Consider the following 52,533-nt stretch of genomic DNA (forward strand, 5'->3'; position numbering starts at 1 on the left):
GGGTACGAGAACGGTTGAGCCCCCTCGCCGCCCCGATCAGATGCTGAAATCCTCGGTCGAGAAGCGGCCGTCCAGCCAGGCGACGATCCGTTCGGCGGCGTCTTCGGCGGACATGGTGGTGGTGTCCACGACGATCTCAGGCGCCTCGGGGGCTTCGTAGGGGCTGTCGATGCCGGTGAAGTTCTTCAGTTCGCCGGCGCGGGCCTTTTTATACAGGCCCTTGACGTCGCGCTGCTCGGCGACGGCCAGGGGCGTGTCGACATAGACCTCGACGAACTCCCCCGGCCCCAGCAGGTCGCGGGCCATGCGGCGTTCGGCGCGGAAGGGGGAGATGAAGCTGACCAGGACGATCAGGCCGGCGTCCACCATCAGTTTCGACACCTCGGCGACGCGGCGGATGTTCTCGACCCGGTCCTCCTCGGTGAAGCCCAGGTCGCGGTTCAGGCCGTGGCGGACATTGTCGCCGTCCAGCAGATAGGTGTGGCGGCCGTCGGCGTAGAGACGCTTTTCGACCAGATCGGCGATGGTGGACTTGCCGGCGCCGGACAGGCCGGTCAGCCAGATGACCCGGCCCTTCTGGTTCTTGATAGCGGCGCGCGCGTCCTTGTCCACCGACAGGGCCTGCCAGTGGATGTTGTGGGCCCGGCGCAAGGCGAAGTTCAGCAGCCCTGCCCCGACCGTCCGGTTCGAGATCCGGTCGATCAGGATGAAGCCGCCCAGATCCTTGTTCTCGACATAGGGGGCGAAGGCGACCGGGGCGTCCAGCGACAGGTTGCAGACGCCGATCTCGTTCAGCTCAAGCCGCTTGGCCGGCTGCTGCTCCAGGGTGTTGACGTTCACCTTGTGCTTGGGCTCGGTGATGGTGGCCCCGACCAGTTTGGCGCCGATCTTGAGCAAGTAGGGCCGGCCCGGCAGCAGGGGTTCGTCGTCCATCCAGACCACAGTGGCCTCGAACTGGTCGGCGGCCTCGGGCGGGGCGTCGGCCGAGGCCAGGACGTCGCCGCGCGAGACGTCGATCTCGTCGGCCAGGGTCAGGGTGATCGACTGGCCGGCGACGGCCTGGGCCAGGTCGCCGTCGGCGGTGACGATGCGGGCGACGGTTGAGGTCTTGCCCGACGGCAGGACGCGGACAGGGTCGCCCGGACGGACGGTCCCGGCGGCGATCTGGCCGGAGAAGCCGCGGAAGTCGAGGTTGGGTCGGTTGACCCATTGCACCGGCAGGCGGAACGGATCGGCCTGAAGGTCGTCGCCGACCTCCAGCGTCTCCAGCAGGCTCATCAAAGGCGGGCCGGCGTACCAGGGCGAATGGGCGCTGGGCTCGGTGATATTGTCGCCGCGCAGGGCGGACAGGGGGATGGCGTCGAAGGCCTGAAGCCCGATCTGGTCGGCGAAGGCGGAGAAGTCGGCGACGATGGCGTCGAACACCCCCTGGGACCAGCCCATCAGGTCCATCTTGTTGACTGCCAGGATCACATGGCGGATGCCCAGCAGACTGACCAGATAGGCGTGGCGCCGCGTCTGGGTCAGGACGCCCCGGCGCGCGTCGATCAGGATGACGGCGGCGTCGGCGGTCGAGGCGCCCGTGACCATGTTGCGGGTGTACTGCTCGTGGCCCGGGGTGTCGGCGACGATGAATTTGCGCTTTTCGGTCGAGAAGAAGCGATAGGCCACGTCGATGGTGATGCCCTGTTCGCGCTCGGCGGCGAGGCCGTCGACCAGAAGCGCGAAGTCGATGTCGCCCCCTTGCGTGCCGACGCGGCGGCTGTCCGCCTCCAGCGCCGCCATCTGATCCTCAAAGATCATCTTGGAGTCGTAGAGCAGCCGGCCGATCAGGGTGGACTTGCCGTCATCCACGCTGCCGCAGGTGATGAAGCGCAGCAGGCTCTTGTGCTGGTGGGCGTCCAGATAGGCGTCGATGTCGCGGGCGATCAGGTCCGATTGGTGGGCCATCAGAAATAGCCCTCCTGCTTCTTCTTCTCCATCGAGGCGGACTGGTCGTGGTCAATCATCCGGCCCTGACGCTCCGACGTGGTGGTCAGCAGCATTTCCTGAATGACCTCGGGCAGGGTTGCGGCCGTGCTCTCGACCGCCCCGGTCAGGGGGTAGCAGCCCAGGGTGCGGAACCGCACCGACTTCATCTGCGGCGTCTCGCCGGGGCGCAGCCGGAACCGGTCGTCATCGACCATGATCAGGGCGCCGTCGCGTTCGACCACCGGCCGTTCAGCGGCGAGGTAGAGGGGCACGATCGGAATCTGCTCCAGGTGGATGTATTGCCAGACATCCAGCTCGGTCCAGTTGGAGATGGGAAAGACGCGGATGCTCTCGCCCGGCCGTTTGCGCGTGTTGTAGAGCCGCCAGAGCTCGGGCCGCTGGTTCTTGGGGTCCCAGCGATGCTCGGCGGTGCGGAAGGAGAAAATCCGCTCCTTGGCGCGGGACTTCTCCTCGTCGCGACGAGCGCCGCCGAAGGCCGCGTCGAAGCCGTGCAGGGACAAGGCCTGTTTCAGCCCCTCGGTCTTCCACAGGTCGGTGTGCAGGGCCGAGCCGTGATCGAACGGATTGATCCCGCGCGCGACAGCCTCGGGGTTCTGGTGGACCAGCAGTTCGACGCCCAGATCGGCGGCGGCCTGTTCGCGCATCGCGTACATGGCGCGGAACTTCCACGTCGTATCAACATGCAGCAGGGGGAAGGGCGGCTTGGACGGATAGAAGGCTTTTCGGGCCAGGTGCAGCATCACCGCCGAATCCTTGCCGATCGAATACAGCATGACCGGTCGCTCGGCCTCGGCCGCCACCTCACGCATAATGTGGATGCTCTCGGCCTCAAGGCGCTGAAGATGGGTCAGCCGCGCGGAATCGGGCTGGGTCAGGCCGGATTTGTTCAGGGCTTCGGTCAGGATAGCGGCGTCCACTAGGTCAGGTCTCCATAGAGCGCTGACGTAAAACGATACTGTGCAATGGGTCGCAAGCGATTGATACTGGTGGTCGCTGTGAGATTTTGGAGACGGGCGCCATCGTGCCGCACTTGGGTGACGGAACCTTGGCCGCGTGTTGCGCCTTGATGGCAAGAATAGAAAGCCGATGTCCGCGATGAAATCCACGACCGCCGCCCTGGCGCTGTCCGCCGGCCTGCTCGCCTCGCTTTCGGGCTGCGTCACCGCGCCGTCGCCGTCCGAATATCGGGCGCCCCAGCCGACCAAGGCGATAGATCTGGAGCGGCTGTGGTCGGGGCGTTGGCTGGAGATCGCCCGCCTGCCCGACCGGTTGACGGACGGCTGCGTGGCGGGAGCGTCGATCTACACCCCGGTCGGCGGCGACCGCATCGACGTGCGCGACACCTGTCAGGTCGGTTCGCCGCAAGGAAAGGAGAAGGCCATCGAAGGCGGGGGGCGTATCCTGGATCCTGGCATGAACGCCAAGCTCCGGGTCCGCTATCTGCACGGCCTGGTCACCTGGGACTACTGGGTGCTGGACCGGGCCGACGACTACAGCTGGTTCATATCGGCGGACCCGACGTTCGAGCGGCTGTTCATCTATACGCGGGAAGTCCCCAGCGACGCCGAGGTCCAGGCCCTCACCGACAGGGCGCGCGCCCTGGGCTATGATGTCAGCCGGCTGGAGTATCCGGCCCAGCCCGCTCGATAGGCGAAAGGCCCCGACGATGCGTCGGGGCCGTCCTGGTCGGTCAGCTCAGAGGCTGGACCGCGATGGCGGGAGCCGGCGCCTGAACGGGGGCCTCCACCGGCGCGGTCTGGATCGCCGGCGCGGCCGGGGTTGCGCTCGCCGAAGAAGGCGAAGCGCTGTAGGCGCGCGGTCCTGTCGGTTCGGCCGGGGTTTCGGCGCGCGAGGCCGGCGGCTGGGTCGTGACCGGCGCAGCGCGGCGCGGGGCGGCCTGTTCCGTACGGGCTGCGGGGGCCGAAGGCGCAGCGCGGACCGGGCTCGCCTGCACGGGGGCCGCAGCCGTCGCGGGCGTAGCCTGGATCAGGGGGGCCGGGGTCGGCGCAACCGCGTCAAGCGCCGACGGCGCGACCTGGCGCGTCTCAACGGGAGCCTGGGCCGAAGGCGACGGCGCGGTCTCGCCGCCGCCCATCACCAGAGCCGCAGCCGTGCCGATCACGGCGAGCGCCCCGATCGGCGCGATGATCATCCAGGTCCGGACCGGCTTTTTCTTGCGGCGGGTCTGGGCGTAACGGGGAATGAAGACGCCATCGGCTGCGTCGACGCTATCGGTCGAGGCGATGGCGGGATTGGTCTGTGCATAGGTCATAGACATGAGGTGTCCTCCATAACATCGGTCGGAAAACACCGTCTTGTCCCACCCGTTCCGGCAGGACTCGAATGACCTTCAAGAAATACCGAACCGGCCGCAGATGGGGCCTGATCCGCACCTTTTACGGGGCGAAACCGATCAATTAAGGCGGGAAAAGCACGCGCCGCCTCTGGATTTCCCCGACGTCACCGGAACAAATGAGACACGTCTTCCGGCGATCACGACTGTTTCTCTGGCGTTTGCCCGCCTCGCGGTTGACCGGATAGCCCCCCTTCGTTCATCACGAGGATGGGTGGAACACGCAGAGACCGGAGTATCGGCGAGCATGGGTTTGGTAGCCAATATCCGCAGGGACGTGCGCTTCGCTCGCGGCCTGTTCCGCCTGTTGAAGCGCATCAAGCCCATCGAGCTGGATAGCGACATCCTATTGTGCGACGACATCGAAGAGGCCGTCGACAGATTCCCCGACAACGTCGCGGTGGAGGACGAACGGCGCAGCCTGACCTATCGCGACCTGGACGCCATGGCCAACCGCTATGCGCACTGGGCCAAGGGCCGGGGCCTGAACCGCGGCGACACGATCGCCCTGATGATGACGAACCGGGTCGAATATCTGGCGGCCTGGATCGGCTTTTCCAAGGTCGGCATCGCCAGCGCCCTGATCAACACCAATCTCAGCGGCCAGGGCCTCGCCCACTGTCTGGCGATCTCCAACGCCTTCCAGGTCGTGGCGGACGAGGACTGCTGGCGCCAGGTCGAGGATGCGCGTCCGCTCGTCAGCCATAGCCTGATGCTGTGGGTCCTGGGCCTGAAGGACGAGGACGAGACCAGCGACCGACGCGGCCTGGACAAGCCCGTGCGCGGCGCCTCCTCCGTCCGTCCTGCCCGGTCGGTCCGCGAGGGTCTGACCAACCGCGACACCGCGCTGTATATCTACACCTCGGGCACCACCGGCCTGCCCAAGGCGGCCCGAATCCCCCATTCGCGCGCCCGGACCTATATGCGCGCCTTCGCCGGCGCTACCCGTTCGACGCCCAAGGACCGGATCTTCAACGTCCTGCCGCTGTATCATTCGACCGGGGGACTGGTCGGGGTCGGCGCCGCCCTGCTGAACGGGGCGCGGCTGGTCGTGCGCAAGCGTTTCTCCGCCACCAGCTTCTGGCCCGACGTCGTCGCGTCCGGCGCGACCATGTTCGTCTATATCGGCGAGCTGTGCCGCTATCTGGTGAACTGCCCGCCCCAGGCCTATGAGCAGAAGCACAAGCTGCGGCTGGCCTTCGGCAACGGCCTGCGCGCCGACGTCTGGCCCGAGTTCCAGAGCCGGTTCGCCATTCCCGACGTGCTGGAGTTCTACGGCTCGACCGAGGGCAATGTCTCGCTGTTCAACTTCGACGGCAAACAGGGCGCCATCGGCCGCGTGCCCAGCTATCTGAAGAAACAGATCAACATCCGTCTGGTCCAGTTCGACGTCGACAGCGAACAACCCATCCGCGGGACCGACGGACTATGCCGCCTGGCCCGCGTCGGCGAGGTCGGCGAGGCCATCGGCGAGATCGGCAACGACATCCGCCACGACTTCTCGGGCTATGCCGACAAGGCCGCGTCGCAGAAGAAGATTCTGACCGACGTCTTCAAGAAGGGCGACCGCTGGTTCCGCACCGGCGATCTGATGAAACAGGACGCGGAGGGCTATTTCTACTTCGTCGACCGGATGGGCGACACCTTCCGCTGGAAGGGCGAGAACGTGTCGACGTCCGAGGTCGAGCAGGTGCTGATGACCGCGCCTGGCGTCGCCGAGGCCATCGTCTATGGGGTGCCGGTGCCGGGACAGGACGGCAAGGCGGGCATGGCGGCGCTGGTGCTGGACGACAAGTTCGACGCCAAACGTCTGGCCGACCATATCGAGGGCAAGCTGCCAGCATACGCCCAGCCGGTCTTCCTGCGCCTGATCGAGGCGGCCGAGACCACCGGCACGTTCAAATACCGCAAGGCCGACCTGGTCGCGGACGGTTTCGATCCGGAAAAGGCCGGGACCGCACTCTATGTGCGCGGGGGCAAGGCCGGCTACCAGAAACTGACCGCAGCGTCGCGCGCCGCCATCCTGAACGGCGAAGGCCGCCTCTGAAACAAGATAAGACGGCGTTCGCGAAACGCCGTCTTAATCATTAAAGGCCCATCCTTGAGCCCTCTCGGGTCAGGATTTCGCGTCACATGTTCCAGATCATCGGCATTGTGCTGCTGTTCGGTCTCGTCTTCGGCAGCTACGCCATTTCTGGGGGCAAGTTCGAAGTCATCCTCCACGCCGCGCCTCATGAACTGATGGCGATCGGCGGCGCGGGCATCGCAGCCTTCCTGATTTCCAACTCGATAACGGTGGTCAAGGGATCGATGGCGGGCCTGGGCAAGACCTTCGCCGGGCCGAAGTGGAAGAAGCAGGACTACAAGGATCTGTTGTCCTTGCTGTTCCAGCTGACCAAGACGATGAAGTCCAAAGGCGTCGTCGCTCTGGAAAGCCACATCGAAAAGCCCAAGGAATCGACGATCTTCCAGAAGTACCCCAAGGTCCTGAAGGACCATTTCGCCGTCGACTTCATCTGCGACACCCTGCGGATGATGACGATGAACCTGGAGGATCCGCATCAGGTCGAGGACGCGATGGAGAAGCAGCTCGAGAAGCACCACCACGAGCATCTCGACAACGCCCACGCCTTGCAGAACCTGGCTGACGCCCTGCCGGCCCTGGGCATTGTCGCCGCCGTGCTGGGCGTTATCAAGACCATGGGCTCGATCACCGAACCTCCGGAGATCCTGGGCGGCATGATCGGCGGCGCCCTGGTCGGCACCTTCATGGGCGTGTTCATGGCCTATGGGCTGGTGGGCCCCTTCGCCGCCCGCCTGACCTCGATCATCAATGAGGAAGCGGCCTACTACAAGATGATCCAGTCGGTGCTGATCGCCCACCTGCACGGCAACGCCGCCCAGATTTCGGTGGAGATCGGCCGGGGCGACATTCCGTCCGCTTCACAGCCCTCGTTCGCCGAAATGGAAGAGGTGCTCAACAACATCGGCAACGACTGACGCCGGCGGGCGACCGGAACACCGGGTCCGCCCAATGGTTTGACAGCCTGCCCGCCCGATCCCGATCCGCCTTGCTCAGGGGTTCGCGGCGACGGTATCGTTGAAGGCGAGGCTCGACCCTCGCGAAAAGAAGCATCCGGAGGATTCTCATGCGCATCACCGCCCTCGCCGCCCTCGCCACCGCCGCTCTTGTCTTCGCGGCCTGCTCCAAGGCGCCGGAGGAAAAGGCTCACGAGGCCGCCAGCGACGCTGTCGAGGCCGCAGGCACCGCCGCCGAAGCCGCCCTGACCGCCGACCAGGCCGCCGCCGAGGCCGCCGCCGCCGCCAATGAAGCCGCCCAGGACGCCAACGCCGCGACGGCCTCCGCCGCCGCCGAGGAGACCCATGGCGGGACCGATACGACCCACGCCGCGGCGACCGCCGCTCCGGCAGCAGCCCCGGCTGCAGCTCCGGCCCACGACAGCGGCCACTGAGGCTCCGCGCCATTGAACGGGCCGCCCCGCATCGGGTGCGGCCTTTTTTCCTATGGGCGGCCAAGGTGCTAGAGCGCCCAGGATGATCGACGACACCTCCCCGCAGCTGACCTGGACCGAGGAGGGCGAGCCGCGCTCGGGACGGTTCGGCGATGTCTATTTCTCGCGCGACGACGGTCTAGCCGAGACGCGCGCGGTGTTTCTGGACGGCTGCGGCCTGCCCGACGCCTGGGCCGGACGCCGCCGGTTCAGCGTGGCGGAACTGGGCTTCGGCACCGGGCTGAACATCGCCGCCCTGCTGACCCTGTGGCGCGAGACCCGGCCCGAAGGCGGGCGGCTGAACATCTTCTCGATCGAAGGCTTCCCGCTCGCTGCGGACGAGGCCCGTCGCGCCCTGGGGGCCTGGCCCGAACTGGCCGAGGCGGCGCAGGCCCTGACCGACGCCTGGCCGGCGCCCACGCCGGGCTTTCATCGTCTCGATCTGCCCGGATTCCACGCCGTCCTCGACCTTGCCATCGGCGACGCCGCCTGGGCGCTGGACCAGTGGTCGGGGCCGGCCGACGCCTGGTTCCTGGACGGTTTCTCGCCCGCACTGAACCCCGCCATGTGGTCCGACCCCGTGATGGACCGGATCGCCGCCCTTTCGGCGCCGGACGCCCGGGTCGCCACCTTCACCGTGGCCGGGGCGGTTCGACGCGGCCTGTCCGAGCGCAGCTTCGTCGTCGAGAAGAAGCCGGGCCATGGCCGCAAGCGCGAACGGCTGGAGGCGCGGCTGAACGGTGCGAGAGGCCCGGACGCCCGGCCGACGGTCGCGGTGATCGGGGCCGGGATCGCCGGCGCCGCCGTCGCGCGCGCCCTGGTCGCCTCGGGGATGGCGCCCGTGGTGCTGGAGGCGGATCGGCCCGGCGCCGGTGGATCGGGCTTTCCCGCCGGCCTGGCGACCCCGCGACTGGACGCCGGAGATCCGGCCATCGCCGGCCTGTACGCCCAGGCGCTGGAACGGGCGCGCGATCTGTACGACTCCACGCCCGACGCGGTGCTGGGCCAGGGCGTCCTGCAACTGCCCCATGCGCCGCGAGACACGGCCCGCTTCGGCAAGATCGCCGATCAGCCGCTGTGGCGTGACGGGGCCATGTCGATCGTGGACGCCCGGACGGCGTCCGAACGCATGGGAGAGGTGTCAACCGTCGGCGGGCTGATGATGGCCGACGCGCGGGTGATCCAACCTGCCGCCATCCTGAAGGCCTGGCTCGAGGGTGTGGAAATCCTCACGGCCGAGGCGACGCAGATCGAACGGGTCGATCAGGACTGGATCGTACGGGGCCCGGGCGGCCAGATGCTGGCTCGGGTCGACGCCGTGGTGGTCGCGGCCGGCTGGGGCGCGGCCGGCCTGCTGCCGGACGGAGCCGGCCTTTCGCCGGTGCGGGGTCAGGCCGACTGGTGCGAAAGGCCCTCGATCCCCGGCCTGGCCTGGGGCGGCTATGTCGCCCCCACCGTCGCCGGCTTCCTGTACGGCGCGACCCATGTAAGGGGCGACGTCGCCCTGGAGCCGCGCGATGCGGAGAGCGCCCAGAACCTCGACACCCTGCGCGCCCGCCTGCCCCGGCTCGCCGAACGGGCCGAGGCCGGCGAGCGTCGCCGGCGGGTCGCCATCCGCGCCACGACCCCCGACCGCCTGCCCCTGGCCGGACAGCGGGCCGACGGGATCTATCTGCTGTCCGGCCTGGGCTCGCGCGGTTTCTGCGCAGCGCCGCTGCTGGGTGAACATATCGCTGCGCTTGTCGCCGGCGCGCCCTCGCCTCTGCCCAAGGCGCTCGCGGCGCGGGTCGAGCCGGACAGGCTGTCTCAGGCGTGAACGGTGTTCATCCAGCGTTCAGATACAGGAATCTCTAATCACCCCGCTCACAAAGGGGAAATTTCCATGCGCCGCCTTCCGACTGTCGCCACGCTTGCCTCCATTCTGACCGCCACGTCCATGGCTGCCTGCGCTCCCGTCGCCGACACGTCCGCCGGGACCGGTGAGGCCCGGGCCGAGGCCCGCTGCTTCCGGACCGACAGCGTACGCAACTTCCGCACCGAAGGATCGACCAACCTCTATATCCGTTCGCTGCGCGACGACGTCTTCCACATCAACACCGCCGGCGGTTGCTGGGATCTCGATTCGGCGACCTCCATCGCGGTACTGCCGACCGGAGGCGGATCCGACACGGTCTGCGTCGGCGATCCTGTCCGGATTCTCGTGCCGGGCGCTTCCCCCGGCCATGGCGCCTGTCGCGCCCTGGTGACCAAATCCCTGAACGCCGAAGAGGTCGCGGCCCTGCCTGATCGCGTGCGCCCCTGACACGGGCAGGAAGGGCTTGAAATCGGGCGATCACGGGTATCAAATCCTCTCCCTCTAGGGGAGGATCACATGCGCGGAATCGCCAAACTCACACTCATCAGCCTCGCCGTCCTGGCGGCGGCCACGCCTGCGGCGGCGGAAACCTGGACGCAGTTTTCCGCCAGCGACCGCATCATCTATCTGGTGGACCAGGACACCCTGACGCCCGTCGAAGGCATAGCCGCCACCCGTTTCGCCCGCGTCCCGGCTCAAGGCGATGCGAGCGACCTGAGCCATGAGGTTGAAGAACTGTCGGTCCGGTGTTCGGACGGCCATTCTCGCACCACTGCGACCATCGTCTATGGTCCGGACGGCGCCACGGGGGAACGGATGGCGGAGACCGCCGATTGGGACTCCACCCCGTCGGGCGGCATCTATGGCGGGATCAAGTCCTACGTCTGCGATAACATGCGTCCTCGGGCCGAGTCCTTTCCGACCATCTCAGCCTTCATCGCCGCCGGACGTGGCGGCTGATCGCATTCGCGTCCGGAACCGGGCCCAGACATCCGCGCCGGTGATCCCAAGGGGCGGCGGCCCGTCGTTCAGTCGGGCTGATCGTCGATCGGCTGATGGGTGAAGCCCTTGGCGCTGCTCATCGGCTTGGCGTCGCGTACGATCTCCACGTCGCTTTCAGCATAGGCGATCAACAGGCGCGTCAGGTCCTCGAGGGCGCTTTCGTGGATCCGCTCATAGCCGTGGCTGGCGTCGACGCCGAAGGTGATCAGGGCGGTCCGGATATCCGCGCCCGACTCCAGCGCCGAGGCCGAGTCCGAGCGGTAGTAGCGGAAGACGTCCTTCTGGTGCGGAATCTCGTGATCGCGCGCCAGCTGGACCAGTTTGCGCGACAGGTGCCAGTCGAACGGGCCGGTCTGGTCGGCCATGGCGATGGTGACCCCGAACTCCGAAGAATTCTGGCCCGGCGCCGTCGTGCCGTTGTCGACCGTGACCATGGCCGCCACGTCGGGCACCAGAACCGAAGAGGCCCCCAACCCCACCTCCTCGGCGATGGTGAATAGCCACCAAGTGTCGACGGTCGGGGTCCGGCCTTCGCGGATCATGCATTCCAGCGCGGCCAGCAAGGTGGCGCACCCCGCCTTGTCGTCCAGGTGGCGCGAGACGATAAAACCGGTGTCCATGAACTCCGGCTGGGGGTCGATGGCGACGATGTCGCCGACGTCCACGCCTAGGGCCAGGGTGTCGTCCCGCCCGTGGGTCACGGCGTCGATCCTCAGTTCGACCTGGGCCCAGTTGACGGGCTGGGTGTCCACCTCCTCATTGAAGGTGTGGCCGGACGCCTTCAAGGGCAGGATGGTGCCCCGCCAGGCGCCACCTTCGGAGAAGACCGTTGCGCGCGCGCCCTCGGCGAAACGCGACGACCAGTGGCCGATGGCCACCAGCTCCAGCCGGCCGTTCGCCTTGACCTGCTTGACCTGGGCGCCGAGCGTGTCGACGTGGGCGACGACGGCGCGGGCCGGCCGGGCGTCGCGTCCGGACAGGCGTGCGCGAATGGCGCCGCGACGGGTCATCTCGTAGTCGAGGCCCAGCCGCTCCAGCTCCCGGCACAGCATCCAGACCGCCTCGTCGGTATAGCCGGTCGGGCTGGGCGTGTTCAGCAGATCGGCCAACCGGGCCTTCAGATAATCGAGGTCTATCGCGGGACGGGCCAAGCGGCCTCCTTCAGGCTTCGGATCGGGGAGCGGTCCGCGCCGAGGTCGGGGCGGACAGGGGGAACAGCAGGTCGATGAAACGCTCGGCCGTCGGCTGCGGTTCGTGATTCGCCAGGCCGGGGCGCTCATTGGCCTCGATGAAGGCGTAGTCGGGCTCGCGCGGCGACTTCACCATCAGGTCTATGCCGGTGACCGGGATGTCGATGGCGCGCGCGGCGGCGATGGCGGCGCGGATCAGGGTCGGGTGTACCTCCTCCGTCACATCATGGATGGTGCCGCCCAGGTGCAGGTTGGCCGCCTTGCGCACCAGCACCTCCGCCCCCTCCGGCGCCACGTCGTCCAGTCGATAACCGGCCTCGGCCAGCGTCCGCTCGGTCTCGCCGTCGACAGGAATGGTCGATTCCCCGCCGGTGGCGGCGGCGCGGCGACGGCTCTGGTGTTCGATCAGGGCGCGCAGGCTGGTGCGTCCGTCGCCGATGACGCGCGGCGGACGACGCAGGGCGCAGGCCACGACCTTGTAGTCGATCACCACCAGACGCAGATCCTCGCCGTGGACCTGTTCCTCGATCAGCACCTCCGAACAGATGCGGCGCGCGCGGACCAGGGCCGTCTGCACCTCGTTCATCGTCGTCAGACCGACGGCGACGCCCTGCCCCTGTTCGCCCCGCGCGGGCTTGACCACCAGGGCGCCGAACCGCTCCAGCGCCGCGTCTATCGCCGTCGGACTGTCGACATCGATCCGCTCGGGCACACGCACCCCGGCACCCTCGACGATGCGCCGCGTCATCCGCTTGTCGTCGCAGATGCTGAGCGCCACGGCCGAAGTCAGCTCCGACAGGCTCTCGCGGCACCGCACCGACCGGCCGCCCCAGTTCAGACGGAACAGTCCGCCCTCGGCGTCGATGATCTCGGTATGGATGCCGCGCCGCCGCGCCTCATTGACGATGATCCGGGCATAGGGGTTCAAGTCGTGGTCGTCGGTCGGTCCGACGAACAGGGCCTCATTGATCGGGTTCTTGCGCTTGACCCCGAAGAAGGACACGCGGCGAAATCCCAGCTTCTCGTACAGGGCGATGGCCTGGTCGTTGTCGTGCATGACCGACAGGTCCATGTGGGCCAGGCCTTGCGTCTTGAAATGCTCGGCCAGCCGCCGGACCAGGGCTTCGCCGACGCCCGGCTGGGTCGCCTGGGGATCGACGGCCAGACACCACAGCGACGAACCGCATTCGGGATCGTCGAAGGCGCGGGCGTGATTGACCCCGGTCACCGTGCCGATCACCGCCCCGGTCGTCGTATCCTCGGCGACGAAATAGGTCAGGGTCCGGTCGTCCCGGTGCGACCAGAAGAAGTCCGGCGGGACCGGCACCATCTTGCGCTTGGCGTAGATGTCGTTGACCGCCTGGGCGTCCATTTCCGACGTCATGCGGCGGACGGTGAACCCCCGCGGCTGACGAGGGCTGGCGCGATAGGTGGCCAAGTCCAACCGATAGGTGTGCGACGGGTCCAGGAACAGTTCCTGCGGCGCCTGGGCCAGCAGGACGTGGGGATTGCGGACATAGAAGGCGATGTCGCGCCGATCCGGTCCCTCGGCGCGCAAGGCCTCGACCAGGGGTTCCGCCGAGGCGAAGGTCTGGGCGAACAGCAGACGGCCCCAGCCGCAGTCCAGCACGGCGTCCGGCGTCGGCCCCTCGCCCGCCTGCACCGGCGGCTTAAGCCCCTCGTGCCGCAGCCGCTTCAGGCGGTGGGCCTTGGGGCGCGTCGGGCGAGTGTCAGACCCCATGCTGTTGCATCCACATCTCGAGCACGGCGACCTGCCATAGCTCGGATCCACGCAGCGGCGTGATATGTTCGGTCGGATTGGCGAACAGGGTGTCCAGATAGCCCCTGTCGAACAGGCCGCGATCGCGCGCCGCCTGATTGGTCAGGGCTTCGCGCACCATCTCCAGATACGGGCCCTGGATGTATTTCAGCGCGGGGACGGGGAAATACCCCTTCTTACGGTCGATCACCTCGGACGGGATTACCAGACGCGCCGCCTCCTTCAGCACCCCCTTCCCGCCCTGGGCCAGCTTGTGCTCCGGCGGGATCCGGCCGGCCAGCTCGACCAGTTCGTGGTCGAGGAAGGGCACGCGCGCCTCCAGACCCCAGGCCATGGTCATGTTGTCGACCCGCTTCACCGGGTCGTCGACCAGCATCACCTGGCTGTCCAGACGCAGCGCCTGATCGACCGGCGTCGCGGCGCGGCCTTGCGCGAAATGGGCCTCGACCAGGGCGCGGCTGACGTCGGTGTCGGCCATGTATGCGCCGTTCAACTGGGTCTTCAGCGTCGCATGGCTGCGGTCGAAGAAGGCCTTGGCGTAGGTCTCGACCGGGTCGGTCGCCTCCAGCATCGGCGGGTACCAGTGATAGCCGGCGAACACCTCGTCCGCCCCCTGGCCCGACTGCACCACCTTGATATGTTTCGAGACTTCCTGGCTCAGCAGATAGAAGCCGACATTGTCGTAAGACACCATCGGCTCCGACATGGCCCCGATGGTCCCCGGCAGGGCCTCCATCAGCCGCTGGTGCGGCACGAAGATCTGATGGTGTTTGGTCCCATAGTGTTTGGCGATCAGGTCGGAATAGACAAACTCGTCGCCCTTCTCGCCATTGGCCTCTTCGAAGCCGACGGAGAAGGTCATCAGATCCTTCTGCCCCAGTTCGGCCAGCAGGCCGACGATCAGGCTGGAATCCACCCCGCCCGACAGCAGCACGCCCACCGGCACGTCCGCGACCATGCGGCGCTTCACCGCCTCGCGCAGACTGTCCAGCACCCGGTCGCGCCAGTCCTCGGCCGTCAGGTCGGCGTCCTCGGCATGGCGGGTCATGTCCGGCTGCCAGTACAGCCGGTCCTTGGCCGTCCCGTCCGCCTCGATCACCCGGATGGTCGCCGGCGGAAACTTCTTCACGCCCTTCAGGATGGTGTGCGGCGGCGGCACCACGGCGTGGAAGGTCATGTAGTGGTGCAGGCCGACCGGATCGATGGTCTTGTCCACGTCGCCCGCCGCCAGCAGAGCCGGCAGGGTCGAGGCGAACCTCAGCCGTTTGCCCTGTTCGGCCAGATACAGCGGCTTGATGCCGAACCTGTCGCGGGCGATCACGGTGCGGCCCGTGTCCCGCTCATGCAGGACGAAGGCGAACATGCCCTTGAACCGGTCGACGCAGGCCTCGCCCCAGGCCTTCCAGGCCTTGATGATGACCTCGGTGTCGCCGTGCGAGAAGAAGCGGAAGCCCAGCCCCTGAAGTTCTTCCCGCAATTCTGGGTAGTTATAGATGCAGCCGTTGAAGGCCAGGGTCACGCCCAGGTCGGCGTCGACCATCGGCTGCTGCGCCGCCTCGGACAGGTCAATGATCTTCAGCCGGCGGTGCCCCAGCCCCACCGGGCCGCGCATCACTATGCCGGACCCGTCCGGTCCACGGGGCGAGAGCGCATCCGTCATGCGTTGGACAGCGCCGGCGTCGGCCGGCCGTCCATCGAAATTGATCTCGCCGCTCAGACCGCACATGGGTCCTCCTTGAATTGTGGAAGCAGCGTGTACAAATGGTTAGTGTGCGAAAGAGTTCAACCCGATGAGCGAGATTTCTCCTGACCAGCCGGGCGACCTGTCCACGTCCCTGCTCCGTTCGGTGCGGCGGATCGCCCAGGCGATTGATGTTCGCTCGCGTGAGATCGCCCGGCTGACGGGCCTGACCCTGCCGCAAATGCTTGTCCTGCAGTCGATCCGCGCCCTAGGCGAGGTCAGCACCAGCGCCATCTCGCGTGACGCCTCCATGTCGGCCCCGACCGTGGTGGCCGTGCTGGACAAGCTGGAGGCTAAGGGGATGGTCGTCCGCTATCGCTCCACCGTGGATCGCCGCGTCGTGCACGCCCGTCTAACCGACGAAGGGCGGCGGGCCCTGGCGGCCGCGCCGGGTCTGCTGGGCGAGGATTTCACTTCCCGCTTCGACGGTCTGGCTCAGGCGGACCGCGAGATCATGGCGGCGGCGGCCGATCGTCTGGCGACCATTATGTCGGTGCGGACGCCGCCGAACGGCGACATCTTCTGAACCGGCGCCGGTCGGCTGTCAGGCTTATCCCGGGCGCCACTCGCTCAGCGTGCGGCTGCTTGAGTCCTCGAAGGCCACACGATCGAGCTGTACCGCGCCGATACAGACCGGCCTCTGGTCGGGACTGGCCGCGCGGCAACGGATGGCGCGACCATTGGCGAACGCAGTCATCCGCCCCTCCAGGACCAGGCGATAGCCGTCGGCCGGCGGAGCTGGCGGCTGATCGCCTTCGCCGCGCACCGTGAACATATAGGCCCGCCCGTTGCGGCGGCCCAGCCGCGACCCGTCTTCTTCGAAGACGGCGGCCAGACCAACGGTCTGGGGCGACGGCGGGACCGGCCCGCTCGCCAGGGGATCGCCAGAAGCGCCAGGGCAGCCCTCAGCCCGCAGCCAGGGTCGAGGCAACCAGAAGCCTTCGGCCGCCTCCCAGCTATCGGCGCCGCCGGCGAGCAGTGAGGACTCCGTCCAGTCGCCCGGCGCCAAGGTCAGGTTCAGACCCTGGCGGCGCTCGCCCCACGACCAGGCGGCCAGGCCGTCGCCCGGCGTCGTCTCTGCGGGCGGGGGCGTCGGTCCGCTGCAGCCGAAGGCTTGGCGGATGACGAATCGGCGCCCGGCCAGGCCGCCGCCGCCGGGGTCCTTGCCGGCCGCATAGGCCGAAGCCGCGATGTCCATGGCCTGAAGCAGACCCGCACGGTCAAGAACGGGCGCAGGCCCGACCACGACCGGGGGCGTGTCTTCGACGACCGGATCAGGGCGCGGCGGCGTCTGGGCGTCCTCGCGCTGACATCCGGCGAGCAGGAGAATGGACGCCGCCAGCGCGACGACCGACGGGCGAGGCGACACGGTCGGTTCCAACATGGAGACACCCTAGCATGGGGTTCCCGCATTTGGGGGGTCCCCTCCGAAAAAGGTTGACGAAAGCGACGAGGAGCGGTCTGCAAGCCGCATGACCTTCGACCAGATCGCCGCCCTGGCAGTGCTCATCGGCGTGGTCGGCGTGCTGATCCACGGCAAGGCCCGCGCGGACGTCGTCGCCCTGACGGGGGCCGCCGTACTGCTGCTGCTCGGCGTGGTGCGGCCCGTCGAGGTGCAGGGCGCCTTCGCCAGTCCCGCCGTCATCGCCCTGGCCGGCCTGTTCGTCATCGCCTACGCCGTCGAACTGTCGGGCCTGCTGGGCCTGCTCATCCGCCAGGCCACGCGGCTGGCGGCGCGGGTGGGGGCCACCGGGATCTGGATCGTCATCGGCCTGTGCGGCGCGGTCGGGGGCTTCTTGAACAATACGCCGGTCGTCGTGCTGGCGGCGCCGGTGATCCGCGACGTGGCCCAGTCGCTGCGCCTGTCGCCGAAACGCTTTCTGATGCCGCTCAGCCACGTGACCGTGATGGGCGGCCTGCTGACCCTGATCGGCACCTCGACCAATCTCCTGGTCAACGACATGGCGCGCAATGCGGGCCAGCCGGTGTTCGGCCTGTTCGAGATCACCCCCGTGGGCCTGTTCATCGCCGTCGTCGGCGGCCTGTGGCTGTATTTCGTCGGCGCCCGGCAACTGGGCAAGTCGGTGTCAAAGGACGAGGCGGAGCGCGCCCGCCTGGCCGAGATGGAGGCGGCGCGACGCCGACCGGCGGCAGAGGCGGCGAAACGGCGCCTGCGGCTCATTCCCTTCGGCCTGCCCCGCCTGGGCGAATCCCGCAACCAGTCGGACGGGTCGGGCGACGCCCATCTCGGCGACGTCGAACTGTACGGCGCGGCCGACCGGCCCTTCCGGCTGAGGCCCGCGATGATGTCGCTCGCCGTCTTCGTCCTGGTCATCGCCTCCGCGGGCCTCGGCTGGGCCCCCATCGCGGCCTCGGCCTTCGCCGGCGCCGTCGCCCTGATCCTGTTGCGGGTCATCACCCCGGAAGAGGCCTATGCCGGGCTGAGGCCCGAAATCCTGCTGCTGATCGCCGGCATGGTGGTGGTGGGCACGGCGATCGAGGTGACCGGCCTGGCCTCGGCCGGCGCCGACCGGCTGATCGACGTCATCCGGCCCATGGGGCCGCTCGGGGCCCTGATCGTCCTGTACGGCGTAACCCTGTTCGCGACCGAACTGCTGTCGAACGCCACGGTGGCGGTTCTGATCACCCCGATCGCCGTGGCCCTGGCCGAGAGCCTGGGCGTGGATCCCCGCCCCTTCCTGGTCGCCGTCATGATGGCCGCCTCGGCCGCCTTCGCCACGCCGTTCGGCTACCAGACCAATGTGCTGGTCTTCAACATGGCGGGCTACAGCTATATGGACTTCGTTCGCGTCGGCCTGCCGCTGAACCTGATCACCTGGTGCGCGGCCATGGTGGCGATCCCGATCTTCTTCCCGTTCTGAGGCATGCGACGGCCTCTTGGTGCGGGCGGCCGGGATCGAACCGGCAAGGACTTTCGTCCGGCAGATTTTAAGTCTGCTGCGTCTACCAGTTTCGCCACGCCCGCGAGCCGGTCCGGCTCTATAGCCAGAACCGGACGGCGGGGCCAAGCCGCTCAGTGCGCGGGCGCGGCCTGAGCCGTGGATCGCATGGCGCGGAAGTCGACGTCGGAATTGGCGATCAGCCAGACCAGGCCCGCCCAGGCGGCGACGTTCTGGTTCAGTTGCGCCGGGTCGATCTTGTCCAGGGTGTCGTTGGCGGTGTGGTGCAGGTCGAAATAGCGGGTCCCATCCTGCGCCAGGCCGAAGAAGGGCACGCCCAGCGGGCCCATCGGTCCGACATCGACGCCGCCCTCGGTCTCGACGCGATCGGACGCCAGCACGCCGATCGGATAGAGGACGCGCGTCGCGGCCTTCTGGAAGTCCGATCCCTGGGCCCCCGCCGGCAGCCGCAGGGCGTAGACCCGGTCGGCGCCGAAATCGCTCTCGCCGGCGATGACGTGCTGGTCCAGGGCGGCGCCCTGGTTGCGGGCGTAGACGCCGCCGCCGTTGCCGGTCTCGGGAGTCGGCTGGGCCACCTCCTCCGAACCGTAGAAGATCACGCGGAGGGTGCGCGCGGGGCGACGCCCGCTGTCGGCGATGGCCTTGGCCGCCGCGACCGTGATGGCGCCGCCGGCTCCATCGTCGATGGCGCCGGTGCCCAGGTCCCAGCTGTCCATGTGCGAGCCCAGCACGATGATCTCGTCCGGCCGGGTCGCGCCGGGCAGGTCGCCGATGACATTCTGGCTGTGGGTCTCATAGGTGTGGGCGGTCGAGGTCAGGCGCATCCGGATCGGCTCGCCCAGCGCGATCAGACGGCTGACCTGATCGGCGTCCGGGGCCGACAGGGCGAAGGACGGAACGGTCGGCTTGCCGTCGACATAGCGGGTGGTGCCGGTGTGCGGCATCCGATCCTCGTCCGATCCCACCGAGCGCATGACGAAGGCCGCCGCGCCCTTGGCCGCCGCCACGCCCGGCCCCGCCCCGCGCACGCGCGTCTGGGGACCATAGCCGGACCCGTCCTGCATCGGGTGCATCTGGCCCAGGTCGATATATACGATCTTGCCGCGCACGGCCGCGTCAGACGCGGCCTGCAGATCCTCCATCGAGGCGAACCGCACCACCTCGGCCTCCACGCCGCCGCGCGGCGTCGCCGGTGAATGGCCCAGGGCGGCGGCGACCAGGGCCTGGGCGTGGTCGCCGACAATGGCGGCCGAGCTCTCGCCCCGGTCCCAGCCGATCAGGGGGAATTGTTCGATGCGGACGTTCTGGAAACCGTGCGCGCGCAGATAGTCGGCGGCCCAGGCGGCGGCGTCCTGCTCGGACCGGGAACCCGCCGGCCGGGCGCCGAACCGCGTCGTCAGCTGGGTGACGTAATCGAGCGCGATATTCGACCGCATCGCCGCGTCGCGGACGGCGATCGCCTGCTCCACCACCGCCGCATCCTGGGCCTTGGCCTCGGGCGTCAGGGCGACGAGACCGAGCGCCAGCGCGCTCGCGGTCAGCAGACGAAGGGACATTGGCGCGACTCCAGACTCGGAAAGTCCCGACCCTAGAAAGACTCAGCCGTTCTGGAAATAGGGCTCGACCACGCCCTGCAGCTTGACCGTCAGGGCCTTGCCCTTGCGATCGACGCGATTGCCCAGCGACAGGCGCACCCAGCCCTCGGAAACGCAGTATTCCTCGACATTGGTCTTTTCCTCGCCCTTGAAGCGAATGCCGACGCCGCGTTGCAGCACGTCCGCATCGTGGAAGGGGCTGGACGGATCGACGGAGAGGCGGTCGGGGGGCGTGTCGGACATGATCGTTCGGCGGCTCGGATAGCGGGAAGGCGCGGTGATAGCCGCGCCCGGCCCCGATGCCAACCGAAACCGCCGATCAGAAGCTCAGGCTTCGCTGCACCATCAGGGCCGCGACCGCCAGCGGCGCGGCGATCATGCCCAGGATCAGGATGCGCCGAAGACGGTGCGCCATATAAAGAAGTTCGCCGACCACGGCGTATCATCCTCTGTGCCTCGCCCCTTGGATGGAGCGTGAGGCGATGATGCGCTGGAATGGTTATTATATTGGCGTATCGCCGCTACGGAAAAATCCGGATGCGACTACTGCACCGTCTGGCGCGGCTCGTCCTTGGCGGGGGTCGATGGCTGATAGGGCGCGGGGCCGGCGGCGGCCGGCGGGGTGGCCGCCGGACGGCGTGCGGGCCGGCGCGCGGCCGGACGCGGCGTCTGACGCGGCTGAACCGCGGGCGTGGGCTGGGGCGCAGCCACAGCCGCCGGGGCGGCGGCCTGTTCTGCGACCGGCGCGGCCGGCGGCGGCGTCGCTTCGGCGGCGGCGGCGCGGGCGGCCATCTGCTGGGCCTGGAAGCGCGCCGCGAGCTTTTCGGTCAGTTCCTTGGCCTGGGCCGGCGTCATCTGGGCCATGATGGCGGCCAGGGTGCGCGGCCGCATGGCGGCGGCGACCGGCAGGCGGACCCGGTCCTCCAGCGTGGCCAGGACCGGCGCGGCCTCCTTGGGCCGCATGGCGGAATAGACCTGGACCAGACGGTCGATCTCGGCCTTCTCGCGCTCGTCGACCTGGCCCAGCATCTGTTTCATCTCGGCCTTCAGCGCCTCCAGCGCCTTGACCTTCGCATCGAGTTTCTGCTCGGCGGCGACCATCAGCGGCAGGGTGGTGGCGAAGTCCTGGTCTCGGGCGTCCAGCTCGGTGCGGCGCTGCGACAGCGACTGGATGATCTTGAGCTCGGCGGGGGAAATCCCGGCCTGTTGCGCCAGTTGTTCCGGCGACAGGGCGCAGGTGCCCGGCAGGGCCGGCTTGGCCGGCGCCCCGGCCGCAGCGGGGGCCTCCTCGGCCCAGGCCTTGGCGCCCTCGAACAGGCCGGGCGCCACGCCGACGGCGCGCACCGCGACGACGCCGCCGATGGCGACGGCGATCAGGGGCAGGATACGGGGTATGCGGGCCATGGAATGGGGTTCCGGACTCAGGCGGCGAACAGATCGTCGTCGAGATTACGACGCGCGGCGTTTAGGTTTTGTTTTGCAATCTGGTTAGCGGACCCGGCTGCAGTCAGGGCCTGGACGATGGCGGCGACATTGTCGCGGCCGGCCGGAACGCCCGCTCGCGGCGCGGCGGCGGGAGCCGTCATGCCCTGGATCCGCTGAGCCAGCACGGCCATGCGGCGGGCGCGTTCCTCGTCATCATTAACGGCGGCAGGCGCGGCGGGGCGGAAGGCCTCGGCCTGGACCGGTGCGCTTTCCTCCGGGGCGCGAGCCGGCGCGATGGGCGCGCCCCGCGCGATCAGGGTCTCCAGCTGCTGCTTGACCTCGCGCGCCTTGATGATGCGGTCGTGCAGGAGGTCGGTCTCCTGGCCCGAGGCGCGCAAGGTCGCCAGGGCCGCTTCGGCGCGGCCGGCGGCGGCGTTCAGCTCGGTCACCGCCTGGGCGAAGGCCAGCTGACCGGCGCGCAGGGCCGCAAGCTTGCGCTCCAGCTTGATCCCATAGCCGATCGCCGCGATCAGCAGCGCCATCAGCACCCCGTCCATGATCATGCCGGCCATCAACGAGACCCTCTAATACGGGCGGCGGCCTCGGGATTGATCGGTCCCTCGACCCGCACGGCGATGTGCTGGCCCTTGCGGCCCATCCGGCCGGTGGTCAGCGGTATGGCGCCCGCCTGAATCGAGATCTCCGAATCTGGCGTGGCGTTCAGCATCATCGTATCGCCCACCTTGAGATTCAACACGGTGGACAGCGGCATGGTCTGTTCGTCCAGCACCGCGCGCACCTCGGTCTCGGTCGTCCAGATTTCCGTGGCCAAGTGGCCTTCCCAGATGTTGTCGCGGCCGAACTTCTCGCCCATGAACTGCTGCAGCAGCATTTTCCGGATGGGCTCAAGCGTCGCATAGGGCAGCAGCAGTTCGATCCGGCCGCCGCGATCCTCCATGTCGATGCGGAGCTTGATCAGGATGGCGGCGTTGGCTGGACGGGCGATGGCGGCGAAGCGCGGATTGGTCTCTAGCCGGTCCAGATTGAAGGTGACCGGGGTCAGGGGTTCGAACGCCTGCCGGGCGTCGTTCAGCACCACCTCGACCATCCGCTGCACCAGCACCCGCTCGATAGTGGTGTAGGGCCGCCCCTCGATCCGCAGCGCCGCTGTGCCGCGCCGTCCGCCCAGCAGGACGTCCACGATCGAATAGATCAGGTTGGAATCGACCGTCAGCAGACCGTAGTTGTCCAGCTCCTCCGCCCGGAACACCGCGAGGATGGCCGGCAGCGGGATCGAGTTCAGATAGTCGCCGAACCGGATCGACGAGATATTGTCCAGCGACACCTCGACGTTGTCGGAGGTGAAATTCCGCAGCGAGGTCGTCATCAACCGCACCAGGCGGTCGAACACGATCTCCAGCATCGGCAGACGCTCGTACGAGACGAGGGCCGAATTGATGATGGCTCGGATGCCTGATTTCTCGGAGCCGTCGTCGTCGCCGAGATCGAAGCCCAGCAGACTGTCGATCTCGTCCTGATTCAGAACGCGCTCGGACATGGCGTCCGCGGGATCGCCCAAGCCTCCGAAGGCCTCGATCGGGGCGTCGGTCATGCTCTAGTTCACCAGCATTTCTTCAATCAGCACCGCATCGACCTTGCCCGGCGCGGCGATCAGATTAACCCGCCGTAGTATCTCGGCGCGCAGCTGATAGGTCCCAGCCGAACCGCTCAGGTCCTCGGGCCGAAGTTCGCGCATGAAGCCGGTGAACATGTCCTGCAGACGCGGCATTTCGGACTGGAGTTGGGTGGCGACTTCGGCGTCGTGCATTTCCAGAGTGAGCTTCAGCTTCAGGAAGGTCGCCCGACCGCCCGTCGACTGGATGTTCATGACCATGTCCGGCAGGGTGTAGAAGGTCACGCCGTCAGGCCCTTCCGAGATCTTGCCCAGCGACGGGTCGGCCTCGCCGCCCTCGGCGGGCGCGCCATGTCCCCCGCCCTCTTCCTTTTTCGCTTCCTTGCCGTGCCCTCCGGCCTCGGCCTTTTCCTCGCCGTGGCCGGCTGCGGCCTCTTCACCGTGACCTTCCGCCGCCGCTTCGCCATGAGCCTCCGCGGGTTTGGGCTTCATCAGGAAGAAGGCCGCGGCGCCGCCTCCACCCAGCACCAGCAAGGCGACCGGGGCGATGATGAACAGGATCGGCAGCTTCTTTTTCTTCGGCGCGCCCTCTTCGCCCTCGGCGCCCTCTGCAGCGGCCGGCGCGTCGGCTTCAGCGTTCGGGTCGCCCTTCTTCTTGCCAAACTTCAACATGCGCTCGCCCCGGAGAATCTCATGGGGAGGATCGACCGGGCTTGGTTAACGCCACGTTTACAAACGGCAGATTTTGCCGGGCTAGGGGGTGTCCCTTAGGGCGCAAACCCGCATTCCGCCTTGATTAACCCTGTTGGCACGGCCGTTGCGTGGAGGATTGGCGAAGGAGCACGCCTCTCGTGGAAAACGCCGCCTATATCGGATTGTCCCGTCAGATGACGCTGCGCCGCGAACTCGATATCGTGGCCAACAACGTCGCCAACGCCGACACCACCGGATTCAAGGTCGAACAGCTGATGGTCGGCACGGAAGTGGGCCAGCGGGCCCGCAACGACGCCATCCGTCCTTCGGCCAGCTTCGTGCTGGACAACGGCGTCGGTCGCGACTTCGGCCAAGGGGCGATGTCGGAGACCGGCCGTCCCCTTGATTTCGCCATCGCCGGCGAGACCGCCTTCTTCACCGTGCGCGACGGAGCCGCCGGCGAGGCCTATACCCGCGACGGCGCCTTCACCATCGACCCCGAGGGACGGCTGACCACCAAACAGGGCCAGGCCGTCCTGGGCGGCGGGGCCGAGATCGTGCTCGACCCGAACCTCGGCGCCGTCTCGGTCGGCGCCGACGGCACCATCACCCAGGACGGCCAGATCACCGGCCGTCTGTCCGTGGTCCGCTTCGACACCCCGGGCGTGCTCGAGAAGGGCGGCGACGGTCTTTACCGCAACGCCTCCAACATCCAGCCGGTCGAGGCGAACGACGTCCAGATTCATCAGGGCTCGCTGGAGGCGTCGAACGTCAATCCGTTGATGGAAATCACCAATCTCATCGAGATCAGCCGGGCCTACGAGAGCATCACCCGGATGATCGAGAACACCACCGACCTCAGCCGTCGCGCCGTCGAGCGCCTCGGCCGGGCCGCTTAAAGGAGAGCCGGACAATGCGCGCGCTCAGAACCGCAGCCTCGGGCATGGCCGCCCAGCAGCTGAATGTGGAGGTCATCTCCAACAACATCGCCAACATGAACACGGTGGGCTTCAAGAAGCAGCGCGCCGAGTTCCAGGACCTGCTGTACCAGAACGTCGAACGGATGGGAGCGCAATCGTCCAGCCAGGGCACCGTCGTCCCGACCGGCATCCAGATCGGTGCGGGCGTCAAGGCCGGCGCCGTCTACCGCGTCACCGAACAGGGCACGCCCCAAGCGACCGGCAACCCCTATGACATGGCCATTGACGGCAAGGGCTATTTCCAGATCACCCTGCCGTCGGGCGAGATCGGCTACACCCGGGCCGGCAATCTGCAGGTCAACCAGGAAGGCCAGATCGTCACCGACGATGGCTATGCGCTGGAGCCGGCCATCACCATTCCGCAGGACGCCACCGACATCACCATCTCCAAGTCGGGGCTGGTGCAGGTGACGCAGGCGGGTCAGACCGCGCCGACCACGGTCGGACAGATCGAGCTGGCCACCTTCTTCAACGAGGCCGGCCTGGAGGCCATCGGCGACAATCTGCTGTTGGAGACCGCCGCCTCGGGCGCCGCCAATGTCGGCACGCCGGGCGACGTCGGCTTCGGCCAGATTCTGCAGGCCTATACCGAAGCTTCGAACGTCGACTCGGTGTCCGAGATCAGTGCGCTGATCGTTGCGCAGCGCGCCTATGAAATGAACTCCAAGGTCATCTCCACCGCCGACGAAATGCTGTCGGTGGCGGCCCAGGTGAAGGGGTAAGCCATGATCAGCCTTCGCACCCTGCTCGTCTCCGCCGTCTTCTGCGCCCTTGCCGGCGCAGCCGTCGCCGCGCCTGTGACGCTGAAGTCCAATCCGGTCGACGCCGATGGCGACGTCACCCTGGGCGACGTCTTCGACGGCGCCGGCGCCGCAGCCGGGGTCGTTGTGGCCCGACGCGTCGGCCCCTCCGTCGTGTTCGAGGCCGGCCAGCTGCAGGCTCAGGCCCGTCAGGCCGGGCTGGACTGGGACAATCCCGCCGGCCTGCGCCGCGTCGTCGTTCGGCGATCCTCCGCTCCCGACCTTGATACAGGGAGCACCCAGACCGCAGCGCTTCAAGCGCGACAGTCCTCTGTCGCCGCCGGTCCCGCGCGACAAGTCTCCGGCCAACAGGTCATCGCCCGCAACGACATGGTGCGCGTTACCTATCAGGTCGGCGGGGTGAACCTGAGCATCATGGGCAAGGCCATGCGCAATGCGCGCCAGGGCGAGCCTGTCGCCGTCCTCAATACCGCCTCCAACCGGATCATCGATGCTGTGGCGTCCGGCCCGGGCCAGGCGGTCGCCGGCCCCGTCGCCGACATCACTCGCGCCACGTCTCAACAGTTCGCCGCCCGCTAGGGAATTCCGTCATGCGTAAGACTCTGATCCTCATCGCCGCCGGCGCCTCCCTGGGGGCCTGTTCGACCGCCGTCGAAGCCGTCCGCGGACCGCAACTGGCCCCGATCGGCTATCCCGCCGCCCTGGTTCCGGTCCAGCAGGCCTATATGCCCGCCCCGGCCCTTCGCGGAGAATCGACCCCCGCCAGCGCCAACAGCCTGTGGCGCATCGGCGCCCGCACCTTCTTCGGCGACCAGCGCGCCCGCCACGTCGGCGACATCCTGACCGTAAAAATCGATATCGACGACCGGGCCCAGACGCAAAACACCACCGCGCGGTCGCGGTCGAACGACTCCTCGGCCGGGGTTTCGAACTTCTTCGGCCTGGAGAACAGCCTGGGCCGCGCCTTCCCCGGCGGGTTCGATCCCGCCAACATGGTCGGGCTGGAAGGTGAATCCAACGCCACCGGTTCCGGATCGGTCAGCCGCTCTGAGAAGGTCTCCCTGACCGTCGCGGCGGTCGTCACCGATGTTCTGGCCAACGGCAACATGGTGATCCAGGGTCGGCAAGAAGTGCGCACCAATCGCGAGGTCCGCGAACTGACCGTCGCCGGCATCGTGCGGCCCGAGGACATTTCATCGGCCAACTCGATCAACCATACCCAGATCGCCGAAGCCCGCATCTCCTACGGCGGCCGCGGCGACATCAGCCGGATGCAGGCCACCCCAGCGGCCCAGAGCCTAGTCGAGCGGTTCAGCCCCTTCTAGGCCACACCCGTGATGCGGCCATGCCACAGGTCATAATCATCAAAGCGGAGCCGTGAACCGTTAACGTCTACCCGCGTTTGCCAGCCAGACGCGAGTACTGACATGTTCAAGGTTCTGATCCCCGCCGCCGCCTCAGTCGTCCTGGTCGCTTTCGCCGCCCGGACCCAGCCGCTCGAGCCCGCGCCGTCTCCTGCCTACGCCGAGGCTCCGGCGATGGCGTGGCATGTCAGCCACGAAGGGACTATGGCCAAACTGGCTTATGGCGTCGCCAACTCCGATCAGTTGGCGATGATGATCACCTGTTCGCCGGGGGATGCGACCGCCGTGATCTATGGCGATGTGCAGCCGGACTCGCCGCGCTTGATCGCCACCTCGTTCGGCCCCACACCCCTGGACCCAATGAGCGGCGGCGACGCGGTCGAGACGCGCCTGTCCCTGAGAGACGCCAGCCTGACAGGCTTGGTTTCAAGGGGCGCTATGTCCGTCCAGGGCGATGCCGGACGTTTCCAGCTCAAGGCTGATTCGGCCGAGCGGGGAATGATCTCCAACTTCCTCGCCTATTGCGGATCGTCACGCGCTTGACGAAATGAAGCTGGGACGCGCCTTGCGTCCGCTGTGGGCGGGGCTGATCGATGAATCCTTTTCTCGCGGCCGCCCTGGTGCTCGCTGCCCAGACGGCGGGTCTGCAGACGGCAGGCGCCCAGGCTGCCGGGTCCCAGGTCCCTGCGCCTCAATCGGGACCGGATTGGACCTGGACACTTTATGAAGGCGGCGGTCCCGTCGTTCTCGCCAACGAAATCCCCGACACCCCTCGCCTTCGGGTCACCCTTCAGTGCGATCCTCCGGGCGGCTTGGTCGACATCACTGTCTATGATGTTCAGGCGGAGCCGACGCCCCGGTCCAGCTTTGCTCGCCTGACCTCGGGCGCGGCCTCGACGACCAGCGAGGCCCGCATCGGTCGGGGCGGCCGACTGGAAGTCGTCCTGCGCACCGACCATCCGCTCTTCGCCGCCTTTGTAGGATCCGGCGACCTCTCGATCATGGCCGGGGAAACAGGCGGCGTGATCAAGGTCGAACGTTCCCATCTTGCCAAGCTTCGACGCTTCGCCGACCGTTGCTCCAGATAGGAGTCGATCATGCGCCTGGTGAAGCCCTTCCTGCCCCTTCTGGCTCTGTCGGCGCTCGCCGCCTGCGCCACGCCCCATCCCGGCGCAGCGCCCCAGTTGACGTCGGAGGCAGCCGGGCCGGCCCCCGTCTCGGACCTCGACTGGCATCTGCACCAGGAGCCGCCGGAAAACAGCCTCACCTATGGTCTCGCCGACAGCGACGAGGTGAAGCTGAAACTGTCCTGCCGCACGGCGTCCGGCGTGCTGGACCTCGCCGCGGTGGTGGACAAGCCGACGTCCCACCTGCGTCTGGAATCCGGCGGCGATATGGAAACCTATGCGGCGATGTCCGAACCCGCCGGCATCATCCCGGGCCACTATGCCGAGGCGCAGGCCAAGGCCAAGGATCCTGTCTTCCAGCGCTTCCGTCGCCTGGGCTGGATCGCTGTCTGGGAGGGCGACGAACGCCGGACCTATGCCGCCCACCCGTCGTCCCGAACCGGCATCGAACGCTTCTTCGCCGCCTGCGACTGATCTCTGCGGCTTGACCGCCTCGCCGCGGTCCGCTTGCCTGTCGATCATCTGGAAGGGGCGTCATGAATATTTCCTACCTGGCCGTTGCGGCTGTTTTCGCCATAGCGGCGCCGTCGACCGCCGGCGCCCAGCCGTCCCCGGTCGCCGTGCCCCCCGTCCAGACGCCTGCGCCGACGCCGGCCCAGATCGCCCTCGACGCCGTGATCGCGGACTACGAAACCTATCTGAAGTCTATCGACCCCTTCTCCGCCGGCGAGGAAGGCGACGTGGACGCCATGGGCCGGGTGCCGGATCTGTCGCGCGAATTCGAACTGGCCCAGCGCGCGCCGCTGGAAACCTTCGTGGCCCGGCTACAGGCCATCGCCCCCTCAGGCCTGTCCCACAGCGGCGGCATCAACCACGCCTTCCTGCTCTACAGCCTGAAGCGCAGCCTCGAGGGGCTCGACTATGACACCTCGCGCCTGGCCTTCGACAGCGAGGGCGGGCCGGGGACCTGGGCCCTCTATGTCGGCGGAAGCACGCGACTGAACTCGGTCGCCGAGGCCGAGGCCTATGTGCGCCGCATCCGGGGCTTCGGCGACATCTACGCCCAGACCACGGCGAACGCCCGGCGCGGCCTTGAAACCGGTCTGGTGCAGGCGCGCTCGGTGACCGAAAGCGCGCTGGCGCTGGCGCGCAACGACGTTGCGATCACACCCGACGCCGAGCCGCTGCTGAAACCCCTGTCCACCCTGCCCTCGACCGTGCCGCAGGCCGAGCGCGATCGGCTGAAGGCCCAGGCCGCGTCGGCCGTCGCCTCGACCATCGTTCCGGCGCGCCGGGCCTGGCTGACCTTCCTCGAGACCGAATACCTGCCCAAGACCCCGACCGAACCGGGTCTGGGAAACCGCCCCGGCGGCAAGGCGATGTACGCCTATCTCGTGCGCGGCCACACGACCACGGACCTGACGCCGGACCAGATCCACCAGATCGGCCTGTCCGAGGTCGCCCGCATCCGCGCCCGAATGGATGTGGAGATGAAGGCCGCTGGCTGGACCGGCGACTTCGCCGGCTTCCTGGCCTTCCTGCGCACCGATCCCCAATTCTACGCCCCCACGCGCGAAGCCCTGATCGAGAAGGCGTCGGAGATGGCCAAGCGCGCGGACGGCGGCCTGCCGGCCCTGTTCGCCACCCTGCCCCGCCTGCCCTACGACGTGCAGCCGGTCCCGCCCCAGATCGAGGAAAACTACACCACCGGTCGCTACAACGGCGGCTCGATGCAGAACGGCGTGGCCGGTCACTATGTGGTCAATACGTCGAAGCTGAACCAGCGCCCGCTGTATGAACTGCCCGCCCTGACCCTGCACGAGGCCGTGCCCGGCCACCACATCCAGATCGCCCTGCAACAGGAGGCCGAGGGCCAACCCTATTTCCGTCGCCAGGCCAATGTCACCGCCTTCACAGAGGGCTGGGGCCTGTACGCCGAATTTCTTGGCGAGGAGATGGGCTTCTACCGTACGCCCTACGAACGGTTCGGCCGCCTGTCCTACGAGATGTGGCGCGCCTGCCGCCTGGTCGCGGACACCGGCCTGCACTGGATGGGCTGGAGCGAAGAACAGGCGCGCGCCTGTTTCCGCGACAACTCGGCCCTCGCGCCCCACAATATCGAGACCGAGCTTCAGCGCTACATCGGCTGGCCCGGCCAGGCCACGGCCTACAAGATCGGCGAAATCCGCCTGCGCGAAATCCGCGCCCGCGCCGAGCGCGAACTGGGGCCGAAGTTCAACATCCGCACCTTCCACGACGCCCTGCTGACGGAGGGCCCGCTGCCGCTGGCCCTGCTGGACCAGCGCATGGACGCCTGGATCGCAGAGGAGAAATAGGACCTTCCCCCGCTTGCGGGGGAAGTGTCAGGTCGTGGCGCGAAGCGACACGCCTGACGATGGGGGAAGTCTTCCGTTTAAACGAGACTCCCCTCTCCGACCCTGGTCCGCTGCGCGGACACCGGGCCACCTCTCCCGCAAGCGGGAGAGGGTCCTAAGCCCACCCCGGAACCGGCAAACCCTTCGAGCGCAGGAATTCCGGATTGAACAGCTTGGACGCATAGCGCGAGCCCGGATCGCACAGGCAGGTGACAATCGTCTTGCCCGGCCCGATCTCGCGCGCCAACCGCACGGCGCCGGCGATATTGACCCCAGCCGATCCGCCCAGCGACAGGCCTTCATACTTCACCAGGTCGAACAGGATTGGCAGGAACTCGGCGTCTTCGATCCGATAGGCGTGATCGGGCTTGAACCCTTCGAGATTGCCGGTGATCCGCGCCACCCCGATCCCCTCGGTGATCGACGAGCCTTCGCCCTTCATCTCGCCCTTGGTGAACCAGTTGAACAGGGCCGCGCCGGCCGGGTCGGCCAGGGCGATGGTCACGTCCGGCTTCTTCTCGCGCAGATAGGCGGCGACGCCCGAGATGGTGCCGCCCGAGCCAACGGCCGAGACGAAGGCGTCGATCTTGCCGCCGGTCTGCTCCCAGATCTCCGGCGCGGTCGTCGTATAATGGGCGTCGCGGTTGGCGGTGTTGTCGAACTGGTTCGCCCAGATCGCCCCGGCCGCCTCGCTCTCGTTCAGTTCGGACGCCAGACGCCCCGAATAATGGACGAAATGGTTCGGGCTGGAGAAGGGGGCGGCGTCCACCTCGACCAGACGCGCGCCCAGCGAACGGATGGCGGACTTCTTCTCTTCCGACTGGGTGCGCGGAATGACGATGACCACCGGATGACCCAGGGCCGCCCCGACCAGGGCCAGGCCGATGCCGGTGTTGCCCGCCGTGCCCTCGACGATGGTCCCGCCGGGCTTCAGTGCGCCCGACGCCCGCGCGGTCTGGACGATAGACAGGGCGGCGCGGTCCTTGATCGACCCGCCGGGGTTCATGAACTCGGCCTTGCCCAGGATTTCGCAGCCCGTCTCATCGGACAGGCGGTTCAGGCGGACCAGCGGCGTATGGCCGATCAGGTCGATGACAGACGGTGTGACGGACACGTTTCAGCTTTCAGGCGAAATCGAACGGGAGGGGGATCAGGCCGCGACCTGACGCTTGCCTAGGTGGATGCCGCACTCGACCTTGTCCATCCCCGACCAGCGTCCGGCGCGCGCCTCTTCGTCCTCCTGGACCGCGCGGGTGCAGGGCCAGCAGCCGATGGAGCGATAGCCCTGCTCGACCAGGGGGTGACGCGGCAGGTCGTGCGCCTCCAGCCAGGCCTCGACGTCGTCGGCGTCCCAGTCGGCCAGCGGATTGATCCGCAGCACCCCGTCCAGCACCTCGAACGGCTTCAGTTCGGCGCGCGTGGCGGCCTGATAGCGTTTGCGCCCGGTGATGACGGCGTTGAACCCCGCCGTCGCCCGCGCCAAAGGCCGCACCTTCCGCAGGTCGCAGCAGGCGTCGGCGTCGGTCCGCCACAGGTCGTCGCGCGCGTCCAGGGTCGCTTTTTCGTTCGCGTCGGGCGTGACCAGCCGCACGTCGGTCAGGCCCAGGGCCTTGGTCAGCTGGGTGCGATAGGACAGGGTCTGGAGGAAATGCTGACCCGTTTCCAGAAAGACCACCGGCACGTCCCGGTCCGTCTCGGCGACGATGTGCAGCAGGGCCGCCGATTCCGCCCCGAACGAGGATATGGCGCCGACACGCAGACCCAGCGCCGGATCCAGCGCCGCTTTCAGTATTTCCGAAGCGTCCTTGCCGGCCGTCTCGCGGTTCAGCCGGTCGGCCAGACCTTGCAGGTCGGGGTCGTTCGACGCCGCCCGCCGCCTTTGCCAGATGGTCGGCGCCGGATCGACCGCCGGCTGATAGGAACCGCTGAACGCATGGTCCATCCGCGCCCACGCCGTCGTGTCCGCGCCGGGCGCCAGCTCCACCGCGTCAAAGCCCGAGCGCCGCAGTTGCCGCGCCTGGTCCGGCAAGACCTTGCCCGCCGCGATCAGACGTCCGGCATAGCCCCGCTCGCGCAGCACCGCCGCCAGCGAGAAGCCGCGCCCGTCGCGAAAGGCGTCGAACTCCAGCACCAGCACGTCGGTCGCGGCGGCGGCGGCCTCGACCTCGTCCAGCGGGGTCGTGACCGACAGGCGGGGCCCGTTCTGGACCCCTTCAAGCGTTTGCAGCATCGAGCGTCTCATAGATGGCGTCGCGGAAAGGATCGGGACCGACGCGGCGCACCGTGTCGATGAACCGCTCGCCCTCGGCGCGGATTTCAAGATAGCGGTCCAGGGTCCGCTGGATCGCGGGCGCGACCTCGTCCGCCGGCAGACTCTTGCCGACGATGTCGCCCAGGGCCGCCTGTTCGTCGGGCGAACCGCCGACGGTGATCTGGTAATATTCCTCGCCCTTCCGATCGACGCCCAGCACGCCGATGTGGCCGACGTGGTGGTGGCCGCAGGCGTTGATGCACCCGCTCATATTGATCCGGACCGGCCCCAGCCGCTCCTGATAGTCCATGTCGGCCAGCCGCTTCGACAGGGCCTGGGCCACGGGGATCGACCGGGCGTTGGCCAAACTGCAGTAATCCAGCCCCGGGCAGGCGATCACGTCGGTCGCCAGATCGGCGTTGGCCGTCGCCAGTCCCGCCTCGCGCAACGCCCGCCAGAGCGCCGGCACGTCGTCCAGCTTCACATGCGGCAGGACCAGGTTCTGCTCATAGGCGGCGCGCAGTTCGTCGAAGGCGTATCGCTCGGCAAGATCCGCCACCGCGTCCATCTGGTCCGCCGTGATGTCGCCCGGCACCCCGCCGACCGGCTTCAGCGAAACCACCACCGAGGCGTAGCCCGCCTTGCGGTGACGCCGCACATTGTTCCTCGCGAACCGGGCGAAGTCCGGATCGGCCAGCAGGGCGCGGTCGAACGGCGCGCTCGCCTTGGGCAGATCCTCGAACGGCGGCGGGGCGAAATAGGCCTTGATCCGCTCGGCCTCGTCTTCCGGGATCCGCAGGTCTTCCAGGCGCAGGGTGGCGTAATGCTTGTCCACCTCCTCGCGGAAGGCCTCCAGCCCGACCGAGGCGACCAGGATCTTGATCCGCGCCTTATGGATATTGTCGCGCCGTCCCAGCAGGTTCCACGCCCGCAGTATGGCGGTCAGATAGGCCAGCAGGTCCGCCGCCGGCACGGCCGATGCAATCTCCTGGCCGATATGGGGCAGACGCCCCTGCCCCCCGCCGACGAAGACGCGGAAAGCCGTCCCGCCGTCCTCGCCACGCACGATCTGAAGCCCCACGTCATGGGTGCGGATCGCCGCCCGATCCTTCTCGGCCCCGATCACCGCAATCTTGAACTTGCGCGGCAGGAAGCTGAACTCCGGGTGGATCGTCGACCACTGCCGGATGATCTCGCACCAGGGACGCGGATCCTCGATCTCGTCGTCGGCGGCGCCGGCGAAGACGTCGGTCGTCGTGTTGCGGATGCAGTTGCCCGAGGTCTGGATGGCGTGCATCTCGACATCGGCCAGATCGCTCAGGATCGCCGGCAGATCGGTCAGGGCCGGCCAGTTGTACTGGATGTTCGTCCGCGTGGTGAAATGGCCGTAGCCCTTGTCATAGGTGCGGGCGATATGGGCCAGCTGGCGCATCTGCCGACTATTGAACGTCCCATAGGGAATGGCGACCCGCAGCATATAGGCGTGGAGTTGCAGATAGACCCCGTTCATGAGCCGCAGCGGCTTGAACTCGTCCTCGGTCAGGGCGCCGGACGCGCGGCGCGCCACCTGGTCGGAAAACTCCTCGACCCGTTCACGCACCAGAGCGTGGTCGAACTCGTCGTAGCGATACATCAGGCGGACTCCCGCACCAGGCTGTTGCCCACGGTCGGCCCGGTCGCGCGGATCCGCTCCTTCAGCCGGTCCCGGCCCGAGGGCGTGCGCTCCTGAACCTCGACCAGATAGGGATTGACGAAGATGTCCGGTCGCCCGGCGACCTCGGCCAGCACGATCTCGGCCGTGGCGTCGTCCAGGGTCGAGGCCTGATCGATGCCCTCGACCGGCTGATTGTCCACGCCCGCATAGATGACACGGCCATCCGACAGACGGTTTGCGGTGACGATCTTCACGCCGCGAACTCCGCACGTACGTCCAACTGGGCCGCCGAGAAGGCCGCCGTCTCGCCGACGAACAAGAGGGCCGGCCCGCTCAGGTCGGCGCCGCGCACCAGGGCGCCCAGCCCGTCCAGTCGGCCGGTCAGCACCCGTTCGTCCGGCCGGCTGCCGTTCTCGACAATGGCGACCGGGGTCGAGCCCAGACGGCCCGCCGCCATCAGCTTGGCCGCCGTCTCCTCGGCCCGGTCCACGCCCATATAGATGGCCAAGGTATGGTTGGCTCCAGCCAGTCGGGTCCAGTCGGCGTCGACGCCGCCCGGCTTGGCCTGGGCCGTCACGAAGGTCACCGCCTGGGCGTGGTCGCGGTGGGTCAGCGGAATCCCCGCCGAGGCCGCGCAGGCCAAGGCCGCCGTCACGCCCGGCACGACGAAGACCGGCACGCCCGCCGCTCGCATGGCCTCCAGTTCCTCGCCGCCGCGACCGAAGACGAAGGGATCGCCGCCCTTCAGCCGCACGACGCGGTGCCCCGCCTTGGCCTCCTCGATCATCAGGGCCTCGATCTGGTCCTGTGGCACCGAATGTTCGCCGCGCGCCTTGCCGACATACAGGCGTTTGGCGTCGCGCCGCGCCCGCTCCAGCACCGCATCCGGCACCAGCCGGTCGTGAATAATGACATCGGCGTCCTGCAACACCCGCAGCGCCTTCAGGGTCAGCAGCTCGGGATCGCCCGGCCCCGCCCCGACGATATGGACCACGCCCTGTTCCGGCGCGGCCGAATTCAGCAGCCGCAGCATCTCGCGCCGCGCCTCGGCCGTGCGGCCTGCCGCGGCCAGATCGGCCGCCGGCCCCCGGAACGCCTTCTCCCAGAACCGACGCCGCGCCATGAAGTCGGGCACATTCGCCTTGACCGTGTCGCGCAGCTCGCGCGCCAGCCGGGCCACATTGGCCAGACCCGCCGGCAGCACGCCCTCGATCCGCGAGCGCACGTCGCGCGCCAGTATGGGCGCCGATCCGCCGGTGGCGACCCCGATCACAACCTCGTCGCGGTCGATCAGGGCCGGGGTCTGGAAGTCGCTCAGATGGGGCTTGTCCACCACATTGACCTGAGCCCCCGCCGCCCGGGCCAGGGCGCCCAGCCGCGTCAGCTCATCCGCGTCGTCCAGGGCCATGAAGACCAGACGCGCGCCCGCCAGGTCGTCCGCCTCGGGCGTACGCAGCACCGGCTCCGGCGCCGTCAGCGGCGTCTCCATCTTCGGCGGCGCGCCATCCGGCGCGAACCACAGCAGCTCGGCCGGCGTGTTCAGAAACAGTCGCAGCTTGGCCAGGGCGGGCTCACCGCCGCCTATGATCACGATCTTGGCGGCCTCGAGCGGAATGGAGGCGAGAAATACACGCATCATCTTGCTTTCAGGGCCGTCATCAGGGGAAGAAGGGGACGACGGCAGAGCGCGAACCATCGGCTTCCCCGTCCAGACCCGCAAACCAGATTGCCTTTGGCTCGCTGATAGGATTTCTAACGGCGATGGCCCGTTCCCTGCTCCCGCTCAACGCCCTTCGCGCCTTCGAGGCCGCCGCGCGTCACCTGAACTTCTCGCGCGCCGCCGACGAATTAGCGGTGACGCCGGGCGCCGTCAGCCAGCAGATCCGCCTGCTCGAGGACATCGTCGGCGGCCCCCTGTTCGTGCGTGAGGCGCGCGGCCTGCAACTGACCGACCTGGGCCGCTCCTCCGTCCCCCTGCTGCGCGAAGGGTTCGAGCGGCTGATGGACGCCTCGGCCCTGCTGCGCGAACCGCCGCGCCGTAAACAGGTGTCGATCAGCGTCGCGCCCGGCTTCGCCTCCAAATGGCTGATGCCGCGCATGGACGACTTCCACACCGCCCATCCCGAGATCGAGCTGTGGATCTCGGCCGACATGGAGCCGGCCGACCTGACCGAGGGCAAGGTCGATCTCGCCGTCCGCTACGGCCCCGGCGACTATCCCGGCCTGACCGTGGACCGGCTGATGACCGAGACGGTCCTGCCCGTCTGCGCCCCATCCCTGATGGACGGCGAACACCCGATCCGCACGCCCGCCGACCTGATGCGCCACACCCTGCTGCACGACATGTCCAACGACGGCGACCCCAGCCGCCCCGACTGGGCCATGTGGCTGAAGGCGCGCGGCGTGCGCCACCCAGACCCGCGCCGGGGCTCACGTTTCAACCAGTCGGGCCTGCTGATCGAGGCCGCCATGGCCGGCCGCGGCGTCGCCCTGGCCAAACGCACCCTGGCCCAGGCCGACCTCGCCTCCGGCCGCCTGGTCGCCCCCTTCCCCGACGGTTCGGAAGCGGTCGGCTTCGCCTATTCCGTCGTCCAGCCCCGCGACCGCCCGCCGTCGCCCAGCGCCACGGCCTTCGTCGCCTGGCTGAAGCGGCAGGCCGTGGATCACGACAATACGATGGGGCAGCTCTAGGGGATCCGCCGTCTCGCCTCACCAGGCGGAGGGCCAGATCTTATTGCTGCGCCCGCCATCCTGATCGCTGTTGTCACCGACGCGCCAGCCCTTGAGACAGGGGCCGAGCCGCACGTATCGCCTCTGCTGGACGAAGACCTGAGGCGGGCGCGCATTCAGCCGTTCCGCGCGAAAATCGACGGTGAACCTGTCCGCGGAGCCTGTTTTGCGCGTTCGCACCAGGAATTTCTGGCCGGACAGGGTGCAGGTCTGGATCTTCCCGCCCTCGATCTCGACCGGCGCTCGCGAAATCTCGCAGTCCTGCTCCTGAACCGAAGGCATCAACTCGGCGAAACCGTCGCTGAGCTTTCGGTCGGCGCAGATCCGCACCGGCCGCGCGTCCCCGTCCGGCGTCTCGACCTGCCACAGCGCCGGCGGGTCCACGGCCGCCTGTCGGTCCAGCCAACGGTGGGTGTCGGCCTCGCAGGCGGTCAGCATCAAGACCGCGACCAGGCCGATCACCGCCCGCCCGCCCTCATTCACCGCCCGATTCCTTACCCAAGCGCCGGTCGTGAACCGCCCGCAGATGGGCCAGGCTGAACACAGCGACAGCAGATGCGAGCGTGCCCGCGACGGCGATCAGCGCCAGTTCCGCATTGCCCTGGGCCAGTTGCAGGGGCGACGGCGGTCGGTTGAACCAGGCCTGGTAGACATTCCAGCAGAGAAGATTGTGGAACACGGCAGCCAGGGCGATCAATGGGCCGCCGACGCGCAATCCGGACACGAAGCCCGCTCCGGCGGACGCCCGCCCCAATCGTCCCCGCACCGCGATCACCAGGGCTGCGATCGCACAGGCCAACAGACCCAGAACAATCACCTTGTTCAGCGGCCCCGCATCATTGAACGCCGCGAGAATTTTCAGGCCGCGTCCCCCCGGCTCCACGGTTTGCGCCTGGGCGCTCCAGGCGGACAGGCTCGCCGCCAAGATCAAAAAGGACTTAAGGCGCATGACATCTCTCCCAGTGGGTTACAAATGTAATCTGATTTACATTTGTAGATTGGTCAAGCCTGTCCTTTGCGATTTCAACGCGCCTGCGTCGGCGGCAACAGTCGAAGATGGAGCACTACTCCCGGCCGCACGCGGGGCTCCTCAGGCGTCGCCGGTTGCAGCCGCCAGGCCGTCCCCGCCGTAACCGCCAGGACGGCGACGGTGAACAGCAGCCCAGCGCTGGACGGCGACCAACAACTGAGCCGCAGCGCCCGTAGCCGCGCCTCCAGCGCCGCGACGCCGCCCTGGGTCCACCCGCACCCAAGCGGGCTTGCGGACGCCGACCCCGCCTTCAACAAGGCTTCCGCATAGAGCCGCCGCCGGCCGGGGCGTCCCGCCATCACCGTGGCGTCGCAGGCCAGCTCCTGGTCGAACCGCAGCATCCCCGCGCCGAGATGCGCGAGCGGATTGAACCAGAACAGGCACCGAAGCCCGGCGACGACGGCGTTCACTCTCAGATCCCCCCGCTCCCGGTGCGCCCGTTCATGCGCGCGGATCAGGGCGACTTCTTCCTGCGACCATCGACGGTCCGCGTCGGCCGGCATGACCAGCCGCCCGACCAGCACGCCGATAAGGGCTGGGCCCGCCTCGCCTCGCCGCTCCAAGGCGGCGAACCGGCGCTGAGCGACGACCATGGCCAGGGCGCTGACCAGCATGCCGCCGACCCAGGTCAACACCAGACCGATCTGGACCTCGCGTGCCGCAAACAGCCCCAGGCCCGCCGCCCCCGAAAGCGCGCCCTCACGCGGAATACAGACCGCAACCAAGGCGACGGGAACCGCCCACCAAAGTCCATAGGCGGCGCGGGGACCGAACCACTGACGGAAAAACCCTCGAAGACAGGCGACAAACCCGACCGCGCCCGCCAGCGCCAGGTTCAGCTCCAGCAGCAGACCGATCAGGTCACGCATCGTCGTCCAGCCGGTCGATCAGCGCCTTCAACCGCCGACGATCCTCGGCGCTCAGCGTCTTGCGATCCGCGAACTGGGCCACGAGCGGCGCGAGCTGCCCCCCGAACAACCGGTCCAGCAGGGTCTCGCTCTCGGCCTGCACATAGTCCGCCCGTTCGAGCACCGCATGATAGCTGTGCCGACCGTTGGCCCGCTCGGACCGAATGGCGCCCTTCCGCAGCAAGCGGTTGATCAGGGTCTTGACCGTCGCCTCGCCCCAGCTCGCCTCGGACAAGACCGCCGCGATCAAATCCTCCGCCGACAGCGGCTGCCCTCGCCACAAGGCCTCCATGACCGTGAACTCGGCGTCGGTGATCTTCATAGTCGCATGACTCCCGCGTCGATGTACGCTTGTAATACAGCCTTCAGCAAGACCTTCAATGAGACTTAAGCAGGATGCGATCTTGCGAAGCCCAAATGGGACATCTCTGTGGCGCGAGTCTTCATAGAACCGTGGGGACCAGAGGTCGCCGTGACGTGGTGGTTTTTGCAAGGTCCGCCGCCATGAACCTTGACTCCGGCGCCGCCCGGACCGACACGACCGGCCCATGATCACCCGCTATTCCCGCCCCGTCGCCGCCGCCATCTGGTCGCAAGAGACCAAGTACAAGATCTGGTTCGAGATCGAGGCCCACGCCGCGACCAAGATGGCCGAACTGGGCGTCATCCCCCAGGACGCGGCGGACGCCATCTGGGCCAAGGGCAAGGACGCGACCTTCGACGCCGACCGCATCGACGAGATCGAGCGCACCACCAAACACGACGTCATCGCCTTCCTGACCCATGTGGCCGAGATCGTCGGCGACGAAGCCCGCTTCCTGCACCAGGGCATGACCTCGTCGGACGTGCTGGACACCTGTTTCGCGGTCCAGCTGGCCCGCTCGTCGGACCTGCTGATCGACGGCGTGGACCGGGTTCTGGCGGCGCTGGAGACCCGCGCCAAGGAGCATAAATACACCCCGACCGTCGGCCGCAGCCACGGCATCCACGCCGAGCCCGTGACCTTCGGCCTGAAGCTGGCCGGCTATCACGCCGAGTTCCAGCGCGCCAAACGCCGCCTGGTCACCGCCAAGGAAGAGATCGCCACCTGCGCCATCTCCGGCGCCGTCGGCACCTTCGCCAATGTCGATCCGGCGGTGGAGCAATATGTCGCCGACAAGATGGGACTTCAGGTTGAGCCGGTCTCGACCCAGGTCATCCCGCGCGACCGTCACGCCGCCTTCTTCGCCGCCCTGGGCGTCGTCGCCTCGTCTGTCGAACGCCTCGCCGTCGAGATCCGCCACCTGCAACGCACCGAGGTGCTGGAGGCCGAGGAATTCTTCGACAAGGGCCAGAAGGGCTCGTCGGCCATGCCGCACAAGCGCAACCCGATCCTGACCGAGAACCTGACCGGCCTGGCCCGTCTGGTCCGCTCGGCCGTGACCCCGGCGATGGAAAACGTCGCCCTGTGGCATGAGCGGGACATCAGCCATTCGTCGGTCGAGCGCGGCATCGGTCCCGACGCCACCATCCACCTGGACTTCGCTTTGCAGCGCCTGGCCAATGTGGTGGAGCGGCTGAACGTCTATCCCGAGAACATGCAGGCCAACATCGACCGCCTGGGCGGTCTGGTGCATTCGCAACGGGTCATGCTGGCCCTGACCCAGGCCGGGATCTCGCGCGAGGCGGCCTATGCCGCCGTGCAGGAGAACGCCATGAAGGTCTGGCGCGGCGAAGGCGCCTTCCTGGACTTCCTCAAGGCCGACGACCGAGTCACCCTGCCCGCCGAGCAGCTCGAGGCCCTGTTCGACCTCGGCTACCACACCAAGAATGTGGACGTGGTGTTCAAGCGGGTGTTCGGCGAGGGGTAATCTTCAGTATTGAAAATCGCACCGATTTTCGTACTCTATCTCCATGCAACGGGTCGAAGCCTCTGTCGCGGTCAGCGTCTCTGACCTGAAGAAGAGCCCCAGCGCCGTCATGGACGACGCGGCGGGCCAGACCGTAGCCGTGCTGAACCACAATCGGGTCATGGCCTATATGGTCCCCGCCGCCGCCTATGAGGCGATGGTCGAACGCCTGGACGATCTGGCGCTGATCGAGACCATCCGCCAGCGGCAGGACGAGACGCCAGTGCACGTCTCGCTCGATGCGCTTTGATCTTCAGTTCCTCCCCACTGCGCTGAAAGAGTGGGAGAAACTGGGGGCGCCGGTCCGGGCCCAGTTCAAGAAGAAGCTGGCCGAACGGCTGGAACATCCTCGCGTGCCGAAGGACGCGCTCCACGGGATGCGCGATCACTACAAGATCAAGCTGCGCGACTCCGGATATCGGCTGGTCTATCGGGTCGAGGACGCAATCGTCACGGTGACCGTCGTCGCGATGGGCAGACGCGACCGCCAGGTGTATCGGGACGCGGCGCGTCGGCACGAATGACCAAACACGCCTTCTCCCCCGTCGTCGATGCGGACACCCGCCTGCTGATCCTCGGCAGCCTGCCCGGCGACGCCTCGCTGAAGGCGGCCCAGTACTACGCCCACCCGCGCAACGGCTTCTGGCCGTTGATCGGCGGCGTGCTGGACGAGCCCCTAACCGCCCTGCCCTACCCTGACCGCCTGGACCGGTTGAAGGCACGCGGCGTCGGTCTGTGGGACGTGATCGCCTCGGCACAGCGATCCGGCAGTCTGGACGCGGCGATCCGGTCGCCCGAAGCCGCGGACCTGCGCGGGCTGATCGAAAGCCTGCCGCAACTGCGCGCCGTGGCCTTCAACGGCGGCTTGGCGGCCAAGCTGGGAAGACGGATCCTCGCCGACCTGAATGGCGTCGCCTTGGTCGTTCTGCCGTCCTCCAGCCCCGCCCATGCAATATCCTTGTCGGCAAAGGCGGAGAGCTGGGCCATACTGGGGAACTTTCTCCCGGATAAGCCTGCCGCCTGATGATCCTGACCCTTTCCTGCCCCGACCGCCACGGCATCGTCGCGGCCGTTTCCGCCTTCCTGCTGGAGCGGGACGCCAATATCTCGGACGCCCAGCAGTTCGGGGACGCCTCCAGCGCCACCTTCTTCATGCGCGTGGTGTTCGAACCGGCCGACGGCGATCTGGAGGCGACGATCCGTGACGCCTTCGCCCCCCTGGCCGAGCGGTTCGCCATGGACTGGACCCTGCGCGGGCCGGCGCCGCGCAAGGTGATGATCCTGACGTCCAAATTCGATCACTGCCTGGCGGACCTGCTGTACCGCTGGCGGATCGACGAACTGCCGATGCAGGTGACGGCGATCGTCTCCAACCATCCGCGAGAAATGATCGGCCACGTCGATCTGGGCGACCTGCCCTTCCACCACCTGCCGGTCAGCGCCGCCGACAAACCGGCGCAGGAGCGCGACCTGCTGCGCCTGATCGAGGACACGGGCACGGAACTGGTCGTTCTCGCCCGTTATATGCAGATCCTGTCGGACGATCTCAGCCGCCGGCTGGAGGGACGTTGCATCAACATCCACCATTCCTTCCTGCCGGGCTTCAAGGGCGCCCGCCCCTATCACCAGGCCCATGCGCGCGGGGTGAAGGTCATCGGCGCCACCGCCCACTATGTCACGCCCGACCTGGACGAAGGCCCGATCATCGAACAGGACGTCGAACGGATCAGCCACCGCGACACCCCGGAAGATTTGATCCGTAAGGGTCGTGATATCGAGCGTCGCGTTCTGGCTCGAGCAGTTCGTCGACACCTCGAGGACCGCGTTTTGCTGCAAGGCACAAAGACCGTCGTCTTCGAAGACTGAATGGCCAAGCTGCGTCCTCTTGTCACGCCGCACGCATCCTTTAGGTGAACTCGAACGTAACCTTGTCGTGACCGCCACCGCGCGGACCAACAGGGAACGAAACACCATGACAAATCTTCGCACGCTCATGCTCGTCGCCGTATCCGGCGGGACGCTGATGGCGCTCGGCGCCTGCAACAACAACGAAACCGCCACGCCCGCCGACTCCACCGCCATGGCGCCGGCCGAAGGCGCGGCCATGGCCCCCATGACGGCCGACCCGATGGTCGGCGGCGCCTCCATGAGCCCGAACGAGACCATCGTCGCCAATGCGTCCAAGGCGTCGAACCTGTCCACACTGGTCGCCGCGGTTCAGGCTGCAGACCTGGTCGAGACTCTGCAGGGCCCCGGCCCTTTCACCGTCTTCGCCCCCGACAACGCCGCCTTCGAGAAAATTCCCGAGGCCACCCGCACCGCCCTGATGCAACCGGCCATGAAGGACGACCTGACCAAGATCCTGACCTATCACGTCGTCGTCGGCCGCCTGACCGCAGCCGACATCGCCAGCCAGGCCCAGGCCAATGGCGGGACCGCCACCCTGGAGACGGTTCAGGGCGAAGACCTGAAGGTCGCAGCCGGCCCGAACAACACCTGGGTCATCACCGACGCCAAGGGCGGCACGTCCACCATCACCCAGGCCGACGTGGCTCAATCGAACGGCATGGTCCACGTCGTCGATACGGTTCTGATGCCGTAAAAAATAATTTCAGTCCGGTCGGAACGGGCTGAAACCAAATCCCCCGCCCCGTGTTCTTCAGGGGCGCGAGACGCACAGTACGCCGGGTGAGACATCCCCCAACGTCCCCGGCAAAAAGAAAGGGCCGCACTTTCCCCCGGGTGCGGCCCTTTCGACGTCTGGCGTTCAGGCCCGAAGGCCGATGTCTCTGATGATTATTCGGCGCGCGGCTCGCCGGCGCGAATCTGCTCGCGGGCGATGGAGGCCAGTTCGTCGATCTTGGAGCGGATCTCGCCTTCGGACACCGACAGGCCCGAGGCCTTGAAGTCGCCGGCGACCTTGCGGAACACGTCCTCGTCGCCCGGCTGCTCCATGTCGGCGCGCACGATGGCGGCGGCGTACTGGTCGCTGCTTTCGGCCGACAGGCCCATCTTTTCGGCCGCCCAGTGGCCCAACATCCTGTTGCGCCGGGCGATCGCCTTGAATTCCTGCTCCTGATCGAGGGCGTACTTGGCCTCGAAGGCCTTTTCCCGATCGTCGAAGGTCGTCATGTCGCCAGCATAGCTCCGCACGCCCCGCTAACCTCGGGGCAAGCGCCGTCTATAGCCGGACCGCGCCTGAACGCAACATGACTTCCGTCGCACCCTCGCCGATCGGCTTTACGGCTCCGCCTTATTTGTATCGGGAGCCGCCTTAAGCTAAGGAGACCGCGAACGAGATTGACTGCCCGAACGATTCCAAAACGCGCCGCCAGGACCGGGTCTTCCCCTCTCCACCATGGCCGCGCGATTTTTGTTTCTGGAGGGCGCCCGTAGGCCGGGACGGATTATGAACAACAAGCGCAAGAAGATTTACGAGGGCAAGGCCAAGATCCTTTACGAAGGACCCGAGCCCGGCACCCTGATCCAGTATTTCAAGGACGACGCCACCGCGTTCAACGCGCAAAAGAAGGCGGTCCTTGAAGGCAAGGGCGTGGTCAACAACCAGATCAGCGAATTCATCATGTCGCGCCTGAACGGCATCGGCGTGACCAACCACTTCATCAAGCGCCTGAACCTGCGCGAGCAGCTGATCCGCGAAGTCGAGATCATTCCGCTGGAAGTCGTCTGCCGCAACATCGTCGCCGGCTCGATGAGCCAGCGTCTGGGCATCGAGGAAGGCACGCCCCTGCCCCGCTCGATCATCGAATTCTACTACAAGAAGGACGAGCTCAACGACCCTATGGTCACCGAAGAGCATATCACCGCCTTCAACTGGGCCTCGACCCAGGAACTGGACGACATCCTGGCGATGACGGTTCGGGTCAACGACTATCTGTCGGGCATGTTCGGCGCCGTCGGCATCACCCTGGTCGACTTCAAGATCGAGTTCGGCCGCATCTGGGAAAATGACTTCAGCCGCGTCATCCTGGCCGACGAAATCAGCCCCGACTCCTGCCGTCTGTGGGACGCCACTACGGGCGAGAAGATGGACAAGGATCGATTCCGTCGCGATCTGGGCAATGTCATCGAAAGCTACACCGAAGTCGCGCGTCGACTGGGTATCATGAAGGGCATGCCGACGGTGATTCAGGGAGGGCTGCACTAGTGGCTAAGGTCAAGGTTCACGTCTTCCTCAAGCCCGGCGTCCTGGACGTCCAGGGCAAGGCCGTCGAGGGCGCTCTGCAGGGTCTGGGCTGGTCGGGCGTGTCGAACGCTCGCGTCGGCAAGCTGATCGAGTTCGACCTCGCCGGCGCCGAAGATCCCCAGGCCGAGGCCAAGAAGATGTGCGAGCAGCTCCTCGCCAATACGGTGATCGAAGGCTACCGCATCGAGGCGGCCTGACGCCGATTCTTGTATGTAATGCACGATTGCATTACATTGTCGGCATGACCACGCTCACCGTGACTAGCCGAGGCCAGGTGACCTTCCGCAAGGAGGTGTTGCAGCATCTCGGCATCCAGCCCGGGCAGAAGATTCATCTCGACCTTCTGCCCGACGGCCGTGCGGAGCTCCGCGCCGAGCAGATGAAGGGCTCCTGGTCCGATCTCTCGGGGTTCCTGAAAGGTCGAACGAACGGGGCGCGCCTGTCGATCGAGGAGATCGGCGTTCTGACCGCGCAAGCCGGCGCTGACCCTGAACAGCCGTGAACATCACCGCCGACACCAACGTCCTGCTACGCGCCATCGTCGGCGACGACGAGGACCAGCAGGGTCTGGCGGTAGAGGCCCTGGAATCCGCTGATCGGGTGGCGGTCAGCAGCCAATCCCTGTGTGAATTCGCCTGGGTGCTGGCCCGAGGTTATCGCGCCTCCCGCGAGGATATCGCGACCGCCATTCGTCGCCTGCTGGATATGCGCAACATATCGGTTGACCGTCCCGCGGCCGAGGCCGGTCTCGCCGTGCTCGAAGCGGGCGGCGACTTCGCTGACGGCGTCATCGCCCATGACGGCCAATGGCTGGGTGGGGAAACCTTCGTCTCCTTCGACGTTCAGGCGGTGCGGCTGCTGGACCGCAGCGGCGTGAAAGCGCGTCTCCTGTCCGCCACCTGATTCTGCACTCCCGAGGAAGCCCTTCAGATGACCTTCACCCTTACCTCCACCGACATCCAGGACGGCGGCGTCCTGCACGACGCACAGGTTCATGCCAAGGGAAACACCTCGCCCCACCTCGCCTGGTCCGGCGCGCCCGAGGAGACCAAGAGCTACGCCGTCACCTGCTATGACCCCGACGCCCCGACCGGTTCGGGCTTCTGGCACTGGACCGTGGCCAACATCCCTGCTGACGTAACCGAACTGCCGACCGGCGCCGGCTCGCCCGGCGGCCACCTGCCGCTCAGCGCCGTTCAGGGCCGCACGGACTACGGCAAGGCCGGCTTCGGCGGCGCCGCCCCGCCCCCCGGCCACGGCCCGCATCGCTACATCTTCACCGTCTTCGCCGTGGACGTGGACCGGCTGGACGTCACCGCCGACGATTCCGGCGCCGTCTTCGGCTTCAACCTCCACTTCCACACCCTGGCCAAGGCCTCGATCACGGCGACCTACGAAAACCGGGGCTGAGTCTCAGGGCGTCTGCTGCTTCAACTGGAAGTCGCCGGCTGGGAAATCCATGACATAACCCTGGGACAGCACGTCCTGTCCCAGGCGTCCCCGGATCATGTCGCCGCCCGCATGCTCGTCAGCCGCGCTGACATCGGTCAGCCGCACGCCCACATCATCGATCTGCAACTCCACCACCGGCGCACGGCGCGCCTCCACCGTGCGCTCGCCTCCTGCGCCGCCGACCTGTTCGCGGCTCTCGACGGCGCCGTCCGCGAGATCGGGCCGTTCGTCCAACAGGACCGGACGCAAGGTCGTGCGATTGGCTCCGGTGTCAAAGGCGAACGGCACAGGCTCTCCCCCGCCGACCCGCACATAAACCCGCGGCGTCAGCCCATCGACATACAGGTCGCGTACAACCGGCATCGGCCCGCTCGGCCCCCAGCTCAAGGTCTCGACACCGTCGGCGCCCTTGGCGACTTCCAGCCGTTCCAGCCGCGAGATCACGGGGAAACCGACGATGCCCGGAATCCTGTAGGCCCCGCCCGCGAAGGTCAGGCTGGCGTCCGGCATGACCAGAAAGATCACGTGCTGAAACACGACGGCGCCGATCTTCACCTCGTCCGCCACCCCGATGCGAGAAGCGGCCCCGGCCTGGGTGATGCTGCCGACCCCCGCCGTATCGCCGAGAATGCGCAACCCCAGAGCCGCCGCCTCGCTCTCGGTCACGACCGAGAAGTTGGCGCCGGTGTCCAACACGAACTGACGGGGCGAGCCGTTCACCTCCACCGGTATGCGGGCCAGGCGCGCTGCATCCCGCTCAATGGCGACGACTCCGGCGGCAAAGGCGATCCGGGCTTGAGGCGGGGTGTCGGCCAGCGCCCGGGCCACCGTCAGGGACTGGGTGGTGGCGCGAATCTCGTCCTCTGTCTCGCTGGTCTCCAACAGCCGACTCATGGCTTCCGCCGCCTCCCCATAGAGGCCGTCCCGCAGGAGCACGCCGGCAAGGGCTGACAGGGCCTGACTGCGATCAGGCTCGGAGCCGGTCGCGCCGGCCAGATAGGTCTTCAGGGCCGTGCGGGCCTCAGCGTCTCGGAACTCGTAGGCGGCCAGCAGACCTTGCGACAGAGGATCGCCGTCATGTGCGGCCGCATCCCTCAGCGCCGTGGGGTTCGACAGAAGCGCCTCGCGCTCGGGCGTCTGGGCGACCGCTGTTGAGGCGGTCAGTAAGGCGCAAACCGCCGCCGCCGAAGTCCACACCGAAGCCATATCACCGACCCCTGTTATCGATATCCGCTGGGTATCATCGCCGTGGGGATGGGCGAAGTTAACAATCCGCCATGGTCCGAAAGCCCGGCGGCTCCATTGCGGGACGCCGGTCTCGCCCTATATTGCACCGCAACATTCCCTCCCCGTTCCGGACTTTCTCGCCATGGCCTCCAGCGGCGCCGTCGTCGATTCCGACGTTATCTTCGAACCCATGACCGCCGGTCGTGTGGCCCTGGTCCTGATCGCCCTGGCCATGGGCGGTTTCGCCATCGGCGTGACCGAGTTCGCGGCCATGAGCATCCTGCCGGACTTCGCCGCCGGCCTGGGCGTCGACGCCCCGACCGCCGGCCATGTCATCAGCGCCTACGCCGCCGGCGTCGTGGTGGGGGCACCGATCCTGGCCGTACTCGGCGCACGCAGCCCGCGCTGGCTGCTGTTGATCGGCTTCATGGCCCTGTTCGCCATCGGCAACGGCCTGTCGGCCCTGGCCCCGACCTATGAGTGGATGCTGGTCTTCCGTTTCCTCAGCGGCGTGCCGCACGGCGCCTATTTCGGCGTCGCGGCCCTGGTCGCGGCCTCGGTCGTGCCGCTGCACCTGCGCACCCGCGCCGTCTCGACCGTCCTGATGGGGCTGACGGTGGCGACCGTGATCGGCGTGCCCTTCGCCAATATGATCAGCCACGCCTTCGGCTGGCGCTGGACCTTCGCCATCGTCAGCGTCCTGGCCGTGATCACCATGGCTCTTGTAGCCCTGTTCGCCCCACGCGATCCCGCACACGCCGACGCCAGCCCGATGCGCGAGCTGGGGGCCCTGAAGCGAAGCCAGGTCTGGCTGACCCTGGGGGTCGGCGCCGTCGGCTTCGGCGGCATGTTCGCCGTCTACGCCTATCTGGCCTCGACCCTTCAGACTGTGACCGGCGTTGGGCCGGAGATCCTGCCCTGGGTCTTCGCCGTCTTCGGCGTCGGCATGTTCCTGGGCAATATCCTGGGCGCCTGGGCCGCCGACCGGATTGGCTTCCCGGCGGCGGGCGGCCTCCTGCTCTGGAGCGCCGCCGCTCTGGTCCTCTATCCGTTCGCCGCCCCGCACCTCTGGGCGGTCATGGTCGTGGTCTTCCTGATCGGCGGCGGCGGCGGCCTGGGCTCCATCCTCCAGACCCGGTTGATGGACGTCGCCGGCGACGCCCAGACCCTGGCCGCCGCCCTGAACCACTCCGCCTTCAACACCGCCAACGCGATCGGTCCCCTGCTGGGCGGCATGGCCATTGCGGCCGGCTACGGCTGGACCTCGACCGGCTGGGTCGGCGTCGGCCTGTCCCTGGGTGGATTTGCAATCTTCGTGATCGCCTGGCTGGCGGGGCGAAAGCACGCGACGGCCTGACAAGCCAAAAGAACCCTGCTAAAGGGCCGCGCCATGAGCGCAGCCGTCATCGTCTTCCCCGGTTCCAACTGTGATCGCGACTGCAAGGTCGCCGTCGAACGCTCCACCGGCGAGCCCGTCTCGATGGTCTGGCACGCCGAGACCGAACTGCCCTCGGGCCTGGACCTGATCGTCATTCCCGGCGGCTTCTCCTACGGCGACTATCTGCGCTGCGGCGCCATGGCGGCCCAGTCGCCGGTGATGCAGGCGGTGAAGCAAGCTGCTGACAATGGCGTCGCCGTGGTCGGCATCTGCAACGGTTTCCAGATCCTGTGCGAGGCCGGCCTGCTGCCCGGCGCCCTGTTGCGCAACAAGGGCCTGAAATACGTCTGCAAGCCCATCGCACTGACCGTCGCCAACGGCCAGACCCGCTTTACCGCCGGCTATCAGGGCCAGCGCGAGGTGACCATGACCCAGGGCAACGGCGACGGAAACTTCTTCGCCGACGCCGAGACCCTGGCCCGGATCGAGGGCGAGGGTCAGGTGGTCTTCCGCTACGTCGAAAACCCGAACGGCTCGGTCAACGACATCGCCGGCATCCAGAATGCGCGCGGCAATGTCCTGGGCATGATGCCCCACCCCGACCGCGCCTTTGAGGCCGAATTGGGCTCCGCCGACGGCGCGGTCCTGTTCCAGAGCATCTACGCCGCCGCCTGATCGCTCACCGACCCACGTTATCGCGGGCTTGTGACACGCGATGATCGCGTTCTGCGCTAACCTGAAGATGCATCGGCGTCTCGGGGGCGATCATGGCGACTATTCTCGACCCACTGCCACAGGCGGTCCGCGACGACCTGGACCGACTGAACGCCCTGCTCGACGCCGTGCCGCCCAAGACGGCCGGCGACAATCTGCTGATGGCCACCTGGAACATCCGCGGCTTCGGCAGTCTGACCGAGAAATGGGAAAGCGAGGAGGGCGACAGCCCCCGCCGCGACTTCCACGCCGCCGTCCTGATCGCGGCGGTGCTCGAACGGTTCGACGTCATCGCCGTGCAGGAGGTGAAGGCCAATCTGCGCGCCCTGCGTCATGTCCTGAAAAAGCTGGGGCCCGACTTCGGCTTCCTGATGACCGACGTCACCTACGGCGATCCCGGCAATGACGAGCGTCTGGCCTATATCTACGACAGTCGTCGGCTGAAACCGTCCGGCCTGGCCTGCGAACTGGTGGTGCCCGAGGATCTGGACACCCCCTACGCCACCCCCGCCAACGCCTTCCAGCGCCAGTTCGTCCGCACCCCCTACGCCGTCAGCTTCAACGCCTCCGGCAAGACCTTCGTCCTCGTCACCCTGCACATCGTCTATGGCGAGAAGGGCGCGGACCGCGTCGCCGAACTGACCGCCATCGCCAAATGGCTGCGTCACTGGGCCGAGTCGATGGACGACTACGGCCAGAACCTGATCTGTATGGGCGACTTCAACATCGACCGTCACGGCGATCCGCTGTGGCAGGCCTTCACCTCGACCGGCCTCGTCACCGCTCCGGGCCTGGAAAAGGTGCCGCGCACCCTCAGCTCGTCCGTGGAAAAGCCCGACCTGGCCAGTTTCTTTGACCAGATCGCCTGGTTCGAGCGGCGCAAGGACGGCAAACCCTACCTCTCATTGGCGTTCCGCCAGGCCGGCGGCCTCAACTTCCAGGGCGTGGTCCTGCAGAACCTGACCCGCACCCAGCTGTCCTGGCGGATCAGCGACCACTATCCGCTGTGGGTCGAGTTCGGGCTCACCTGACCCAGGTCAGGTCCCCAGTTTCGGCGTCGCCCCGCCCCCGGCGTCGATGGCGTCGAACAGGGCGCAGATAAGCTCCTGCTCCTCCTCGGTGATCTCGGGCTTCCAGACGTCGAAGATCAGGATGGTCCGGTCCTGGCCGCTGTCGTTCCAGGCCTCGTGCTCGATCGTGTCGTCGAAGGCCCAGGCCTGGCCTTCCTCCCACTGGCGCAGGTCAGACCCCACCCTGAACCAGGACCCCGGCGGCGCCACCAGCGGCAGGTGGCAGATCAGACGGGTGTTGATCAGGCCATGATGGGGCGGAATCCGCGCGCCCGCCGCCAGTTCCGAGAACAGGATCGACGGCGAACGCCCCGGAATGATGCTCAGCGGCGCCGCCTCCAGCGCCCTCAGCGTCTGGGGACAGCGCGCCGCGATCTCGGGAACCACAACGCCGTCCTTCCACAGAAAGACCGCGCTCCAGGCCGGGTTCTCCAGCATGCCCGCCTGTCCGCTGCGCGGCCGGTTGGACCGGTCCTCCACATAGGGGGCAAACAGGGCGGGTTCGGCCAGAACGGCCTCCAGTTCGGCCCGGATGGCGGGCGCCGCCGCCTCTATTTCCGCCAGCCACGGCGTGTCCTCACGCGGCTGGAACTGGACCTGCGGCAGGCCGGGAAACAGATAGAATTTCGGCTGCTGGTGATACAGCGGCTTGCGTCCGGTCAGCAGGTCCAGCGACAGGGCGAAACGCGGACTGGACCGCGATTCGTCGAACCCCCGCGCCTTGACCCCGGCCAGCAGCTCGTCCTCGAACCGACGCTTCATGTCCGCCAGCGCCTGCTGCGCCCGCCGCAGTTCGTCGCTCAGTTCAGGCGCCGCGCCCCGCTGCTGCGCGCTGGCCAGAGCCGCGCCGTAGAAGGTGGAGGCGGAACGCGAATCGCCCTGGGCGGCCAGGGCGTCCGCCTTCAGGATCGAGCCCAGGATATTGCGCCCATCAGCCCGAAGCACACGCTCGGCGGCGGCGAGCGCCAGCTTTGGGTCTCCTTGCGCACGCGTGGACAGGGCCTCACGAAGAAGCGCATCCAGGGCGAAGGCGGGGTTCGCGTTCATGCGCTACATGAACCCCGATCATCGAACCTCCGTCAAGCAATCGACGGCCCGGTCAGATCAGTCCGGACGCGCCGACTGTCCGTTCTCCAGCTCTTCGTCCTCGTCGACCGTGACCACGCCGCCCGGATCGCGCTGGGCGGCCAGTTCTCGGGCGCCCACACCCTGGCCCTGTTCTATCGCGTGGTTGGCTTCGACTTCGTCGGTTTCGAAGCGGGGGGTTTCGTCGTCGCGATCGGCCATTTCGGTCTCCAGTTCGTGCCTGGTCTGACAACCAGCCGCCGCCCCGCCGGTTCCGCTAGCGACGCAAGAAGGGCTCCAGACTGGCGCGCGACAGCGGTCGGAACAGCAGGAACTGCCCCGCGACGCTGACCGTCGCCTCATGCGCCTGCGGGCGCTGCACCACCGCCGGATCATCCAGAGACACCGCCCGACCGGACGCAAGGTCGCGAACATCCAGGGCGGGCGTCACGGGCCGACTGTTCGCCGTCGCCAGGGCCGCCAGGAAGGCGCGCACCTCCAGTGCCTGCTGCTCCGGCGTCGCCGCCTGCCGCACCCGCGCCCATGCCGCCTGCGCCGACGCAGACATCACGACGTCCTGCGCGCTCGTCTGGCCTGACGTCTGCGTCTGTCCAGGCGTCGCAACGACGCAAGCGGCCGTCGCGATCAGGACGAGGATC

General features: G+C 67.6%; 60 protein-coding genes and 1 tRNA gene (1 of these 61 running past the window's edge). 33 read left to right on the forward strand and 28 right to left on the reverse strand.

The window, feature by feature from the left end; genetic code table 11:
* Nucleotides 1–18, forward strand: partial view of an SDR family NAD(P)-dependent oxidoreductase gene (locus ACVPT3_RS11770; protein WP_492041068.1) — the 3' end only. The gene continues 957 nt to the left of window position 1, outside the view; only the last 18 of its 975 coding nucleotides appear in the window; its start codon lies off the left edge, out of view; its stop codon occupies nt 16–18.
* Between the two features lie 18 nt (nt 19–36).
* Here ACVPT3_RS11770 and cysN read toward each other — a convergent pair whose 3' ends face one another.
* On the reverse strand, nt 37–1,950 hold the full coding sequence (cysN, locus tag ACVPT3_RS11775; protein ID WP_492041069.1) for a sulfate adenylyltransferase subunit CysN: 1,914 nt from the start codon (nt 1,948–1,950) through the stop codon (nt 37–39).
* On the reverse strand, nt 1,950–2,909 hold the full coding sequence (gene cysD, locus ACVPT3_RS11780) for a sulfate adenylyltransferase subunit CysD (protein ID WP_492041070.1): 960 nt from the start codon (nt 2,907–2,909) through the stop codon (nt 1,950–1,952). Before cysD ends, cysN begins: the two co-directional genes overlap by 1 nt.
* Before the next feature lie 169 nt (nt 2,910–3,078).
* Here cysD and ACVPT3_RS11785 point away from each other — a divergent pair, with 169 nt between their 5' ends.
* Nucleotides 3,079–3,642: a lipocalin family protein gene (locus tag ACVPT3_RS11785; RefSeq protein ID WP_492041071.1), complete on the forward strand. Its 564-nt coding sequence runs from the start codon at nt 3,079–3,081 to the stop codon at nt 3,640–3,642.
* Between the two features lie 40 nt (nt 3,643–3,682).
* On the opposite strand, the gene ACVPT3_RS11790 is transcribed toward ACVPT3_RS11785, so the two are convergent.
* On the reverse strand, nt 3,683–4,270 hold the full coding sequence (locus ACVPT3_RS11790; RefSeq protein WP_492041072.1) for a hypothetical protein: 588 nt from the start codon (nt 4,268–4,270) through the stop codon (nt 3,683–3,685).
* Nucleotides 4,271–4,592: 322 nt separating this feature from the next.
* Between ACVPT3_RS11790 and ACVPT3_RS11795 the strand changes: the two genes are divergently transcribed.
* The 6 genes from ACVPT3_RS11795 (at nt 4,593) to ACVPT3_RS11820 (ending at nt 10,672) form a co-directional block, all read left to right on the forward strand.
* Nucleotides 4,593–6,392 carry a long-chain-acyl-CoA synthetase gene (locus ACVPT3_RS11795; protein ID WP_492041073.1) on the forward strand — a complete coding sequence of 600 codons (1,800 nt, stop codon included), beginning with the start codon at nt 4,593–4,595 and terminating at the stop codon, nt 6,390–6,392.
* 86 nt (nt 6,393–6,478) lie between these two features.
* Nucleotides 6,479–7,345: a flagellar motor stator protein MotA gene (gene motA / locus ACVPT3_RS11800; RefSeq protein WP_492041074.1), complete on the forward strand. Its 867-nt coding sequence runs from the start codon at nt 6,479–6,481 to the stop codon at nt 7,343–7,345.
* A gap of 149 nt (nt 7,346–7,494) precedes the next feature.
* Nucleotides 7,495–7,818, forward strand: coding sequence for a hypothetical protein (locus ACVPT3_RS11805; RefSeq protein WP_492041075.1), 324 nt, complete (start codon nt 7,495–7,497; stop codon nt 7,816–7,818).
* An 82-nt stretch (nt 7,819–7,900) separates the two neighbouring features.
* Nucleotides 7,901–9,673: a tRNA (5-methylaminomethyl-2-thiouridine)(34)-methyltransferase MnmC2 gene (gene mnmC2 / locus ACVPT3_RS11810; RefSeq protein ID WP_492041076.1), complete on the forward strand. Its 1,773-nt coding sequence runs from the start codon at nt 7,901–7,903 to the stop codon at nt 9,671–9,673.
* 66 nt (nt 9,674–9,739) lie between these two features.
* Nucleotides 9,740–10,159: a hypothetical protein gene (locus tag ACVPT3_RS11815; protein WP_492041077.1), complete on the forward strand. Its 420-nt coding sequence runs from the start codon at nt 9,740–9,742 to the stop codon at nt 10,157–10,159.
* Between the two features lie 69 nt (nt 10,160–10,228).
* Nucleotides 10,229–10,672, forward strand: coding sequence for a hypothetical protein (locus ACVPT3_RS11820; protein WP_492041078.1), 444 nt, complete (start codon nt 10,229–10,231; stop codon nt 10,670–10,672).
* 68 nt (nt 10,673–10,740) lie between these two features.
* Here ACVPT3_RS11820 and ACVPT3_RS11825 read toward each other — a convergent pair whose 3' ends face one another.
* From ACVPT3_RS11825 to ACVPT3_RS11835, 3 genes are read right to left on the reverse strand one after another with little or no spacing between them, the layout of a single operon-like run.
* The gene (locus ACVPT3_RS11825; RefSeq protein ID WP_492041079.1) at nt 10,741–11,865 is read right to left on the reverse strand and encodes an osmoprotectant NAGGN system M42 family peptidase; all 1,125 of its coding nucleotides are present in this window, start codon (nt 11,863–11,865) and stop codon (nt 10,741–10,743) included.
* Nucleotides 11,866–11,875: 10 nt separating this feature from the next.
* Nucleotides 11,876–13,645 (reverse strand): N-acetylglutaminylglutamine synthetase, encoded by a 1,770-nt coding sequence (ngg, locus tag ACVPT3_RS11830; RefSeq protein WP_492041080.1) that lies wholly within the window; start codon nt 13,643–13,645, stop codon nt 11,876–11,878.
* The gene (locus tag ACVPT3_RS11835) at nt 13,635–15,410 is read right to left on the reverse strand and encodes an N-acetylglutaminylglutamine amidotransferase (protein ID WP_492041081.1); all 1,776 of its coding nucleotides are present in this window, start codon (nt 15,408–15,410) and stop codon (nt 13,635–13,637) included. Before ACVPT3_RS11835 ends, ngg begins: the two co-directional genes overlap by 11 nt.
* Nucleotides 15,411–15,474: 64 nt before the next feature.
* Here ACVPT3_RS11835 and ACVPT3_RS11840 point away from each other — a divergent pair, with 64 nt between their 5' ends.
* Nucleotides 15,475–15,951: a MarR family winged helix-turn-helix transcriptional regulator gene (locus ACVPT3_RS11840; RefSeq protein WP_492041082.1), complete on the forward strand. Its 477-nt coding sequence runs from the start codon at nt 15,475–15,477 to the stop codon at nt 15,949–15,951.
* Nucleotides 15,952–15,975: 24 nt separating this feature from the next.
* On the opposite strand, the gene ACVPT3_RS11845 is transcribed toward ACVPT3_RS11840, so the two are convergent.
* Complete coding sequence (locus ACVPT3_RS11845) at nt 15,976–16,809, reverse strand: hypothetical protein (RefSeq protein ID WP_492041083.1); 834 nt, start codon at nt 16,807–16,809, stop codon at nt 15,976–15,978.
* Between the two features lie 88 nt (nt 16,810–16,897).
* Here ACVPT3_RS11845 and ACVPT3_RS11850 point away from each other — a divergent pair, with 88 nt between their 5' ends.
* Entirely contained in the window at nt 16,898–18,307 is a 1,410-nt protein-coding gene (locus tag ACVPT3_RS11850) for an SLC13 family permease (RefSeq protein ID WP_492041084.1), read from the forward strand.
* A gap of 17 nt (nt 18,308–18,324) precedes the next feature.
* Here the strand turns inward: ACVPT3_RS11850 and ACVPT3_RS11855 are convergent.
* The 7 genes from ACVPT3_RS11855 to ACVPT3_RS11885 all read right to left on the reverse strand — a co-directional run bounded on the left by ACVPT3_RS11855 (nt 18,325) and on the right by ACVPT3_RS11885 (nt 23,671).
* Nucleotides 18,325–18,411: transfer RNA gene (locus ACVPT3_RS11855), tRNA-Leu, on the reverse strand.
* A 48-nt stretch (nt 18,412–18,459) separates the two neighbouring features.
* Complete coding sequence (locus ACVPT3_RS11860; RefSeq protein ID WP_492041085.1) at nt 18,460–19,902, reverse strand: M20/M25/M40 family metallo-hydrolase; 1,443 nt, start codon at nt 19,900–19,902, stop codon at nt 18,460–18,462.
* Nucleotides 19,903–19,944: 42 nt separating this feature from the next.
* On the reverse strand, nt 19,945–20,184 hold the full coding sequence (locus tag ACVPT3_RS11865) for a DUF3297 family protein (RefSeq protein ID WP_492041086.1): 240 nt from the start codon (nt 20,182–20,184) through the stop codon (nt 19,945–19,947).
* Between the two features lie 300 nt (nt 20,185–20,484).
* Complete coding sequence (locus tag ACVPT3_RS11870; RefSeq protein WP_492041087.1) at nt 20,485–21,345, reverse strand: MotE family protein; 861 nt, start codon at nt 21,343–21,345, stop codon at nt 20,485–20,487.
* Nucleotides 21,346–21,362: 17 nt separating this feature from the next.
* Nucleotides 21,363–21,938: a DUF6468 domain-containing protein gene (locus tag ACVPT3_RS11875; protein ID WP_492041088.1), complete on the reverse strand. Its 576-nt coding sequence runs from the start codon at nt 21,936–21,938 to the stop codon at nt 21,363–21,365.
* Nucleotides 21,938–22,978: a flagellar motor switch protein FliM gene (gene fliM / locus ACVPT3_RS11880; RefSeq protein ID WP_492041089.1), complete on the reverse strand. Its 1,041-nt coding sequence runs from the start codon at nt 22,976–22,978 to the stop codon at nt 21,938–21,940. Before fliM ends, ACVPT3_RS11875 begins: the two co-directional genes overlap by 1 nt.
* A gap of 3 nt (nt 22,979–22,981) precedes the next feature.
* A complete protein-coding gene (locus ACVPT3_RS11885; protein ID WP_492041090.1) occupies nt 22,982–23,671 on the reverse strand; it encodes a flagellar basal body-associated FliL family protein in 690 nt (229 codons plus the stop codon).
* A 179-nt stretch (nt 23,672–23,850) separates the two neighbouring features.
* On the opposite strand from ACVPT3_RS11885, the gene flgF reads away from it, so the two are divergent.
* From flgF to ACVPT3_RS11925, 8 genes are all read left to right on the forward strand, one after another.
* The gene (gene flgF / locus ACVPT3_RS11890) at nt 23,851–24,591 is read left to right on the forward strand and encodes a flagellar basal-body rod protein FlgF (protein ID WP_492041091.1); all 741 of its coding nucleotides are present in this window, start codon (nt 23,851–23,853) and stop codon (nt 24,589–24,591) included.
* A 14-nt stretch (nt 24,592–24,605) separates the two neighbouring features.
* Nucleotides 24,606–25,394 carry a flagellar basal-body rod protein FlgG gene (flgG, locus tag ACVPT3_RS11895; protein WP_492041092.1) on the forward strand — a complete coding sequence of 263 codons (789 nt, stop codon included), beginning with the start codon at nt 24,606–24,608 and terminating at the stop codon, nt 25,392–25,394.
* A gap of 3 nt (nt 25,395–25,397) precedes the next feature.
* Nucleotides 25,398–26,012 carry a flagella basal body P-ring formation protein FlgA gene (locus ACVPT3_RS11900; RefSeq protein ID WP_492041093.1) on the forward strand — a complete coding sequence of 205 codons (615 nt, stop codon included), beginning with the start codon at nt 25,398–25,400 and terminating at the stop codon, nt 26,010–26,012.
* Between the two features lie 11 nt (nt 26,013–26,023).
* Nucleotides 26,024–26,758, forward strand: a complete 735-nt coding sequence (gene flgH / locus ACVPT3_RS11905) for a flagellar basal body L-ring protein FlgH (protein ID WP_492041094.1) — start codon at nt 26,024–26,026, stop codon at nt 26,756–26,758.
* 102 nt (nt 26,759–26,860) lie between these two features.
* Nucleotides 26,861–27,340, forward strand: coding sequence for a hypothetical protein (locus ACVPT3_RS11910; protein WP_492041095.1), 480 nt, complete (start codon nt 26,861–26,863; stop codon nt 27,338–27,340).
* Nucleotides 27,341–27,390: 50 nt separating this feature from the next.
* Nucleotides 27,391–27,885 carry a hypothetical protein gene (locus ACVPT3_RS11915; RefSeq protein ID WP_492041096.1) on the forward strand — a complete coding sequence of 165 codons (495 nt, stop codon included), beginning with the start codon at nt 27,391–27,393 and terminating at the stop codon, nt 27,883–27,885.
* A 9-nt stretch (nt 27,886–27,894) separates the two neighbouring features.
* Nucleotides 27,895–28,398 carry a hypothetical protein gene (locus tag ACVPT3_RS11920; protein ID WP_492041097.1) on the forward strand — a complete coding sequence of 168 codons (504 nt, stop codon included), beginning with the start codon at nt 27,895–27,897 and terminating at the stop codon, nt 28,396–28,398.
* 62 nt (nt 28,399–28,460) lie between these two features.
* On the forward strand, nt 28,461–30,260 hold the full coding sequence (locus ACVPT3_RS11925; protein WP_492041098.1) for a DUF885 domain-containing protein: 1,800 nt from the start codon (nt 28,461–28,463) through the stop codon (nt 30,258–30,260).
* 154 nt (nt 30,261–30,414) lie between these two features.
* Here ACVPT3_RS11925 and ACVPT3_RS11930 read toward each other — a convergent pair whose 3' ends face one another.
* The 5 genes from ACVPT3_RS11930 to cysG are packed head-to-tail and all read right to left on the reverse strand — an operon-like array spanning nt 30,415 to nt 35,843.
* Nucleotides 30,415–31,413 (reverse strand): cysteine synthase A, encoded by a 999-nt coding sequence (locus ACVPT3_RS11930; RefSeq protein WP_492041099.1) that lies wholly within the window; start codon nt 31,411–31,413, stop codon nt 30,415–30,417.
* A 36-nt stretch (nt 31,414–31,449) separates the two neighbouring features.
* Complete coding sequence (locus ACVPT3_RS11935) at nt 31,450–32,529, reverse strand: phosphoadenylyl-sulfate reductase (RefSeq protein ID WP_492041100.1); 1,080 nt, start codon at nt 32,527–32,529, stop codon at nt 31,450–31,452.
* Complete coding sequence (locus ACVPT3_RS11940; protein ID WP_492041101.1) at nt 32,513–34,183, reverse strand: nitrite/sulfite reductase; 1,671 nt, start codon at nt 34,181–34,183, stop codon at nt 32,513–32,515. Before ACVPT3_RS11940 ends, ACVPT3_RS11935 begins: the two co-directional genes overlap by 17 nt.
* Entirely contained in the window at nt 34,183–34,458 is a 276-nt protein-coding gene (locus ACVPT3_RS11945) for a DUF2849 domain-containing protein (RefSeq protein WP_492041102.1), read from the reverse strand. The genes ACVPT3_RS11940 and ACVPT3_RS11945 overlap by 1 nt, the downstream gene beginning before the upstream one ends.
* Nucleotides 34,455–35,843: a siroheme synthase CysG gene (gene cysG / locus ACVPT3_RS11950; RefSeq protein ID WP_492041103.1), complete on the reverse strand. Its 1,389-nt coding sequence runs from the start codon at nt 35,841–35,843 to the stop codon at nt 34,455–34,457. The genes ACVPT3_RS11945 and cysG overlap by 4 nt, the downstream gene beginning before the upstream one ends.
* A gap of 122 nt (nt 35,844–35,965) precedes the next feature.
* On the opposite strand from cysG, the gene gcvA reads away from it, so the two are divergent.
* On the forward strand, nt 35,966–36,895 hold the full coding sequence (gcvA, locus tag ACVPT3_RS11955; protein ID WP_492041104.1) for a transcriptional regulator GcvA: 930 nt from the start codon (nt 35,966–35,968) through the stop codon (nt 36,893–36,895).
* An 18-nt stretch (nt 36,896–36,913) separates the two neighbouring features.
* On the opposite strand, the gene ACVPT3_RS11960 is transcribed toward gcvA, so the two are convergent.
* The 4 genes from ACVPT3_RS11960 to ACVPT3_RS11975 form a co-directional block, all read right to left on the reverse strand.
* Nucleotides 36,914–37,417: a hypothetical protein gene (locus ACVPT3_RS11960; protein WP_492041105.1), complete on the reverse strand. Its 504-nt coding sequence runs from the start codon at nt 37,415–37,417 to the stop codon at nt 36,914–36,916.
* Nucleotides 37,410–37,883: a hypothetical protein gene (locus ACVPT3_RS11965; protein ID WP_492041106.1), complete on the reverse strand. Its 474-nt coding sequence runs from the start codon at nt 37,881–37,883 to the stop codon at nt 37,410–37,412. The genes ACVPT3_RS11960 and ACVPT3_RS11965 overlap by 8 nt, the downstream gene beginning before the upstream one ends.
* Before the next feature lie 74 nt (nt 37,884–37,957).
* On the reverse strand, nt 37,958–38,833 hold the full coding sequence (locus ACVPT3_RS11970; RefSeq protein WP_492041107.1) for a M56 family metallopeptidase: 876 nt from the start codon (nt 38,831–38,833) through the stop codon (nt 37,958–37,960).
* Nucleotides 38,826–39,194, reverse strand: coding sequence for a BlaI/MecI/CopY family transcriptional regulator (locus ACVPT3_RS11975; protein ID WP_492041108.1), 369 nt, complete (start codon nt 39,192–39,194; stop codon nt 38,826–38,828). The genes ACVPT3_RS11970 and ACVPT3_RS11975 overlap by 8 nt, the downstream gene beginning before the upstream one ends.
* Nucleotides 39,195–39,420: 226 nt before the next feature.
* Between ACVPT3_RS11975 and purB the strand changes: the two genes are divergently transcribed.
* The 6 genes from purB (at nt 39,421) to ACVPT3_RS12005 (ending at nt 43,363) form a co-directional block, all read left to right on the forward strand.
* Nucleotides 39,421–40,722 (forward strand): adenylosuccinate lyase, encoded by a 1,302-nt coding sequence (purB, locus tag ACVPT3_RS11980; protein WP_492041109.1) that lies wholly within the window; start codon nt 39,421–39,423, stop codon nt 40,720–40,722.
* Between the two features lie 43 nt (nt 40,723–40,765).
* On the forward strand, nt 40,766–41,011 hold the full coding sequence (locus tag ACVPT3_RS11985) for a type II toxin-antitoxin system Phd/YefM family antitoxin (RefSeq protein ID WP_492041110.1): 246 nt from the start codon (nt 40,766–40,768) through the stop codon (nt 41,009–41,011).
* On the forward strand, nt 41,001–41,285 hold the full coding sequence (locus tag ACVPT3_RS11990; RefSeq protein WP_492041111.1) for a type II toxin-antitoxin system RelE family toxin: 285 nt from the start codon (nt 41,001–41,003) through the stop codon (nt 41,283–41,285). Before ACVPT3_RS11985 ends, ACVPT3_RS11990 begins: the two co-directional genes overlap by 11 nt.
* Nucleotides 41,282–41,785, forward strand: a complete 504-nt coding sequence (locus ACVPT3_RS11995; RefSeq protein ID WP_492041112.1) for a DNA-deoxyinosine glycosylase — start codon at nt 41,282–41,284, stop codon at nt 41,783–41,785. The genes ACVPT3_RS11990 and ACVPT3_RS11995 overlap by 4 nt, the downstream gene beginning before the upstream one ends.
* Nucleotides 41,785–42,627, forward strand: coding sequence for a formyltetrahydrofolate deformylase (gene purU, locus ACVPT3_RS12000; RefSeq protein WP_492041113.1), 843 nt, complete (start codon nt 41,785–41,787; stop codon nt 42,625–42,627). The genes ACVPT3_RS11995 and purU overlap by 1 nt, the downstream gene beginning before the upstream one ends.
* 106 nt (nt 42,628–42,733) lie before the next feature.
* Nucleotides 42,734–43,363 (forward strand): fasciclin domain-containing protein, encoded by a 630-nt coding sequence (locus tag ACVPT3_RS12005; protein WP_492041114.1) that lies wholly within the window; start codon nt 42,734–42,736, stop codon nt 43,361–43,363.
* 194 nt (nt 43,364–43,557) lie between these two features.
* Here the strand turns inward: ACVPT3_RS12005 and ACVPT3_RS12010 are convergent, their stop codons facing one another.
* Nucleotides 43,558–43,893 (reverse strand): DUF1476 domain-containing protein, encoded by a 336-nt coding sequence (locus ACVPT3_RS12010; protein WP_492041115.1) that lies wholly within the window; start codon nt 43,891–43,893, stop codon nt 43,558–43,560.
* Between the two features lie 277 nt (nt 43,894–44,170).
* Between ACVPT3_RS12010 and purC the strand changes: the two genes are divergently transcribed.
* The 5 genes from purC to ACVPT3_RS12035 are packed head-to-tail and all read left to right on the forward strand — an operon-like array spanning nt 44,171 to nt 46,378.
* Complete coding sequence (purC, locus tag ACVPT3_RS12015) at nt 44,171–44,929, forward strand: phosphoribosylaminoimidazolesuccinocarboxamide synthase (protein ID WP_492041116.1); 759 nt, start codon at nt 44,171–44,173, stop codon at nt 44,927–44,929.
* Nucleotides 44,929–45,165 (forward strand): phosphoribosylformylglycinamidine synthase subunit PurS, encoded by a 237-nt coding sequence (purS, locus tag ACVPT3_RS12020; RefSeq protein ID WP_492041117.1) that lies wholly within the window; start codon nt 44,929–44,931, stop codon nt 45,163–45,165. The genes purC and purS overlap by 1 nt, the downstream gene beginning before the upstream one ends.
* A 44-nt stretch (nt 45,166–45,209) precedes the next feature.
* Nucleotides 45,210–45,470 carry an AbrB/MazE/SpoVT family DNA-binding domain-containing protein gene (locus tag ACVPT3_RS12025; protein WP_492041118.1) on the forward strand — a complete coding sequence of 87 codons (261 nt, stop codon included), beginning with the start codon at nt 45,210–45,212 and terminating at the stop codon, nt 45,468–45,470.
* Nucleotides 45,467–45,871 carry a type II toxin-antitoxin system VapC family toxin gene (locus ACVPT3_RS12030; protein WP_492041119.1) on the forward strand — a complete coding sequence of 135 codons (405 nt, stop codon included), beginning with the start codon at nt 45,467–45,469 and terminating at the stop codon, nt 45,869–45,871. Before ACVPT3_RS12025 ends, ACVPT3_RS12030 begins: the two co-directional genes overlap by 4 nt.
* 27 nt (nt 45,872–45,898) lie before the next feature.
* A complete protein-coding gene (locus ACVPT3_RS12035) occupies nt 45,899–46,378 on the forward strand; it encodes a YbhB/YbcL family Raf kinase inhibitor-like protein (RefSeq protein ID WP_492041120.1) in 480 nt (159 codons plus the stop codon).
* Between the two features lie 3 nt (nt 46,379–46,381).
* Here the strand turns inward: ACVPT3_RS12035 and ACVPT3_RS12040 are convergent, their stop codons facing one another.
* Nucleotides 46,382–47,626, reverse strand: a complete 1,245-nt coding sequence (locus ACVPT3_RS12040) for an aspartyl protease family protein (RefSeq protein ID WP_492041121.1) — start codon at nt 47,624–47,626, stop codon at nt 46,382–46,384.
* Between the two features lie 163 nt (nt 47,627–47,789).
* Here ACVPT3_RS12040 and ACVPT3_RS12045 point away from each other — a divergent pair, with 163 nt between their 5' ends.
* The 3 genes from ACVPT3_RS12045 to ACVPT3_RS12055 all read left to right on the forward strand — a co-directional run bounded on the left by ACVPT3_RS12045 (nt 47,790) and on the right by ACVPT3_RS12055 (nt 50,770).
* Nucleotides 47,790–49,004 (forward strand): MFS transporter, encoded by a 1,215-nt coding sequence (locus ACVPT3_RS12045; protein ID WP_492041122.1) that lies wholly within the window; start codon nt 47,790–47,792, stop codon nt 49,002–49,004.
* Nucleotides 49,005–49,037: 33 nt separating this feature from the next.
* Nucleotides 49,038–49,700, forward strand: coding sequence for a phosphoribosylformylglycinamidine synthase subunit PurQ (gene purQ / locus ACVPT3_RS12050; RefSeq protein WP_492041123.1), 663 nt, complete (start codon nt 49,038–49,040; stop codon nt 49,698–49,700).
* A gap of 92 nt (nt 49,701–49,792) precedes the next feature.
* Entirely contained in the window at nt 49,793–50,770 is a 978-nt protein-coding gene (locus ACVPT3_RS12055; RefSeq protein ID WP_492041124.1) for an endonuclease/exonuclease/phosphatase family protein, read from the forward strand.
* A gap of 6 nt (nt 50,771–50,776) precedes the next feature.
* Here ACVPT3_RS12055 and ACVPT3_RS12060 read toward each other — a convergent pair whose 3' ends face one another.
* Genes ACVPT3_RS12060 through ACVPT3_RS12070 form a run of 3 tightly spaced genes read right to left on the reverse strand, consistent with a single transcriptional unit; the run spans nt 50,777 to nt 52,442 of the window.
* Complete coding sequence (locus tag ACVPT3_RS12060) at nt 50,777–51,856, reverse strand: aspartyl/asparaginyl beta-hydroxylase domain-containing protein (protein WP_492041125.1); 1,080 nt, start codon at nt 51,854–51,856, stop codon at nt 50,777–50,779.
* Between the two features lie 57 nt (nt 51,857–51,913).
* Nucleotides 51,914–52,096 (reverse strand): hypothetical protein, encoded by a 183-nt coding sequence (locus tag ACVPT3_RS12065; RefSeq protein ID WP_492041126.1) that lies wholly within the window; start codon nt 52,094–52,096, stop codon nt 51,914–51,916.
* Between the two features lie 55 nt (nt 52,097–52,151).
* On the reverse strand, nt 52,152–52,442 hold the full coding sequence (locus tag ACVPT3_RS12070; protein ID WP_492041127.1) for a hypothetical protein: 291 nt from the start codon (nt 52,440–52,442) through the stop codon (nt 52,152–52,154).
* Between the last annotated feature and the right edge of the window lie 91 nt (nt 52,443–52,533).

This window comes from Brevundimonas sp. FV1ps31S, from assembly GCF_058681265.1.

What these genes read in the sequence shown, in the direction of transcription:
- cysN (WP_492041069.1), bottom strand. Translation starts at nt 1,950, where the DNA reads ATGGCCCACCAATCGGACCTGATCGCCCGCGACATCGACGCCTATCTG.
- ACVPT3_RS11785 (WP_492041071.1), top strand. Translation starts at nt 3,079, where the DNA reads ATGTCCGCGATGAAATCCACGACCGCCGCCCTGGCGCTGTCCGCCGGC.
- ACVPT3_RS11790 (WP_492041072.1), bottom strand. Translation starts at nt 4,270, where the DNA reads ATGTCTATGACCTATGCACAGACCAATCCCGCCATCGCCTCGACCGAT.
- ACVPT3_RS11795 (WP_492041073.1), top strand. Translation starts at nt 4,593, where the DNA reads ATGGGTTTGGTAGCCAATATCCGCAGGGACGTGCGCTTCGCTCGCGGC.
- motA (WP_492041074.1), top strand. Translation starts at nt 6,479, where the DNA reads ATGTTCCAGATCATCGGCATTGTGCTGCTGTTCGGTCTCGTCTTCGGC.
- ACVPT3_RS11805 (WP_492041075.1), top strand. Translation starts at nt 7,495, where the DNA reads ATGCGCATCACCGCCCTCGCCGCCCTCGCCACCGCCGCTCTTGTCTTC.
- mnmC2 (WP_492041076.1), top strand. Translation starts at nt 7,901, where the DNA reads ATGATCGACGACACCTCCCCGCAGCTGACCTGGACCGAGGAGGGCGAG.
- ACVPT3_RS11815 (WP_492041077.1), top strand. Translation starts at nt 9,740, where the DNA reads ATGCGCCGCCTTCCGACTGTCGCCACGCTTGCCTCCATTCTGACCGCC.
- ACVPT3_RS11820 (WP_492041078.1), top strand. Translation starts at nt 10,229, where the DNA reads ATGCGCGGAATCGCCAAACTCACACTCATCAGCCTCGCCGTCCTGGCG.
- ngg (WP_492041080.1), bottom strand. Translation starts at nt 13,645, where the DNA reads ATGGGGTCTGACACTCGCCCGACGCGCCCCAAGGCCCACCGCCTGAAG.
- ACVPT3_RS11835 (WP_492041081.1), bottom strand. Translation starts at nt 15,410, where the DNA reads ATGTGCGGTCTGAGCGGCGAGATCAATTTCGATGGACGGCCGGCCGAC.
- ACVPT3_RS11840 (WP_492041082.1), top strand. Translation starts at nt 15,475, where the DNA reads ATGAGCGAGATTTCTCCTGACCAGCCGGGCGACCTGTCCACGTCCCTG.
- ACVPT3_RS11845 (WP_492041083.1), bottom strand. Translation starts at nt 16,809, where the DNA reads ATGTTGGAACCGACCGTGTCGCCTCGCCCGTCGGTCGTCGCGCTGGCG.
- ACVPT3_RS11850 (WP_492041084.1), top strand. Translation starts at nt 16,898, where the DNA reads ATGACCTTCGACCAGATCGCCGCCCTGGCAGTGCTCATCGGCGTGGTC.
- ACVPT3_RS11860 (WP_492041085.1), bottom strand. Translation starts at nt 19,902, where the DNA reads ATGTCCCTTCGTCTGCTGACCGCGAGCGCGCTGGCGCTCGGTCTCGTC.
- ACVPT3_RS11865 (WP_492041086.1), bottom strand. Translation starts at nt 20,184, where the DNA reads ATGTCCGACACGCCCCCCGACCGCCTCTCCGTCGATCCGTCCAGCCCC.
- ACVPT3_RS11870 (WP_492041087.1), bottom strand. Translation starts at nt 21,345, where the DNA reads ATGGCCCGCATACCCCGTATCCTGCCCCTGATCGCCGTCGCCATCGGC.
- ACVPT3_RS11875 (WP_492041088.1), bottom strand. Translation starts at nt 21,938, where the DNA reads ATGGCCGGCATGATCATGGACGGGGTGCTGATGGCGCTGCTGATCGCG.
- fliM (WP_492041089.1), bottom strand. Translation starts at nt 22,978, where the DNA reads ATGACCGACGCCCCGATCGAGGCCTTCGGAGGCTTGGGCGATCCCGCG.
- ACVPT3_RS11885 (WP_492041090.1), bottom strand. Translation starts at nt 23,671, where the DNA reads ATGTTGAAGTTTGGCAAGAAGAAGGGCGACCCGAACGCTGAAGCCGAC.
- flgG (WP_492041092.1), top strand. Translation starts at nt 24,606, where the DNA reads ATGCGCGCGCTCAGAACCGCAGCCTCGGGCATGGCCGCCCAGCAGCTG.
- ACVPT3_RS11900 (WP_492041093.1), top strand. Translation starts at nt 25,398, where the DNA reads ATGATCAGCCTTCGCACCCTGCTCGTCTCCGCCGTCTTCTGCGCCCTT.
- flgH (WP_492041094.1), top strand. Translation starts at nt 26,024, where the DNA reads ATGCGTAAGACTCTGATCCTCATCGCCGCCGGCGCCTCCCTGGGGGCC.
- ACVPT3_RS11910 (WP_492041095.1), top strand. Translation starts at nt 26,861, where the DNA reads ATGTTCAAGGTTCTGATCCCCGCCGCCGCCTCAGTCGTCCTGGTCGCT.
- ACVPT3_RS11915 (WP_492041096.1), top strand. Translation starts at nt 27,391, where the DNA reads ATGAATCCTTTTCTCGCGGCCGCCCTGGTGCTCGCTGCCCAGACGGCG.
- ACVPT3_RS11920 (WP_492041097.1), top strand. Translation starts at nt 27,895, where the DNA reads ATGCGCCTGGTGAAGCCCTTCCTGCCCCTTCTGGCTCTGTCGGCGCTC.
- ACVPT3_RS11925 (WP_492041098.1), top strand. Translation starts at nt 28,461, where the DNA reads ATGAATATTTCCTACCTGGCCGTTGCGGCTGTTTTCGCCATAGCGGCG.
- ACVPT3_RS11935 (WP_492041100.1), bottom strand. Translation starts at nt 32,529, where the DNA reads ATGCTGCAAACGCTTGAAGGGGTCCAGAACGGGCCCCGCCTGTCGGTC.
- ACVPT3_RS11940 (WP_492041101.1), bottom strand. Translation starts at nt 34,183, where the DNA reads ATGTATCGCTACGACGAGTTCGACCACGCTCTGGTGCGTGAACGGGTC.
- cysG (WP_492041103.1), bottom strand. Translation starts at nt 35,843, where the DNA reads ATGATGCGTGTATTTCTCGCCTCCATTCCGCTCGAGGCCGCCAAGATC.
- gcvA (WP_492041104.1), top strand. Translation starts at nt 35,966, where the DNA reads ATGGCCCGTTCCCTGCTCCCGCTCAACGCCCTTCGCGCCTTCGAGGCC.
- ACVPT3_RS11965 (WP_492041106.1), bottom strand. Translation starts at nt 37,883, where the DNA reads ATGCGCCTTAAGTCCTTTTTGATCTTGGCGGCGAGCCTGTCCGCCTGG.
- ACVPT3_RS11970 (WP_492041107.1), bottom strand. Translation starts at nt 38,833, where the DNA reads ATGCGTGACCTGATCGGTCTGCTGCTGGAGCTGAACCTGGCGCTGGCG.
- ACVPT3_RS11975 (WP_492041108.1), bottom strand. Translation starts at nt 39,194, where the DNA reads ATGAAGATCACCGACGCCGAGTTCACGGTCATGGAGGCCTTGTGGCGA.
- purB (WP_492041109.1), top strand. Translation starts at nt 39,421, where the DNA reads ATGATCACCCGCTATTCCCGCCCCGTCGCCGCCGCCATCTGGTCGCAA.
- ACVPT3_RS11985 (WP_492041110.1), top strand. Translation starts at nt 40,766, where the DNA reads ATGCAACGGGTCGAAGCCTCTGTCGCGGTCAGCGTCTCTGACCTGAAG.
- ACVPT3_RS11990 (WP_492041111.1), top strand. Translation starts at nt 41,001, where the DNA reads ATGCGCTTTGATCTTCAGTTCCTCCCCACTGCGCTGAAAGAGTGGGAG.
- ACVPT3_RS11995 (WP_492041112.1), top strand. Translation starts at nt 41,282, where the DNA reads ATGACCAAACACGCCTTCTCCCCCGTCGTCGATGCGGACACCCGCCTG.
- purU (WP_492041113.1), top strand. Translation starts at nt 41,785, where the DNA reads ATGATCCTGACCCTTTCCTGCCCCGACCGCCACGGCATCGTCGCGGCC.
- ACVPT3_RS12005 (WP_492041114.1), top strand. Translation starts at nt 42,734, where the DNA reads ATGACAAATCTTCGCACGCTCATGCTCGTCGCCGTATCCGGCGGGACG.
- ACVPT3_RS12010 (WP_492041115.1), bottom strand. Translation starts at nt 43,893, where the DNA reads ATGACGACCTTCGACGATCGGGAAAAGGCCTTCGAGGCCAAGTACGCC.
- purC (WP_492041116.1), top strand. Translation starts at nt 44,171, where the DNA reads ATGAACAACAAGCGCAAGAAGATTTACGAGGGCAAGGCCAAGATCCTT.
- ACVPT3_RS12025 (WP_492041118.1), top strand. Translation starts at nt 45,210, where the DNA reads ATGACCACGCTCACCGTGACTAGCCGAGGCCAGGTGACCTTCCGCAAG.
- ACVPT3_RS12035 (WP_492041120.1), top strand. Translation starts at nt 45,899, where the DNA reads ATGACCTTCACCCTTACCTCCACCGACATCCAGGACGGCGGCGTCCTG.
- ACVPT3_RS12040 (WP_492041121.1), bottom strand. Translation starts at nt 47,626, where the DNA reads ATGGCTTCGGTGTGGACTTCGGCGGCGGCGGTTTGCGCCTTACTGACC.
- ACVPT3_RS12045 (WP_492041122.1), top strand. Translation starts at nt 47,790, where the DNA reads ATGGCCTCCAGCGGCGCCGTCGTCGATTCCGACGTTATCTTCGAACCC.
- purQ (WP_492041123.1), top strand. Translation starts at nt 49,038, where the DNA reads ATGAGCGCAGCCGTCATCGTCTTCCCCGGTTCCAACTGTGATCGCGAC.
- ACVPT3_RS12055 (WP_492041124.1), top strand. Translation starts at nt 49,793, where the DNA reads ATGGCGACTATTCTCGACCCACTGCCACAGGCGGTCCGCGACGACCTG.
- ACVPT3_RS12060 (WP_492041125.1), bottom strand. Translation starts at nt 51,856, where the DNA reads ATGAACGCGAACCCCGCCTTCGCCCTGGATGCGCTTCTTCGTGAGGCC.
- ACVPT3_RS12065 (WP_492041126.1), bottom strand. Translation starts at nt 52,096, where the DNA reads ATGGCCGATCGCGACGACGAAACCCCCCGCTTCGAAACCGACGAAGTC.
- ACVPT3_RS12070 (WP_492041127.1), bottom strand. Translation starts at nt 52,442, where the DNA reads ATGTCTGCGTCGGCGCAGGCGGCATGGGCGCGGGTGCGGCAGGCGGCG.